The sequence below is a fragment of the Kosakonia sp. CCTCC M2018092 genome, from assembly GCF_003864115.1.
GTDB lineage: Bacteria > Pseudomonadota > Gammaproteobacteria > Enterobacterales > Enterobacteriaceae > Kosakonia > Kosakonia cowanii.
On sequence record NZ_CP034225.1, the window covers coordinates 4,357,006 to 4,414,676 of the forward strand.

Below are 57,671 nucleotides of genomic sequence, written 5' to 3' on the forward strand. Positions count from 1 at the left end.
AGGGCTACCGGGGCGCTCATAGAGGTGCGGCGCATCGATCATGTAGATCCCCACCCCGTTGAAGTGGCCGAAGAGCAGAGAGATCTTGCCGGCGAAGGTATCGCGGCGGGAGATCACTTTTGCATCGGTTACACCACGGCGAATATCCGGGAACGCAGGCAGCAGAACGCGCGTATCAACCCCATCGGCAATTTGTGCCGCGGGCAGCGCGCCAATCACGTCCGCCAGACCACCGGTCTTCAGCAACGGAAACATCTCAGAACATACATGTAAAACCTGCATTATCGCTCCTGTCAAAACCGTTCGGCTCGCGTTGCCGTTTACGGAAAAACAGCACGCGGACCCCTTCCGCGCAAGGATGTAAGTGGTGCTTTCAACCTTGTAATTTGCGCAGCATTTCGCGCGTAACCAGCACAATGCCCTCTTCCGATCGGTAGAAGCGTCGTGCGTCTTCTTCTGCGTTTTCGCCAATCACCGTGCCTTCCGGTATCTCACAGGCTCTGTCGATAATGCAGCGGCGCAGGCGGCAAGAGCGCCCGACCCAGACATCAGGCAGCAGAACCGCCGAGTCGATATTGCAAAATGAGTTGATGCGTACGCGGGAGAAAAGCACCGACTGCACAACAACCGATCCTGAAATAACGCAGCCGCCGGAAACCAGCGAGTTCAATGTCATGCCATGGCTGCCGGATCTGTCCTGCACGAATTTCGCCGGCGGCAATGATTGATTATAGGTACGGATAGGCCAGTTTTGATCGTACATGTCCAGTTCGGGCATGACCGAGGCCAGATCCAGGTTAGTTTTCCAGTAGGCTTCCAGCGTGCCGACATCGCGCCAGTAAGGCTCGGAATTCGGGTCGGATTGCACGCAGGACAAGGGGAAAGGATGGGCGAACGCCATACCGGATTTGACGATTTGCGGAATAATATCTTTACCGAAATCGTGGCTGGAATTTTCGTTTTTATCGTCCGCTTCCAGCAGATCGTAGAGGTACTCGGCGTCAAAAATATAGATGCCCATACTGGCGAGGGCGCGGGTCTCATCCCCCGGCATGCTCGGCGGATTGGACGGTTTCTCGACGAAGTCGATCACTTTATCGTTCTCATCGACCGCCATCACGCCGAAGGCGGTGGCTTCATGCACCGGCACCGGTAAACAGGCCACCGTACACTGCGCGCCCTTCTCAACGTGGTCGAGCAGCATGCGCGAGTAGTCCTGCTTATAGATATGGTCACCGGCGAGAATGACGATGTACTCCGCGCCGTAGCGGCGAATAATATCGAGGTTCTGCGTGACCGCATCGGCGGTGCCGCGATACCAGTTTTCACCATGAACGCGCTGCTGAGCGGGCAGCAGATCGACAAACTCGTTCATCTCATTATTGAAAAAAGACCAGCCGCGCTGAATGTGCTGAATCAGCGTGTGGGACTGATACTGGGTGATAACGCCGATGCGACGGATGCCTGAGTTGATGCAGTTGGAGAGCGCAAAGTCGATGATGCGGAATTTACCGCCGAAGTGCACGGCAGGCTTGGCGCGTTTTTTGGTTAAATCTTTCAGGCGTGTGCCGCGTCCACCCGCCAGAATCAGGGCGACGGATTTTAACGGCAGCTGGCGCGCCAACATTGTAGGGTCGTTCTTATCTAATCTCACCATGACTGACTCCGTTTATCTGACCGCTGAAAGAGGCACACGCCGTGCTGTGGTGCCTGCCAGACAGTTATCACCACCGGATTCTCTTCTCCGGCAAAGGGCGACAGGGCATGCCAGTCGCCGGTCGGTAACGCTATTTCCGCCAATTCAGAGGTGGCGTTCATCACAAGTAAGTAGTTATTCGATAACAGGATTTGCAGGCGAGGTGCCCCCTCCTGCCACTCCTGCGGCGTTAATGGCCGCCCATGCTGATTAAGCCAGGCGACGTTGCCGTCACCCTCTTCCCACCACGCATCGTCCGTCAGCGCGGCGATGTGCGACCGCGCTTTGATAAGCGCAGCAGTAAAGTCGATTAACCCTTGATCCGCCTGGCGCCAGTCGAGCCAGGTGAGCGCGTTATCCTGACAGTAGGCGTTATTGTTGCCGTGCTGGCTGTGGCCCATCTCGTCGCCCGCCAGCAGCATCGGCGTCCCCTGCGACAGCAGCAGCGTCGCCAGCAGCGCATGCTGGCTTGCGCGCCGACGCGCCATCACATCGGCGCTGGCGTCCAGCCCTTCAACACCGTGGTTGAAACTGTGGTTATCGTTAGTGCCGTCGCGGTTATCTTCCCCGTTGGCCTGGTTGTGCTTGTGGTTAAAGCTGACGCAGTCGCGCAGCGTAAAACCGTCATGGGCTGTCACCAGGTTGACCGTCGCCGACGGCAGACGTCCGTTGCGTTTAAAGAGATCGCTGGAGGCGGCAAAGCGCCCGGCGAAAGCCCCCATCGGCAGCGACTCCGTTAGCCAGAAGCGGCGCGCAGCGTCGCGGAAATGGTCATTCCACTCGGCAAAAGGCGCGGGGAAATTCCCCACCTGATAGCCGCCCTCACCGATGTCCCACGGCTCGGCAATCAGCTTCAAATCCCGCAGCAGCGGATCGTTTTGAATCGCCGTAAACAGCGGTGCCTGCGGGCTAAATTCCGGCGTGCGCCCCATGACCGGAGCAAGGTCAAAACGGAAGCCGTCGATGTGAAACGTCTCGACCCAGTAGCGCAGGCAGGCGTGGGCATACTCCACCACCCCAGGCTGGCTCAAATTGAGGGTGTTACCGCAGCCGGTCCAGTTGTGGTAATCGCCATCTTCTCTGATCCAATAGTAGCTACGGTTGTCGATTCCGCGCTGGCTGAAGGTCGGGCCTGCAAGATCCGTCTCAGCGCTATGGTTCAGTACGATATCGAGGATCACTTCGATGCCCGCCGCGTGCAGCGCTTTCACCGCCGCGCGGAACTCGTTAATCGCCTGTTCAGGATCGTGGGCGTAAGCCGGATGCAGCGCAAAAAGCGCCAGCGGGTTGTAGCCCCAGTAGTTGCTTAGGCCCAGGCGTTGCAGGCGCTGCTCGTGAGCAAAATGAGCAATAGGGAGAAGTTCGAGGGCGGTGATGCCCAGTTGCTTAAACCAGGCGATCATCACCGGATGCGCCAGCGCTTTATAGGTGCCGCGGATTTCATGCGGAATGTCCGGATGCAGCCAGGTCAGCCCTTTGACATGGGCTTCATAAATCACGCTGTTGCCCCACGGCGTGCGCGGCGCTTTATCCCCTTCCCAGTCAAAGGCGTCGTTGACCACCACGCTGCGTAAGCCGAGCGGCGCGCTGTCGTGGGGATCGGGTTGGTCGAAACCGGCGTGGAACAGCGGGCTATCTACCGCCTCGCCCTCCACGCGCCGCGCGCAGGGATCGAGCAGCAGTTTCGCCGGGTTAAAGCGGTGTCCCTGCGCCGGTTGCCACGGGCCATGCACCCGGTAACCGTAGCGCTGGCCTGCTTTCGCGCCGGGAAGAAAACCGTGCCAGATATCGCCGCTGCGCGCCGGGACATCGACGCGCTGCTCATTGCCTTCGGCGTCGAACAGGCACAGCTCCACGCGCTCAGCATGGGCTGAGAAGAGGCTAAAGTTGACGCCCCCGCTCTGCACTTCTGCGCCGAGCGGGCTCGCGGAGCCAGCCGTCAGGGAGATCATTCCCCCTCCCGCACCAGCCAGATGGTGCCGAGCGGCGGCAGGTTGAGCAGCAGCGAGTTGTCACGCCCGCGGTTGGCAATCTCATCGCTCTGCACCAGGCCACCGTTGCCGGTGTTGCTGCCGTGGTAGTGCATCGAGTCGCTGTTCAACACTTCGCGCCAGCGTCCCGGCTGGTTGATACCGAGGCGGTATCCCGGACGCGAGACCGGCGTAAAGTTGCTGACGACGATAATTTCGTTGCCCGCTTTATCGCGGCGGACAAAAGCAAACACCGATGCTTCTTCATCGTCGACCACCAGCCACTCGAAGCCGTAGGAGTCAAAGTCCATTTCATGCAGCGGCTTATGGTGACGGTAGAGGGTGTTCATATCGCGCACCAGGCGCTGTACGCCGTGATGCCAGTTGTCGTCACCTTCCAGCAGATGCCAGTCGAGGCTGCTGTCGTGGTTCCACTCGCGGCCCTGGGCAAACTCGCAGCCCATAAACATCAGTTTCTTGCCGGGGAAGGCCCACATCCAGGCGTAATAGGCGCGCAGGTTGGCAAACTTCTGCCACGCGTCGCCCGGCATACGATCGAGAATCGACTTCTTACCGTGCACCACTTCGTCATGGGAGAGCGGCAGAATAAAGTTTTCGGTGTGGTTGTAGACCATGCCGAAGGTGAGCTTGTGGTGGTGATACTTGCGGTAGATCGGGTCGAGCTTCATATAGTCGAGCGTGTCGTGCATCCAGCCGAGGTTCCACTTGTACCAGAAGCCAAGACCGCCGCCTGATGGCGGACGCGAAACGCCGGGGAAATCCGTCGACTCTTCCGCCATCGTCACCGCGCCCGGTGCCAGTTCGCCGATAATGCGGTTGGTGTCGCGCAGAAACTTAATCGCTTCGAGGTTTTCGCGGCCGCCATATTCGTTCGGCACCCACTCGCCCTCTTTGCGGCTGTAGTCGCGGTAGATCATCGACGCCACCGCATCGACGCGCAGCGCATCAATGCCGAAGCGTTCAATCCAGTAGAGTGCGTTACCGACCAGGTAGTTGCTCACTTCCCGGCGGCCATAGTTGTAAATCAGCGTGTTCCAGTCCTGGTGATACCCTTCGCGCGGATCGCTGTGCTCGTAGAGGTGCGTGCCGTCAAACTCCGCCAGACCAAAATCATCGGACGGGAAGTGGCCCGGCACCCAGTCGAGGATCACGCCAAGACCGGCGGCGTGCGCGGTATGGATAAAGTGCAGGAAGTCGTCACGCGTGCCGAAACGGCGCGTCGGCGCATACATCCCGGTGGGCTGATAACCCCAGCTGCCATCGAACGGATGCTCGTTGATCGGCAGCAGTTCAAGGTGGGTAAAGCCCATCCACTTGGCGTAAGGCACCAGTTGGTCGGCTAATTCACGGTAGCTGAGCCAGAAGTTGTTATCCGTATGGCGTCGCCAGGAGCCGAGATGCACCTCATAAATACTGATAGGCGCATCGAAATTGTTCGCCTGCTTGCGCTCTTCGCTCTGCGTTTTTTTACCCGGCAGACCGCAAATCAGCGAGGCGCTGTCGGGGCGCATCTGCGCTTCGAAGGCGTAAGGGTCAGATTTGATACGCAAGTGACCGTTCGCATCGAGTAATTCGAATTTATAGAGCTGGCCGTTGAGCGCGCCGGGAATAAATAATTCCCAGATACCGCTTTCGCGGCGCAGGCGCATTGGGTGGCGGCGGCCATCCCAGAAGTTGAACTGACCGACCACCGACACGCGCCGCGCGTTCGGTGCCCAGACGGAGAAACGCGTGCCGACGACGCCATCCATCGTATCGGCGTGGGCACCCAAAGTCTCATAGGGACGCAGATGGGTGCCTTCACTCAGCAGCCAGGCATCCAGCTCCTGAATTAATGGGCCGAAACGGTAAGGATCATCAATCAGATTCTGTTGGCCGTGCCAGAAGACGGCAAACTGATAATTAAAGGGATTTTTGCGGCGCGGCACGATGCCGCTGAAAAAGCCGCGGGAGTCGATACACTCCAGTTTTGCCACTTTACGCCCGGTTTTGGTTTCAATCACCCACACTTCCGTGGCGTCGGGTAAAAGCGCGCGAACTTCCAGACCCGCATCGGTACGGTGCATTCCGAGAACAGAAAATGGATCGGCAAAATGGCCGACAATAAGCGCATTAATCACGTCTTTATCAACATGAACAGACATGGTTCTCATCCTGTTGTTGTGTTATCGCCTCTTCCACCGCCGTTGCGTGCGGTTGCGATACTCTTTTGAACCTGAACGGTGCCGCACGTCATGTGCAATCTGATTGCTCCGTTCCACTTTCAGGCAAAATGTAAGACACCCAGCCTAAAGCATAGCCAACGCTTTCAGACTTCTGGGAAAATAAACGCCCATCTTTTAATTTCATTTAAAAAGATCAAAAAAAAGGGTGCCGAAGCACCCTTATAAGGAGGATTGTTCTACGCCAGCTGGCGCAGCATGCGTCGCAGCGGCTCTGCGGCCCCCCAGAGTAACTGGTCGCCGACGGTGAAGGCGGAGAGGTATTCAGGCCCCATGTTCAGCTTGCGCAGACGGCCAACCGGAGTGGTCAGCGTGCCGGTGACGGCGGCAGGCGTCAGCTCGCGCATCGAGATCTCACGATCGTTCGGCACCACTTTCGCCCACGGGTTGTGTGCCGCCAGCAGCTCTTCGATGGTCGGGATCGAGACATCTTTTTTCAGTTTGAGGGTGAAGGCCTGGCTGTGGCAGCGCAGCGCGCCGATACGCACGCAGAGGCCATCAACCGGAATGGCTGACGCGGTGTTAAGAATTTTGTTGGTTTCCGCCTGCCCTTTCCACTCTTCGCGGCTCTGGCCGTTATCGAGCTGTTTGTCGATCCACGGGATCAGGCTGCCGGCCAGCGGCACGCCGAAGTTCTCGGTGCTGAGATCGCCGCTGCGGGTCAGCGCCGTTACTTTGCGTTCAATATCAAGAATGGCAGAGGCCGGGTTTTCCAGTTCAGTAGCCACGTGGTGATGCAACTGGCCCATCTGCGTCAGCAGTTCGCGCATATGGCGCGCACCGCCGCCGGATGCGGCCTGGTAAGTGGCGACCGATACCCACTCGATAAGATCGTTGGCGAACAGGCCGCCGAGGGACATCAGCATCAGGCTGACGGTACAGTTACCGCCAACAAAAGTTTTAATGCCTTTATTCAGCCCGTCGGTGATGACGTCCTGGTTTACCGGGTCAAGAATAATGATCGCGTCATCTTTCATGCGCAGCGACGAGGCGGCATCAATCCAGTAACCCTGCCAACCGCTTTCACGAAGCTTTGGATAGATTTCGTTGGTATAATCGCCGCCCTGGCAGGTGACAATGATGTCGAGCGCCTTCAGCGCCTCCAGATCGAACGCATCCTGCAACGCGCCGGTCTCTTTGCCTGCAAACGCGGGCGCGGGCTGGCCAAGCTGGGAAGTAGAGAAGAAAACAGGGCGAATGGCGTCAAAATCATGCTCTTCAACCATGCGTTGCATGAGGACGGAGCCGACCATACCGCGCCAGCCGATAAAACCAACATTTTTCATAACGAGTTCCTGCGAAGATGTGTGCTGTGTATGCGAGCCAGCGATAACTGGACATCGCTCCACATTACAAAATGCAGCCAAAGTCGCAAGTGAAATTAATCAATGATCGCCACTGCGTTAGAAATGCCGCTAATTACGCCATTTTCGCCGCAAATGTCCGGAATAATAATCAATGAATGAAATCATCTCTGCCGCCGTATTGTTGATATTAATAATGGATCCGCTGGGCAACCTGCCGATATTTATGTCGGTGTTAAAACACACCGAGCCAAAACGCCGCCGCGCGATTATGATCCGCGAGCTGCTTATTGCGCTGCTGGTGATGTTTATTTTCCTCTTCGCCGGCGAGAAAATTCTTTCCGTGCTCAGCCTGCGCGCTGAAACGGTGTCGATCTCCGGCGGCATTATTCTCTTTTTGATTGCTATCAAAATGATTTTCCCGAGTCCCACCGGCAGTAGCTCAGGGCTGCCCGCCGGGGAGGAGCCGTTTATCGTACCGCTGGCGATCCCGCTGGTTGCTGGCCCGACGCTGCTGGCGACGCTGATGCTGCTGTCGCATCAATACCCGAATCAGATGGGGCATTTAGTGATTGCGCTGCTGATCGCCTGGGGCGGCACGGTGGCGATCCTGTTGCAGTCGTCGCTCTTTTTGCGGTTATTGGGCGAAAAAGGAGTGAATGCGCTGGAGCGGTTGATGGGGCTGATCCTGGTGATGCTCGCCACGCAGATGTTCCTCGACGGTATCCGCATGTGGATGAAAGGGTAACGGGTGACGATTGCCGGATGGGGTTCGCTGTTGCTGAAACGGCATATGCCGGATGGCGCTGCGCTTATCCGGCCTACAAATGAGATTCAGTGTTGCTGGAACAGCGTAGGCCGGATAAGGCGTAGCCGCCATCCGGCGGTGTGCTCAATGCGGCACCGCATGCCGGATGACGCTGCGCTTATCCGGCCTACAAATGAGATTCGGTGTTGCTGGAACAGCGTAGGCCGGATAAGGCGTAGCCGCCATCCGGCGGTGTGCTCAATGCGGCACCGCATGCCGGATGACGCTGCGCTTATCCGGCCTACACATGTCATAAGGCGCAGCCGCCATCCGGCACTACGCCGCTTTCTCGCCGTGCGCGACATCGGCGGCAAACACGTACCCCAGGCCGCGCAGCGTTTTGATAAGCGCTGGCTGATGCGGGTTGACCTCAATCTTGCGCCGCAGGCGCATAATCAACACATCAATGGTGCGGTCAAACACCTCCACACTTTCACTGTGCGTCAGGGTTAAAAGCTGCTCGCGGTTCAGCACGCGCCGCGCGTTTTGCACCAGCGCCAGCAGCAGGCTGTACTCCCCCTGCGTTAAATCGACCACCTGCTGCTGCGGGTTGATTAATTCACACCGTATCGGGTCAAGATGCCAACCGTTAAACGCAAAACCGCTGCTTTTCGCCACAGTTGCTTCAGCCGCCAGCACGCCGGTGCGGCGCAGCACGGCGTTGACGCGCGCCACCAGCACGCGGGCGTTAAAGGGTTTGCCGATATAGTCATCCGCGCCCATCTCCAGGCCGACTACCACATCCGCTTCGCTGCCCATTCCCGTCAGCATCACTACCGGCAACGCAGGGCGGATCTTCTGCAACTGCTGCAACACGCGCAGGCCGTTGATATCGGGCAGCACCATATCCAGCAGCACCAACGCAATCTCCGGATGCTGCGCGCAGAGCGTGATCGCATCCAGTCCGTTATGGCAAAGATGAACCGTAAAGACGTGCTCGCTCAGCACATCCTCCAGCAGCGCACATACCGCCGTATCGTCATCTACTACCAGGATCGCAGGTTTCATTATTCGCTTCCACAGGCTCGCTTTACTCACTCTTATCTATTCTGTTGGCTGCCTTTAATAAATGCAGTGAATAAATGCTGATTTTTTAAGCGCGGTCACATCCCCTTCGCCTTTCGACACGTCACATTTGACGATGGACTGCGCTTCGTCACTATTTTGCCTGGATTTGCGCCGTAATATCCCCTCACGCCCCTCTGCATTGCGATGGCATAAAAGATGCATAACCGGGAGCGACAGCGGAAACGCAAATTTTAACTGGAGCGAAAGTGATGGAAAAAGTCGTCACGGTTTGCCCGTATTGCGCCTCGGGATGCAAGATTCACCTCGTGGTCGATAACGGCAAAATCGTTCGGGCGGAAGCAGCGCAGGGGAAAACCAACCAGGGAACCCTCTGCCTGAAAGGCTATTACGGCTGGGATTTCATTAACGATACCCAGATCCTGACGCCGCGCCTGAAAACCCCGATGATTCGCCGCCAGCGCGGCGGCAAACTGGAGTCGGTCTCCTGGGAGGAGGCGCTTGATTATGTCGCCAGCCGTCTGAGCGAGATCAAAGCAAAATATGGCCCCGATGCGATCCAGACCACCGGCTCATCGCGCGGTACCGGCAACGAAACCAACTACATCATGCAAAAATTCGCGCGCGCCGTTATTGGTACCAATAACGTTGACTGCTGCGCGCGTGTCTGACACGGCCCCTCGGTTGCAGGTCTGCACCAGTCGGTCGGTAATGGCGCGATGAGTAATGCCATCAATGAAATCGATAACACCGATTTAGTCTTTATCTTTGGGTACAACCCGGCGGATTCCCACCCGATCGTCGCCAATCATGTGATTCGCGCGAAGCAAAACGGGGCGAAAATCATCGTCTGCGATCCGCGTAAAATTGAAACCGCGCGCATCGCCGATCTGCATGTCGCGTTGAAAAACGGTTCTAACATTGCCCTGTTGAACGCCATGGGCCATGTGATTATTGAGGAAAAACTCTACGACGAGGCGTTTGTCGCCAGCCGCACGGAAGGGTTCGAGGAGTACCGCAAGATCGTTGAAGGCTATACGCCGGAGTCGGTTAAAGAGGTGACCGGCGTCAGCGCCCGGCAGATTCGCCAGGCCGCGCGCATGTACGCCGGGGCGAAAACCGCCGCCATCCTCTGGGGCATGGGCGTTACCCAGTTCTACCAGGGCGTGGAAACCGTGCGCTCGCTGACCAGCCTGGCGATGCTCACCGGCAACCTCGGCAAAGCGCACGTTGGCGTCAACCCGGTGCGCGGGCAGAACAACGTACAGGGTGCCTGCGATATGGGCGCGCTGCCGGACACCTTCCCGGGCTACCAGTACGTGAAAGAGGAGGCCCACCGCGAGAAGTTCGCCAAAGCCTGGGGCGTGGAGAGCTTACCGGCACATACCGGCTATCGCATCAGCGAACTGCCGCACCGTGTGGAGCACGGCGAGGTGCGCGCCGCCTACATCATGGGCGAAGATCCGCTGCAAACGGACGCCGAGCTGTCGGCGGTGCGTAAAGCGTTTGAGGGTCTGGAGCTGGTGATTGTGCAGGATATCTTTATGACCAAAACCGCGTCCGCGGCGGATGTCATCCTGCCTTCGACCTCATGGGGCGAACATGAAGGGGTCTACACCGCAGCGGATCGCGGCTTCCAGCGCTTCTTTAAAGCCGTCGAGCCGAAGTGGGATCTGAAAACGGACTGGCAAATCATCAGCGAGATCGCCACCCGCATGGGCTACCCGATGCACTATCGCAACACGCAGGAAATCTGGGACGAGCTGCGTCATCTCTGCCCGGACTTCTACGGCGCCACCTACGAAAAAATGGGTGAGCTGGGCTACATCCAGTGGCCGTGCCGCGATGAGTCAGAGGCCGATCAGGGCACGTCGTACCTGTTTAAGGAGCAGTTCGATACGCCGAATGGCAAGGCGCAGTTCTTCACCTGCGACTGGGTCGCGCCGATGGATAAACTCACCGAGGAGTATCCGATGGTGCTCTCCACCGTGCGCGAAGTGGGCCACTACTCCTGCCGCTCGATGACCGGCAACTGCGCCGCGCTCGCCGCGCTGGCGGATGAACCGGGCTATGCGCAGATCAACACGGCCGACGCCGCAAGGCTGGGCATTGAAGATGAAGCACTGGTGTGGGTTAACTCGCGCAAAGGCAAAATCATCACCCGCGCGCAGGTCAGCGATCGCCCGAACAAAGGGGCGGTGTATATGACCTACCAGTGGTGGATCGGTGCCTGTAACGAGCTGGTGACGGAGAACTTAAGCCCGATAACCAAAACGCCGGAGTATAAATACTGCGCCGTGCGCATTGAGCCGATCGCCGATCAGCGCGCCGCCGAGCAGTATGTCATTGATGAGTACAGCAAGCTGAAAACCCGGCTGCGCGAAAGCGCGATGGGTTGAGAAAAGCGGGGGCGAATGCCCCCGTTTTTTTGCTTTTCACCCCTGCACGCAAAATTTTTGCGCCCTTCATACAAATCTAAAACATTATTTCATTAACCTGTTGTTTTATCTTCTATTCCTGTAAAGCCCCTCGTTTAAGAATGACCGCATGGCTCACAATTCAAAAACGCAAAATTTTTTCGTATTGCGCATTAAAAAATCAAAGTGATTTAATCAACGCATAAAATAATTTTCAGCGTGGGATTAAATATGCAAATGCGCACATTAAGTGATCAATTAAATTTATTATTGCAGGGCTTTACCTCATTAAAAGATGAGGGAAAATTTAATGAGCCAAATCTCGACGGCACGCCGGGGGATTATATTTCCTTTACCAGCTGGGAGTGGCCGCAGGGCGTCGGGTTATTTGGCATGGTCAGGCTGTGGGAATTTACGCGGCGGGATGACATTTATAACCAAATCGACCGCTGGTTTGAGGAGAATATCGCCAAAGGGTTACCGCCGCTTAATATCAATACCACCGCGCCGATGCTGCCGCTGTCGCTCTTCTGGTCTCATCACCGTAACCCGCGCTATCAGCAGGTGCTGGATGCCTGGGCCGATCGCGTGATGAGCGAATTGCCGCGCACGCCGGAGCGCGGCTTTCAACATGTGGTCTCCGACGGCATCAACGAGCAGGAGATCTGGGACGACACGCTGTTTATGGTGGTGCTGTTTCTCGGCCATTACGGCACCGTGTCCGGCCGCCAGGAGCTGGTAGATGAAGCGGTGCGCCAGTTCCTGCTCCACGCCCGCTATCTTAACGATCCGCACACCGGGTTGTGGTTTCACGGCTGGAGCTTCGCCGAAAAGAGCAACTTCGCCAATGCCCGCTGGGCGCGCGGTAATGCCTGGATCACCGTCGGCATTCTGGAGTTTATTGAACTCACCGATCTTGGCGGCGGCGTGCGCGATTACCTGCTTGAGTGCCTGAAAGCGCAGGTTAACACCCTGCTCGACCTGCAGGCAGAGAGCGGCGCATGGCACACCCTGCTCGATCACCCCGACTCCTATGAAGAGATCTCCGCCACCGCCGGGTTTGGTTATGGTCTGTTAAAAGGCGCACGGCTCGGCATTGGCGATGAGCGCTGGAAAGCGGCGGGATTAAAAGCGCTGGCCGCGGTGCAAAATAATATTGATAGCCGCGGCACCGTACACAATGTCTCTTACGGCACGCGCATGGGCAGAACCCTGCAATTTTATAAGGATATTCCCTTACAACCGACGGGCTATGGCCAGGCGCTGGCAATTTTATGCCTCAGCGAAGGTCTGCGTCTGACAGAAAATAAATAAAACAACAGCTCTGTACCTGGAGAAAATAATGACAACGCCGCAAGAGAATTATTGTTATTTTCCGCTCGCGATAAATAACGCCGTGCGCTACTGGCAATTATCGCCCATTTCTTCCCTGCCCTATGATGTGGCTGACCAGCCAATGCAGGGCGAAATGGATCCCTTTTTCTTTTTAAGTAAACATAAAAACTTTATTCCCCACACCTACCCGTGCCGCACGGAATTCCAGCGGGATTTCGCTGGCAAAAAGCCGACGCCATTTGGCGAGACCGCAATGACAACGTGGTGGTTTCCGTTTGGCTCGGATCGCGTCGATCTTTCCGGCTTCTGGTTTCGCCCGACGCGCGTCGGCGCGCTGGCAAAAAGTCAATTTGTGGCAGAAGAGCCAGGTGAACACACCTTTCGCCTGACCACCTGCGGGGCGGCGGTCGTTTCGGTGAATGGCAACGAGGTGGCGTGGAAGGCGGATTACCAGCGCAACCTCGAGAGCGTGTTTGAATTTACGGTCACGTTGCACGCCGGGTTAAACGAGATTGCCGTCTGGTTTGACGATCTGGCCGAGCGCGATATTCGCTTCTTCTTCCAGCTCGATTATGTGCAGGGCGCGCCGCTGCACATTGCGCTGCCGACGCCGATCGGTGGCGAAATGACCCGCCATATGGAGCAGCTGCTCGACGGCATCTCCTTTGATCAGGCGACCTACACCTCCGGCCCGGTGCGTCTGCGCTTCCCGCAACCGGCAGCGGAGACCCTGCATCTCGCCATTCGCGTGGTGGGGGATTTTATCTCCTTAGACAGGCCAGTCGAACTTTCGGCAACGCTGGAGAAAGGCGAAACGGAGGTGGAGATTGCGCAGAGCGAAGCGCTGCCCGCAGATTTCCGCAATTTTGTTATCAGCTTAGAGAAAGCAGGCTTTCGCATCACCCGCACGCTGGGGGTGGAGATCTGCCACGCCGAAGAGCAGGCGCAGGTGCCCACCACCCAGCAGGCGCGCATCGACGAAGCGCTGCACTATGTAGCGACCCGGGGCGAGTACAGCAGCGTTAAAGCGCTGGCGCGGCTGGCCTGTCATATGAACGACGCGCAGACTCACGCGATGCTTGAAGGGGTGCTGCCCTCGGTCGAAGCATGTCATGACTGCGCAGATTTCACCCTCGTACCGCTGCTGTGGTGCCGTATCGCCTGGGGCGAGCAGATCGCCGCCGACACGCGGGCGAAAATCGATCATGCGATCCTCAACTTCCGCTACTGGATGGATGAGCCGGGCAATGATGTGCAGTGGTACTTCTCGGAAAACCACGCCCTGCTGTTTCACACCGCCGCGTACCTGGCGGGCAGCTTTTTTACCGACAGCACCTTTGCGCGCAGCGGTAGAAGCGGGCGGGAGCAGGCCGACGCGGGGCGCACGCGCGTGCTGGCGTGGCTTGATCATTTCGAGCAGTGTGAAATGGCGGAGTGGAACTCGGCCCCCTATTTCCCGATTGATTTAAAAGGGTTAACCGCGCTCGCCGCGCTGGCGGACGATGCTGAAATCGTTGCCCGCAGCCAGCGCGCGATTGCCCGTTTATTAGAACAGATTGCGCGTTCTGCCCACCAGGGAACGCTTACCGCCTCGCAGGGGCGCTCCTACGAATACACCTTACGCGCCGGGCGCTCGCTGGAGCTCTCTGCCCTCTCCCGCCTGCTGTGGGGCAAAGGCAACTACGGCTGCCGCTTCCACGCCCTGCCGCAAATTGCGCTGCTGCTGCGCCAGCAAAAACTGTCGCTGGCGCCGGAACTGGCCGAGGTTGCCGTCTGGCAGGGTGATAGCGCGCTGGAGTGGTGTTTCGCCCAGGGCGCAAACCGCATCGCTCGCCTCTATCACTACAAAACTCGCCAGGCGGCGATGGGCTCAATTGCTGGCTATCGCTGGGGCGAATGGGGTTATCAGGAGACGCCGATCCATCTGCGCATCGGCGACCGGCCGGAAGCGCAGATGTGGATCAATCACCCCGGCGAAACCCTACACGGCGGTTTTGGTCGCCCCTCGTACTGGGGCGGATGCGGCACGCTGCCGCGCGTGCAGCAGTATCGCGGCCTGGCGGTGGTCCTCTTTAACACTCATGACGGGCAACCGGACTTTACCCACGCCTGGCTGCCGCAGAGCGCCTTTGATGAAAAACAGATCGATGCGGCGCGCATTCTGCTGCGCGGTGGTGAAGGCATGGTGCAACTGACCGGCAACCGGCCTTTTGAGGTGGTCGATGGCGGCCCAACCCGCGAGTGCGAAGTGCGCCTCTCCGGGCGCGAAACCTGCTGGCTGATCCGCCTCAATGACGATCCCGCACTCACCACGCTGGCGCAATTTGCCAGCCACTTTGCTGATTTGCAGGTTGAAACACGGGGCGACGGCACGCTGCACGTGCGCGATGCGAATTACGGTGAGGTGCTGTTTTATGCCGACGGACGCGTGCAGGCGCAGGGGCGCACACTCGACCCGGCGACGTGGACCGTTGATGGCGAAAGCCGCGAACTCACTCTCTAATCCCTCTGGCGCGTAACGACCCGGCGGGTGACCGTGCGGGTCGGGAGACAGTTTATGGAAACGCAAATTGATAAGGCGCGCAGCCCACAGGCGGCGGCGCAAAACGACGTTAACCCGAATGCGATCCACAACCCCGCCCGGGCGGTGGCGAAGCCGAAAAGCAACTACCGGTGGGTGATCTGCTCGATGCTGGTGTTCGCCACCACGGTCAACTATATGGACCGGCAGATCCTCGGCCTGCTGGCACCGATGCTGCAAAAGGATATCGGCTGGACGCAGATCGAATATAGCTGGCTGGTAAATGCCTTCACCATTGCTTACGGCATCGGCACGCTGGTGTGCGGGCGCATTATCGACAAGCTCGGCACCCGCATCAGCTACGCCATCGCCATGGTGGTGTGGAGCGCCGCCGCCATGCTGCACGCGGTGGTCGGCACCGTGGTCGGTTTTATGATTGTGCGCGTGATTTTGGGGCTGGGCGAAGCGGCTAACTTCCCGGCGGCGATGAAAGTGATCTCCGACTGGTTCCCGAAAAAAGAGCGTACGCTGGCGACAGGTATCCTTGGCGTAGCGGTCAACATTGGCGTGGTGATCTCACCGGCATTGATCCCCTTTATTGCCATTCATTACGGCTGGCACGGCGCGTTTCTGATCCTCGGCGGCGTTGGCTTTGTCTGGCTGATCCCGTGGTTTTTAGCCTTTGGTAAGGCGAGCGATAAAGCCACCCAGGAAGAGCTGACGTGGATCCGCCAGGATAAAGAGGAGGCGGTGAACGTCTCCGCCATCAAATGGACGCAGTTGCTGAAGTATCGCCAGCTGTGGGCGTTTGCTCTCGGCAAGATGCTGACCGACCCGATCTGGTGGTTCTTCCTCTTCTGGCTGCCGAAGTGGCTTAACGAGTCGCGCGGGCTGAATATGGAGGGCTTAGGTTTACCGCTGATCGTGATCTATCTGTTTGCGATTGTCGGCAGTCTTGGCGCGGGCTGGTTGCCGGGCAAACTGATGAATATGGGCTTTAGCGCGGCGAAAGCGCGTAAAACCACGATGCTGATTTGCGCCTGCCTGGTGACGCCGATTTTTGCCGCCACCCAGGTCGATAATCTGTGGGCAGCGGTGGCGCTGGTCGGTCTGGCGGCGGCTGCGCATCAGGGCTGGTCAGCGAATATTTTGACCTCCGTTTCCGACCTCTTCCCCAACGCGGCGGTCGGCTCCGTGGTCGGGATTGGCAGCACCTTCGGCATGATCGGCAGCGTGATTTTCTCAACGGTTATTGGTGCCGTGCTGGAATCTTCTGGCAATTACTGGGCGCTGTTTGCCATCAGCTCTGTCGCCTATCTGGTCGCCTGGGGCGTGATGTACCTGCTATTGGTGCCAAAAATGGAGCGGGCGAAATTCGATTAACCCGCTCGCGCTTAAAACGGGGACGCTTCGGCGCCCCGTTTTGCTACCGACTGACGCTCGACCATCGTGCAGGCCAACTCAATCCGCCGCGGGGTTTCAACGCTACCGGCAATCATATCCTGCAATAGCTCGAGCGCGAGGGTGCCCATCTCCTGCACCGGCAGATGCACCGTGGTCAGCGCCGGGGAAGCAAACTCCGCCTGCGGCAGATCGTTCATCCCGACCACCGACACCGCCTCCGGCACGCCGATGCCCAGTTTTGTCAGCCCCTGCATCGCCCCCAGCGCCAGCGAATCATTGGCACACAGAATTGCGGTATGCGGGTGTTTGCCCTTCGCAAACCAGGCCATCACCGCCTGCTCGGCCAGCTCCGGTAGCCAGTCGGTCACGGTGAGAATATCGCCCTCATCGCAGGAGAGGTGCGCATCACGCATCGCTTCCCGCCACCCCTCTTCCCGCTGCGCAATGGTGCGCCGCCCTGGATGGGTGAGAAACAGAATATGCTGGTGCCCGTGGGCAATCAGATAGTCGCAGGCCATGCGGGTAGCGGAGCGGTTGCAGGGCAGCACGCTGGAGAGGCGCATCAGCGGATCTTCGCTGTTGACCAGCACCGCCGGTTTGCGCAGCCCGGCCACGGCGGTGAGAAAACCGGGGTCGTCCACCGTTAACGCCAGCACGCCGCCGATATCGGGCTCGCTCAGCAAAGCCTGCAACGCAGGATCATCCTGGCCGCTCAGAGCATGGGTCGTTAGCTCGACGCCGAGCACTTTTGCCCGCTCTTTTAACCCCTGCAACACATACCAGCTGAACTGATAGCGGTTGTAATCAAGCATCGCCGCCTGCGACACCGCCAGCACAATACGCGTGCCGCCAATCTCCTGAGCCGGTGTGTAACGCATGGCGCGAGCGACCTCCTGAATGCGGGCGCGCAGCGTCTCGCTTACCCCCTTCTCGCCCGAGAGCGCACGCGAAACGGTGCTGAGCGAAGTGCCGCAACGGGTCGCGATATCGTCCAGCCGCACGCGGCGCAAGGCTGCACCGCTCTGATCATCATCCGCTTTACGCGAAACCATTATTGCGTCCATCCTTCTGCCGGTTCGAAGGCATCAGCATGGCATTTACATAAAGGGTGTCAATAAGTTGGAGAGAGGGAGGTGGAGAAATGAGAGGCGTGTCGTTTTCGCGATAGCAAAGAGGAGAAACACTCCCCGGCACGCTTGAGCCGGGGAGCCTGCGCCGGTTACTGTCCGGCGGTTTTATCAAATTTGCCCAGCATTTCGCGCTCGTAGGCCTGCGCTTTTTTGCGGTCAAACTGGTGTTCCCACTTGGCGATCACCAGCACCGCCAGCGCGTTGCCGACCACGTTCAGCGCGGTACGCGCCATATCGAGGATACGGTCAACACCGGCGATAAACGCCAGCCCTTCCAGCGGAATACCGACGCTGCCAAGGGTTGCCAGCAGCACCACAAACGATACGCCCGGCACACCGGCGATACCTTTCGAGGTCACCATCAGCGTCAGCACGAGGACGATCTCCTGCCACAGCGACAGGTCGATACCATAAAGCTGGGCGATAAAGATTGCCGCGATGCTCTGGTAAAGGGTCGAGCCGTCGAGGTTAAAGGAGTAACCGGTCGGCACCACGAAACTGGTGATCGACGGCGGCGCGCCGTAGGCTTCCATCTTTTCGATAATGCGCGGCAGCACGCTTTCCGAGCTGGCGGTGGAGTAAGCCAGAATCAGCTCATCCTTCAGGATACGGATTAGGGTCCAGACGCTCAGCCCGCAGACGCGCGCCACCAGACCTAACACCACCAGCGCAAAGAAGATAATCGCGACATAAACGAGGATCACCAGCTTCGCCAGCGGCCAGAGCGAGGCGAAACCAAAGTTAGCGACCGTCACCGAAATCAGCGCGAAGACGCCAACCGGCGCGTAACGCATCACCATATGGGTGACTTTAAACATGGTTTCGGAAATGGAGCGGAAGACGGTTACCAGCGGCTCGCGGTGCGTTGCCGGCAGCGAAGAGAGGCCCAGGCCAAACAGCACCGAGAAGAAGATGATCGGCAGCATGTCGCCTTTCGCCATCGACGCGATGATATTGGTCGGCACCAGCGACAGGATGGTTCCCATCAGACCGTGAGCGTGGCTCTGCACGTCCGCGGTGGTGCTTTGGTATTTCGAAATATCCACCGTTGCCAGCTGCGACATATCAATGCCCGAGCCCGGCTGGAAGACGTTGGCCAGCGTAATGCCAAGCACAATCGCAACCGTAGTGATCACTTCGAAATAGATAATGGTTTTCGCGCCGATTCGACCAAGCTGCTTCGCGTCGCCAACGCCTGCAATACCCACCACCAGCGTGGAGATCACAATCGGCACCACGATCATTTTGATCAGATGAATAAAGATATCGCCCGCCGGAGACAGGAAATTCGCAATCAGCCATTCACGGCTGTCGCTCTGATAATGCAAGTAACTACCCAGAAGAATACCCAGCACCAGAGCCAGCAATATCTGCCAGGCCAGGCTGATTTTCATATTTTTCATCACTACAGACATCCTCAATGAAGCGCCATTCCATGCACAGGAACGACACATACTGAAAGGGTATGATTTGCGTTGCACGGTATTGCGGGGGTTTTTAACGCGCATTATCAGTACCATTTGCAAGGTGTAACGCGCAACCCTATAGCGGGAGGGGGTTTGACTGATTTTTTAAGGAAAAACCGTCTTTTATTCCAGTTATGAAAAATAACTACTTGTTATAAAAAACTTTTCACTCTGCGTAATTCCAATATTTAACTTTGGAAATTAATACACTGAAATTGTTCGGTTGCGCACTTTTTAATCATCAGAAATGTCGTACAACCGATCCCACACCGAAATTTCCACTGCGCTTTTCTATTTAAAGAGTGAATAATCCATGACAAAAATTATTAAGAGCCTATTTGTTCAGTGGTTTATATTCAGGCGCTTACGCTTGTTCACCTTTCATACAGCGAATAGCGGGGTAATCAAATCGTCATATTTCATAACGTGCTGTTATGAAGGAAATTTCTCTCTTTGCGTGCCTTATCGCGCTTTTTCAGCGCGGCACAAACGGTTCAGCGAATTTGCAGTTACCTTGTCTAATGCGTGATCTATCGCGCAAATAATAAACAAAGCAGGCAAAGGCCCTACAATTAACGTTCTTGTGACATATTATTAACATCTTACAAGGAGAGCAACCGCCATGAGCCAAATACATAAACACGATATTCCCGCGAACATTGCGGAGCGTTGCCTGATCGATCCACAGCAGTATGAAGCCAAATATCAGCACTCCGTTAGCGACCCGGAGACCTTCTGGGGCGAAGAGGGCAAAATCCTTGACTGGATTAAACCTTATACCACCGTAAAGAACACCTCTTTCGCGCCCGGCAATATCTCCATCAACTGGTATCAGGATGGCACCCTGAACCTGGCCGCGAACTGTCTCGATCGCCATCTCGCCGAGCGCGGCGACCAGCCGGCGATTATCTGGGAAGGCGATGACGCCAGCCAGAGCAAAACCATTACTTACCGCGAACTGCACCGCGATGTCTGCCGCTTTGCCAACGTGCTGGTGGATCTGGGCATTAAAAAAGGCGATGTGGTGGCGATCTATATGCCGATGGTGCCGGAAGCGGCGGTAGCGATGCTCGCCTGCGCGCGTATTGGCGCAGTCCACTCGGTGATTTTCGGCGGCTTCTCGCCGGAAGCGGTTGCCGGGCGCATTATCGACTCCAGCTCGCGCTTAGTGATCACCGCCGATGAGGGCGTCCGCGCCGGGCGCGCGATCCCGCTGAAGAAAAACGTCGATGACGCGCTGAAAAACCCCAACGTGAAGAGCGTTGAGCATGTGGTGGTATTCAAGCGCACCGGCGGCAATATCGAGTGGCACGAAGGGCGCGATCTCTGGTGGAGCGATTTAACGGCGAATGCCCACGATGAGCATCAGCCTGTGGAAGTGGGCGCGGAAGATCCGCTCTTTATCCTCTACACCTCTGGCTCGACCGGCAAACCGAAAGGGGTGCTGCACACCACCGGCGGCTATCTGGTTTATGCCGCAACCACCTTTAAATATGTTTTTGATTACCATCCGGGCGACGTCTACTGGTGTACGGCGGATGTCGGCTGGGTAACGGGCCACAGCTACCTGCTCTACGGCCCGCTGGCCTGCGGTGCCATCACGCTGATGTTTGAAGGGGTGCCGAACTGGCCGACCCCGGCGCGCATGAGCCAGGTGGTCGATAAGCATAAGGTCAATATTCTCTACACCGCGCCGACGGCGATCCGCGCCCTGATGGCGGAAGGGGATAAAGCCATTACCGGCACTGACCGCTCTTCGCTGCGTATTTTGGGTTCCGTCGGCGAGCCAATCAACCCGGAAGCGTGGGAGTGGTACTGGTCGAAAATCGGTAACGGCAAATGCCCGGTGATGGACACCTGGTGGCAGACGGAAACCGGCGGTTTTATGATCACCCCGCTGCCCGGCGCAACTCAGTTGAAGGCCGGTTCCGCCACGCGCCCCTTCTTTGGCGTGCAGCCTGCGCTGGTTGATAACGAAGGTAATCCGCTTGAGGGCGCGACCGAAGGCAACCTGGTGATCACCGACTCGTGGCCGGGCCAGGCGCGGACGCTGTTTGGCGATCACGATCGCTTCGAGCAGACCTACTTCTCCACCTTTAAAAATATGTACTTCAGCGGCGACGGCGCGCGCCGGGATGAAGATGGCTACTACTGGATCACCGGACGCGTGGACGATGTGCTCAACGTCTCCGGCCACCGTCTCGGCACGGCGGAGATTGAGTCGGCGCTGGTGTCGCACCCGAAAATCGCCGAAGCGGCGGTGGTCGGTATTCCGCACAATATCAAAGGCCAGGCGATCTACGCTTACGTGACGCTCAACCACGGCGAAGAGCCGTCGCCGGAGCTTTATACCGATGTGCGTAACTGGGTGCGTAAAGAGATTGGCCCGCTGGCGACGCCGGATGTGCTGCACTGGACCGACTCGCTGCCGAAAACCCGCTCCGGCAAGATCATGCGCCGTATTTTGCGCAAGATTGCCGCTGGCGATACCAGCAACCTCGGCGATACCTCAACCCTCGCCGATCCGGGCGTAGTGGAGAAACTGCTCGAAGAGAAGCAGTCCATTACGATGCCGTCGTAACCCTGGGCCGGATGCGCTGGACGTCGTTATCCGGCTGGCTTTGAAGATAATAATTACGCCGGATGGCGGCTGACGCCTTATCCGGCCTACATAAGCCCCTGCGGGTGGTAGGCCGGATAAGAGGTGTTGCGTCGCCATCCGGCAAAGAAAGCCCCTATAAACCTCTGGAGACCTGCGATGAACGACCTTTATCAGCAGATAGAAAACAGTGCGCATTTCAGGGAGTTAGTTGAAAAACGGCAACGGTTTGCCTTTCTCTTATCCATCATCATGCTGATTATCTACGTCGGCTTTATCATGCTTATCGCTTTTGCCCCGCACTGGCTCGGCACGCCGCTGCATGCGGGCACCACCGTCACGCGCGGCATCCCGATTGGTATCGGCGTGATTTTGATTTCGTTCGTGCTGACGGCGGTCTATGTCTGGCGCGCCAACAGTGAGTTTGAACGGTTGACCCGGGCGGTACTGAGCGAGGTAAAAGCGCCATGAAGAGAGTCCTGACGGCGCTTGCCGCCACACTTCCGCTGGCGGCAAATGCCGCTGATGCCATTACCGGCGCGGTGCAGCGCCAGCCGACCAACTGGCAGGCGATAATCATGTTCCTGATTTTCGTCGTGCTGACCCTCTACATCACCTACTGGGCCTCCAAACGCGTTCGCTCGCGCAACGATTACTATACGGCGGGCGGCAATATCACCGGTTTCCAGAACGGGCTGGCGATTGCCGGTGACTTTATGTCTGCCGCCTCGTTTCTTGGCATTTCGGCGCTGGTCTACACCTCCGGCTACGACGGGCTGATCTACTCCCTCGGCTTCCTCGTCGGCTGGCCGATCATCCTCTTCCTGATTGCCGAACGGCTGCGTAACCTCGGGCGCTACACCTTTGCCGATGTCGCCTCCTATCGCCTGAAACAGGGGCCGATTCGTATCCTCTCCGCCTGCGGTTCGCTGGTAGTGGTGGCGCTCTATCTCATCGCGCAGATGGTCGGCGCGGGCAAGCTTATCCAGCTGCTGTTCGGCCTGAACTACCATATCGCGGTGGTGCTGGTTGGCGTGCTGATGGTGATGTATGTGTTGTTCGGCGGCATGCTCGCCACCACCTGGGTGCAGATCATCAAAGCCGTGCTGCTGCTGTTCGGTGCCAGCTTTATGGCCTTTATGGTGATGAAACATGTCGGCTTCAGCTTCAATAACCTGTTTAGCGAAGCGATGGCGGTGCACCCGAAAGGCGAGGCGATCATGAGCCCAGGCGGGCTGGTGAAAGATCCGATATCGGCGCTGTCGTTAGGCCTTGGACTGATGTTCGGTACCGCCGGTTTACCGCATATTTTGATGCGCTTCTTTACCGTCAGCGATGCGCGGGAAGCGCGTAAAAGCGTGCTCTACGCCACCGGCTTTATGGGCTACTTCTACATCCTGACCTTTATCATCGGTTTTGGTGCCATCATGCTGGTCGGCGCGAACCCGGCGTTTAAAGATGCGGCGGGCGCGCTGATTGGCGGCAACAATATGGCGGCGGTGCACCTCGCCGATGCTGTGGGCGGCAATCTATTCCTCGGCTTTATCTCCGCCGTTGCCTTTGCCACCATTCTGGCGGTGGTCGCAGGCCTGACGCTGGCGGGCGCTTCGGCGGTGTCGCACGACCTCTACGCCAACGTCTTCCGCAAAGGCGCGACGGAGCGCCAGGAGCTGCGGGTGTCGAAAATCACCGTGCTGATCCTGGGCGTGGTGGCTATCCTGCTGGGCATTCTGTTCGAGAAGCAGAACATCGCCTTTATGGTGGGGCTGGCCTTCTCTATCGCCGCAAGCTGTAACTTCCCGATTATCCTGCTGTCGATGTACTGGTCGAAACTGACCACCCGCGGGGCGATGATTGGCGGCTGGCTTGGCCTGCTGACGGCGGTGATCCTGATGGTGCTCGGCCCGACTATTTGGGTGCAGATCCTCGGCCATGCTGCACCGGTCTTCCCGTATGAATACCCGGCGCTCTTCTCCATTGCCGTGGCCTTTATCGGCATCTGGGTCTTCTCGGCAACCGACAACACCGAAGCGGGCAAACGCGAGCGCGAGCTGTTCCGCGCCCAGTTTATCCGCTCACAAACCGGCGTCGGTATCGAGCAGGGCCGCGCGCACTAACCTCCCCCTCCTCCCCGGCCACTTTTGGCCGGGGATCACACTTTCCCCTCTCTGCCATAGGCATATTTCGCCATCGCGCTACAGTAACCTCATCGAAATGAAACAACGTTCCATTAATTCAGCAAATCAATTCATAAGAGAGGATGCGATGAAGAGCTATGCGTTAGTGGGCACGGGCGGGCGTGCCGGTTTGTATATCTCCGCCATTGGCGGCCAGTGGAGAGAGAATGCCCGCATGGTGGCATTCTGCGATACCAACCAGACGCGGATGGATTACGCCAATCAGCTGTTAATGCAGGAGGGCGCGGCCTCCGTTCCCACCTGGCAGGCGGCGCAGTTTGAGGCGATGATCCGCGAAACGCAGCCCGATACGATTATCGTCACCACCATGGACAGAACCCACGATGACTATATCGTGCGCGCCCTGCGCGCGGGCTGCGATGTGATCACCGAAAAACCGATGACCATCGATGAGACGCGCGCGCTGCGTATTCTGGATGCCATTGAAGAGACCGGCAAAACCGTGCGCGTCGCCTTCAACTATCGCTACGCGCCGCACCACAGCAAAGTGCGCGAACTGCTGATGAATAACACCATCGGCGAGGTCTACTCGGTGCATTTTGAGTGGCTGCTCAACACCGAACATGGTGCGGACTACTTTCGCCGCTGGCACCGGGAGAAGCGCAATAGCGGCGGCCTGCTGGTGCATAAATCGACTCACCATTTCGATCTGATGAACTTCTGGCTCGACAGCTTCCCGCTGCGGGTGTACGCCGAGGGCGGCCTGCGCTTCTACGGCAAAGAGAACGCCGAAAAGCGCGGCGTGACGCACTTCTACCCGCGCGCGCACGGCTATGCCGCTGCCCAGGACGATCCGTTTGCCCTGCATATGGCGGATAACCCACAGTTAAAAGCGCTCTATCTTGATGCGGAACATGAGGATAACTACTGGCGCGATCAGAGCGTGTTTAGCGACGGCATCACCATTGAGGATACGATGTCGGTGCTGGTGAAGTACCAGAATCAGTGTCAACTGACCTACTCGCTGAATACCTATCTGCCGTGGGAGGGTCTGAACGTGGTGTTCAACGGCAGCCTCGGGCGGCTGGAGATGAAAATCGTCGAGAAATCCTATGTGAACGCGGGCGGCGAGCGCGCCAATGAGGGAAGCCTGACTTCGTGTGATATTACCGTTTTCCCGATGTTTGCCGCGCCGTGGAAAGCGGATTTTACCCTCGGCGAAGGCGGGCACGGCGGCGGGGATAACGCGATGCTGGCGGATCTGTTTGGCACACCGGAGCATGATCCATTGCAACGCGCAGCCGATCACCGCGCGGGGGCGATGTCGATATTGACCGGCATTGCGGGCAATATCTCCCTCCAGCAGCAGCGGCCGGTCAATTTTAACGAGTTTGAGTTGGTCGCGCGGTTGAAGAAGGCGGCGCACGGCGCATAAAGAGTGGCATCGGAGCCGTTTAATGCCTGATGGCGCTACGCTTATCAGGCCTACGGGTTGGCATCATGCCCACGGTTTTGTAGGCCGGATAAGGCGCAGCCGCCATCCGGCATTGCTGTCGTGCTTACTTGTTCTCGATCAGCAGCGCTTCCAGCAGATCGAGATCGTGCAGCATCTTTTGCAGCGTCTCGTTACTGATCTGGCGGGTGGCGCGCAGATGGTAAAGCTCGGCGCGCTCCGAGCGCAGCGCCGCCAGGCGGAAGCGACGTTCGAGGTTCTCTTCCTGCAGCGTGTTTTCCACATCATTGCGACCATCGGCGCGGCGGCGCAGGTTACCAATCACCCGCGAACTCACCTCCGTCAGCAGCTGAGTATCGATATTCTCTTCGGTATCCGCTGCCAGGCGCTCCTCCATTTTCTGGATCGCCACTATCGCCACATCGGCGGTCGCAGCGCGCGCCATGCGCTCCTCTTTCTGCTGCTGGGCGTGGTCACGCACTTCGATACGCTGCAACAGCATCGGCAGGGCAATCACGCCGACAAAGAGTGAAAAGAGGATCACCCCGGCGGCGAGGAACACCAGCTCATAACGCGCCGGGAAGACATCGCCGGTCGGCAGCAGGAGCGGAATCGAGAGCACACCGGCGAGGGTAATCGCCCCACGCACACCGGCAAAGGTGGCAATCAGCAGCTCGCGGGTGCTCCATGCGCCGAACTCCATCGGCTTGTTGGTCAGGAAGCGGCGGCTGAAGTTCTTCATCACCCACAGCCAGCCAAAACGCACCAGCATCAGCGCGGCGTAAATCAGCAGGATATCGGTAAACAGCATCCAGGTTTCAACGTTCGGATCGGCTTCTGCCGCCACCAGCGAGGACTCCAGAATCCCTGGCAGTTGCAGGCCCAACAGCAGGAACACCATGCCGTTAAAGACAAACTCCAGCATCGACCAGGTGCTGTTTGCGCGCAGGCGCATCGCCAGCGGCGCGGTGCGCATCACGCCGGAGCGGGTGATGGTCATCCCGGCGGCGACGGCGGCAAGAATGCCGGAGAAACCGATATGCTCGGCAATCAGGTAAGAGGCGAACGGCAGCAGGAACAGCAGCACGATTTGCGTGGCCGGTTCGTCCCCGCCCCAGCGGCTGAGGAAACGCAGCGAACGGCCATAGAGCCAGCTGACGGCGAAACCGGCCAGCAGGCCGCCAATCGCCACTTTGAAGAACTCGACCGTGGCGCCGCCGACGGTAAAGACCATCGTGCCCATCGCCACGGCGACCGCGAACTTCAGCGACACCAGGCCGGAGGCGTCATTCATCAGCGCCTCACCCTGCAGGATGCCCATGATCTTTTTCGGGATGCGCCCTTCGCCGACGATGCCGGAGAGCGCCACCGCATCGGTTGGCGACAGCACCGCGGCCAGCGCAAAGGCGGGCACCAGCGGGATGCCCGGCACCATCCAGTAAATTAAGAAGCCGATACCCACCACGGTGACCAGCACCAGTGCCAGCGCAAGACCAAATATCTCGCGCCCGTGCTCAAGGAATTCGCGCGTCGGCGTTTTCCAGCCGTCGGCAAAGAGCAGCGGCGGAATAAACAGCACGAGGAAGAGTTCCGGATCGAACTCAACGTGCAAACCGAAGGTCGGTAAGGCGAGTAACGCGCCGATGGCGATCTGCATCAGCGGTAAGGGGATTTGAAACGGCAGAACTCGAGTGATAACACCGGAGAGCGATACCACAAGGGTCATGATGAGAATGGTAAAGAAGATTTCCATGCGTTCCCTGTTTGCAGTGTGTTGTTATACCCGCATCAGACCTGAGACGGGGCCTTTCAGCTTAACGCAAAGCAACCGGGCTGTGGGCAAAAAAATGGGCAACCGAAGTTGCCCATTGTCCGAATGTTTAATGATTAGATAGCCCAGCCACCGGCATAGAACGCCACCAGCGCGACAGCGATCACCACGGTGCCGATGTTCAGCTTGCGCCATTCACCGGATACCACGCGGCCAATCACCAGCGAGGCGAAGCCGATCATAATCCCGGTCACAATGTTACAGGTGAGCACGATAAACACGGCGGTGATGAGGCCCGACATGGCGTCAACGAAGTCGGCGAAGTCGATTTTCGCCACGTTGCTCAGCATCAGCAGGCCAACATACATCAGCGCTGGCGCGGTGGCGTAAGCCGGCACCAGGTAGGAGAGCGGAGAGAGGAACAGGATCAGCATAAACAGCACGCCGACGGTGATCGCCGTCAGGCCGGTTTTGCCGCCCGCTGCGGTGCCCGCCGCCGATTCGATATAGACCGCAGCCGGTGCCGCGCCAACCAGGCCGGAGAAGACGCTACTCAGGGAGTCGGTGGTCAGCGCTTTGCCGCCATCGATAATCTGCCCATCTTTATCCAGCAGGTTCGCCTGGCCTGCGACCGCGCGAATGGTGCCGGTGGCGTCAAACACCGCCGTCATCACCAGCGCCAGCACGCTTGGCAGCACCACCGGGTTGAGCGCGCCCATAATATCGAGGCTGCCGATCAGCGAGTTGCCTTTGTCATCACTCAGGGATGGCATGGCGAAAATACCGGAGAAGTGCACGGTGGGGTCAAAAATCAGACCAACAACGGAGATGCCGATAATGGTCAGCAGAATGCCGCCCGGCACTTTCAACTTCTCCAGACCGATAATCACCGCCAGGCCGATCAGCGACATGATCACCGGGAAGCTGGCGAAGTGGCCAAGGGCAACCGGCAGACCGTCGATCGGGTTTTTAACCACAAGGCCGACGCCGTTGGCGGCGATCAGCAGCAGAAACAGGCCGATACCAATACCGGTGCCGTGCGCAACGCCCTGCGGCAGGTTACGCAAAATCCAGCTGCGAATGCCGGTGGCGGAGATAACGGTAAACAGCACACCCATCAGGAACACCGCGCCGAGTGCGACCGGGACGCTGATCTGCTGGCCCAGCACCAGGCTGAAGGCGGTAAAGGCGGTAAGCGAAATCGCACAGCCGATAGCCAGCGGCAGGTTGGCCCACAGCCCCATCACGATGGAGCCAACACCGGCGACCAGGCAGGTGGCGACAAAGACGGCGGCCGGCGGGAAACCGGCTTTGCCCAGCATACCGGGCACCACGATGACGGAGTAAACCATCGCCAGGAAGGTGGTTAAACCGGCCACAATCTCCTGACGAACGGTGCTGCCACGGGCAGAAATTTTGAACAGTGCGTCAAGCGAACCGCCGGTACGCGCAGATGGCGTAGACATAGATACATCCCCTGAGAATTTTATTGTGCGTTGGCATGCGTGGTGGACAGTCCACTGCCGGTCAAACGTCTTCTCCCTGTGCTGCGTTGTGGCAAAGGGCCACAAAAAAGCAAACGTTTAACTCCGCGCATCCAACGGGTGGTCAAAAAAAGGCAAACGATTATCCGGCGTTTAGACGCCGCTTTTCAACCAAACTTTGCCGCTTTCTGCCAAATATCGCCGAAAGCGGCTAAGAACTACCCGCCGGATGCGCAAACGTTATCGTCGATGCGCAACTTTGCAACATTCTACGAACATTCTCACTCGCCGGGCAGCGAGAAGGGGCCGCCCTGTTCAATGGCGCGTTTCCAGGTAGGGCGCATTTCAACGCGTTTTTTCCACGCCTGCAGATTGGGCAGATTCTCAATACCGCCGCGCGACAGCAGGGCGAACACCGGGAAGCTCATCTGCACATCCGCCATGCTCAATTCATCACCGGCAAACCACGGGCGGTGCGCCAGCTCCCCTTCAATAAAGCGCGCGTGGGTCTCCAGTTGCTTATTCAAAAAAGCATTCTCGATCCCTTTCCCGATAAGCTTACCGACGCTGCGCACGCCGAACGGCACCGGCGGTTTGCCGAGTTGCCCCACCACCAGCTTCATTAATAGCAGCGGCATCAGCGAGCCTTCCGCATAGTGCAGCCAGAAGCGGTAATCGATCTTCTGCTGTGCATCGTGCGGCTTAAAGCGCTGCTCCGTGTCGTAGGTTTCTTGCAGGTATTCGAGGATCGCCCCCGATTCGGCGAGGATAAAGCCGTTATCTTCCACTACCGGCGATTTTCCCAATGGATGAATTTTTTTCAGCGCATCCGGTGCCAGCATGTTTTTCTGCCGCTCATAACGCACGATATTGTAGGGAACGCCCAGCTCTTCCAGCGCCCAGAGGATGCGCTGCGAGCGCGATTTATTCAGATGGTGCACTGTAAGCATGACTCTCTCCCGCGTTTATATTCGTTTTAACTATAGAGAAGCGCGGGCAAAGCGCCGAAAAAATCATAATAAAGCTGGTCAAAAAAGAAGCACAATCGCTACACGCATCTATACTTACAGTGTCAGCACAAACCGGAACCTTACTCGCTACACAAGGGGTGTTGATGTCGGGGGAAACCCTCCCGTTTCGATGCGGGATAGAGCGAAAGACAATGACCGGAAAACGACTAAAGCGCCCCAGCGGGCGCTTTAGTTTTTTTAGGCTCACTCATCTTCCAGCAACCGCGCGCCAGGCCCCTGTTTGCCCAGCGTATCGCCAGGGTTGCGTAGCGGGCAGTCGCTGCGCGACAGGCAGCCGCAGCCGATACAGCCATCGAGTTCATCGCGCAGAGCGACCAGCGTATGAATACGTCTGTCCAGCTCTTCACGCCACTGGGACGAGAGCGCTTTCCACTCTTTTTTACTCAGCGTGTGCCCTTCCGGCAGCACGCCAAAGGCCTCGCCAATGGTCGCCAGCGGAATGCCGATACGCTGCGCGATTTTGATAATCGCCACATGGCGCAATACATCGCGCTGATAACGCCGCTGATTACCGGCATTGCGCGAACTTTTTATCAGCCCTTTGCTTTCATAAAAGTGCAGCGTCGAGACGGCGACCCCGCTGCGCTTCGCCACTTCACCGGGGCTGAGAAGGGCTTTGATTCGCGGCGTTTTCTTTTCCATAAAACCTCTTTACCTCAAGTTAACTTGAGGAATTATACTCGCCCGCAGACAAAACGACGAATCGGGAAAGAGGAAGCTTTATGTCCCATCAGCAGATTATTCAGACCTTGATTGAATGGATTGATGAACATATCGACCAACCAATGAACATTGATGTTGTCGCCAAAAAGTCAGGCTATTCAAAGTGGTACTTACAGAGGATGTTCCGCACGGTGATGCATCAGACGCTCGGGGAGTACATTCGTCAGCGCCGTCTGCTGCTGGCCGCCGAAGCGCTGCGCACCACTAAACGGCCGATTTTTGATATTGCGATGGATTTGGGTTACGTCTCGCAGCAGACTTTTTCGCGCGTCTTCCGCCGCGAGTTTGATCGTACGCCGAGCGACTATCGCCACCAGGCGTAACTCACTTTAGCGAAGGCGGCTGCTGCACCCAGCGTTTAAACTCCTGCGGCGGCAACGCCTTCGCAAAGTGCCACCCCTGGCAAAACTGCACGCCGCGCTTAAGCAGCCAGGCGACCTGCTCTGCCGTCTCCACCCCTTCCGCAATGATCTTCAGCCGCAGGCTCTGCGCCATATCAATAATATGTTCCGCAATTAAGTGGCTGGTGCTGTTAGTGGAGAGCGTGTCGATAAAGGATTTGTCGATCTTCAGGATGTCGACATTGAGCGAGTAGAGATTGTGCAGGTTGGAGTAGCCGGTGCCGAAATCATCGATCGCCACTTCATACCCCGCCTGGCGAAACGCCTGGATCACCGGCGTGGTTTTTGGCACATCAATAAAACCGCGCTCGGTCACTTCAATTTTGATCTGCTCGGCACGCACCGCATAGTCGCGCGCTTTGTTGGCAATCAGCGAAATTAAGCGCGACGAGTGGAAGTCAGAGGCCGAGAGGTTGATGGAGATATAGAGATTCGGCACCACCGCCAGAAAATCCCCTAAATCGTTGAACACCTCATCGACGACGTAATCCGTCACGCGCTCAATCATCCCCTCTTTTTCTGCCAGCGGAATAAACTCCGTCGGGCTCATCACCTGGCCGTTAAAACCGGGCCAGCGCAATAGCGCCTCGGCACCGACGCAGGTGCCGTTTTTAATATCAATAATAGGTTGGTAATGAAGGCGAAGCTGACGACGGGTTAGAGCGCGATGGAGCCTGCGGCGTGGAGAAGTAAATTCCCGCCGTGTTCGCGTCCAGATAAAAAAGATTAGCGCGCTACAGATCATCCCTAACGGCAGCGTAAAAACTGCCTGCCGGTAGAGAGAGTGGAAATAGTTTTCGCGCGACGTCGAAACAATAATAGCGATTGGCCGGGAAGGCGCATACGCAATGGTATAAAAGCGGTCGCCAAGTAAAAAAGAGCTATCCTGGCGGTGAATTAGCGAGGCAAAGGTCTTCAGACGGGCGTTCTTGCTGAGGGAGAAAAAGCCGCCGGATCGCGTATCGTAAACACCATATGCCAGACGCGGATCGTCTGATGTCACATCGCTATAGGTGAGCGGGTTAATCACCGCGACATAATTTCCCCGCTGCACATAGACCATTTTATAGCCAGCATAAAAGGGGGTATCGCGATAGTAATAGAGCGCCGTGCCATGCTGCCCCTGATAATCCGCTGGTGAAATAGCATACGATTGCGCGGGCGTAACGGCGCTGGAACATAAAAAATGGTTGCCCTCGGCATAAATAAGATCGGCGACATACTGGCTGCCGTGAACAATATTAAGCATCTGGGCGCGATGTTGCGGCGTACACGGCGTGCCGCGATAGGCCTCCGCCGCGCGGCGCACGCTATCAGCCTGCTGGATAACAAGATCGGTTTTATTCAGTGCCTGGCGGGCAAATGCGCGCAGGTGCGTACGCGTATCTTTTACAGCGTGGATATGCGCAACCCATAGCGAGATCATTACCGGGATAAGAACCACCAGTATCATTCCGCTAATTCTGAGCAATTTACGAGGCACACTGAGCTTCATGTCCGCCGAAATCCATGCATTTTATGTGCCTTTTATATTGTTGGGCAGGAGGCTTTTAGAAACAGGTGATTACGTTGCATCAAACCCTGATCATTAGCAACTGACTTTTCTCTTCCGGATCCTGATATTTAACGATGCTGAGAATATTCCACCGTAAGGCAAACTAAAAGTGTGCCCCTGGTTTTATATTTAACTAAATATTTCGCCCTGCCGTTCCCCTGGGCGAAACGGTCACGAATAAGAGAGCGTGGTCATATAGGTAATACAGCGCCCATATTGTCTATTTTTCACTCGATTATCCGGTTAAAAGTAGCCATAGCATAAACTGGTACTTAATAGTTAAGTTACAATGTACTCACGCTTAATAATATAAGTCGCCTTAATTATCTGGCGAAAAGTAGCGCAATTTATGCGCCGCGCTTTTCCACAATCAGAACATCCTCATGACCACGATTATCGCGATTTTGTCGTTTTATTGCTGCGCTTATGTAAAATTTATTTCTTATTTCCATGCGAGGGTTAGTTAAATAAAAATATTGAATAAGATCGATCTCGCCTGACCACGATAATGTTTCAAGCCACTTTTTGCCGACTTAAAAAACTAAAAAAGCTCTCTTTTTGTACTGGTGAATAAAACAGCAATTGTGATAGAGTTCACAAATTCCGTGCATGCGGAACCCACTTTTACATTGTTGTGTTAACCCGACGGACAACTGCTTTCGCGCGCTGCGCAGGCTTTTGCTCGCCAGGTGTTTGATTCTCCTGAGGATAGTAAGATGGCAACCCTTACCACCAGCGTGGTGCTGTTTCGCTGGCAGTTATTGAGCGCACTTTTAATGTTTATGGCCAGTACGCTGAACATTCGTTTTCGCCGTTCAGATTACTTCGGACTCGCGGTGATCAGCAGCGGCATGGGGCTGGCAGCCGCCTGCTGGTTTGCCACCGGTCTGCTTGGCCTGTCGGTGATGGATTTCGCCAAAATCTGGCAACACTTTGCGTCGGTGTGGGAAGAGATGACCCGCAACGCACCGCCAGAGTGGCCAATGGTGATGACCTGATAAGCAGCTGGCCCGGATGATCCCCCCAGCAAAGCGTTATTTCCCCAGCTTTGACAGCATCTCCGGGCGCATAAATTTCTGAATAACCAGCATAAAGAGTACCGACGGCAGTAACAGAATCAGCGCCGTAATCGACGAGATCTGATAATTTCCGGACATGCTGGCGGTATAGAGCAGGATCGGCAAGGTGGTGATATCCGGCGCGCCGACAAAAAAGGTGGCGGTGAACTCATCCAGCGACTCCAGAAAGACGAAGATACTCGCCGCAATCAACCCTGGCGCCGCCTGCGGCAGCGTAATGTGGAAAAAGGTATAGAGCGGCCCGGCACCGAGATTGCGCGAAGCCCTCGCCAGCAGCGGATCGAGTGACGAGAACGCCGCGACGCTGATCCAGATTGAGTAGATCAACCCATGCACGCTGTGCACCAGCACCACCCCGGCAATCGTGCCGTTTAAGCCCCACTGATAAAAAAGCCGCGCCACGTTCATATAGACCGTCAGATTCGGAAAGGCCTGCGGAATCAAAAAGAGCAGCATAAAGAAGGCGCGCCACGGCATTCCTCGCTGCGCAAGCGCATAACCCGCCGGCACCGAAATCAGCAGACAGACCAGCACCGACAGCAGCGCAATCAGCACGCTTATCCCCAGCGAGCCGGAGATGTCGCTATAGGGGCTAAATACCTGATTCCAGTATTTCAGCCCCCACTGGCTCGGCAGCGCATGGGGGAAAAACCAGCTCTCCGCCACCGTCCAGATCAGTAAATTAAGCAGCGGCCCGAACAGCGCCAGCACCAGAAAGGTGAGCAGCAGCGTTTGTAAAAGAAAGCTGTCGAGAATTTTTTGCCGTAACCGGTTCATGCTTGCTCCCCTTTTGCCTGCAACGTATGGCGTAAATAGAACCACGACAGCGCGGCGCAAATCAGATAAGAGATCACGCCCATCGCGTTGGCGACCGGGTAATCTCCGTATGAGTTGACGCGAAAAGCCATATCCACCGTCATCATGGTCGGCGTGCCGGTGCCAATCATCATCGGTACCGAAAGTACCGACATCATCGTTACAGTCGAGAGCACCATCGCCACGCCGATGGTCGGTAAAACCTGCGGCAAAATGATGTCGAACAGAATACGTACGCGCGACGCGCCGAGGTTTTGCGCCGCCAGAATATGGCTGCGATCTACCGCCGCCATCGCCCCGCAAATCAGCAGGGTTGAGAAGGCCATCTGTTTCCAGACGAAGGTAATAATGATCCCGCTCCAGCCGAGCAGCGAGGTGGTCTCTGTCGGCGTCAACAGACCGGCGGCCACCAGCGCATTGTTCATCAGACCGTTTTTCGCCAGAAAGGTACGCATCATCTGCGCCGTAACGATAAAGGGAATAAAGAGCGGCAGGCGGTAGAGAAACGCCAGTGCCCGGACAATGCCCTGCCAGGGCGAGAGCACAATGATGGCGGAAATTGTTATCGACAGCAGCGCGAGGATCGCCAGCGACACCAGCACAATGATCACCGTAAACAGGATGTCGCTGGAGTAGAGCGAGAACATCTTCGCAAAGTGCGCCAGCGTTAACGCGTGGCTCTCGTCGGTAAACGCCGAGATCAGCGAATAGCCGAGCGGCCAGAGAAACAGAACCGCGATGGTCAGCGTTGCCGGGCCAACCAGCAAAAGGGATTTCATCGTATGTCGCATGGTAAACCTGAATAGTCACTTAAACGCCCGGATCGGCGATCCGGGCATGGGGTTAATCAGTTCGATACCTGGCGCTCATAGCCCTCTTTGATATCGGTAAAGTACTGATTAATTGGGAAGCTTTTACCGTAGCGGCTCAGCGTTTCCGGTGAGATCTCGGCGAACAGTTTCTGCCAGGTCGCCGCATCCAGCTTCTCTTTGACATATTTCGCGTCGATGCCCGGATACCAGTTGAACTGCTTCACAATCCCCTGCGCCTGCACCTCCGGGCTGGTCGCCAGCGCGATAAACTCCTGCGCCAGTTTGGCCTGTGCCGCGTGCGCTGGCACCACGTAGTACATCGGCTGGCCCGGCATACCTGGCGCGATTAATGTCAGCTTGATGGAGGGCGGCAGTTTGCCCTGATCGCGCCAGCTGTAGAACATATCAACCCATACTGGCCCCATGGCGATCTCGCCCCGGCTCAGCATATCGAGTGTGCCGGCGTTGCCCGGTGTGAAAGTGACGTTCTGGTTGAACGCTTTCAGTTTGGCGAAGGCCTGATCCCAGCTCTTTTCAACGCTTTTATCGTAGGGTTGCGCCGACAAGCGCGCGGCGTCGGTGCCGTAGGCGTAGATCCAGCCGACCACGAAACTGACGCCGGACATGCCGTTTTTAATGCCGTTATAGCCAAATGCCTTCGGGTTTTTCGCCGACCACTGCACCAGCTCGTCATAGGATTTCGGCGGTGTGCTCACCAGGTCGCTGTTATAGGCAATCGCCGTCTGGCTAAGGAACATCGGCATCACATAGCCATCAACATTGACGCCCAGCGCATTTTTCGCGTTATCGGCGCTGACCAGCGAACCGGTATTGATGGCTGGGCGATACTTCTCCAGCAGCCCCTTCTCCACCAGCTGACCGCCGACCGCCTGATGCACAACGGCAACGTCGATATCCCAGCTTTTCGCCCCGCTCGCCTGCTGTGCGCTCAGCTTTTCGAGGATTTTGTTCGACCCGGCATCGCCCGGGCCGGTGCCAATAACCTGCACTTTTACCCCGGGATGCGCGGCTTCAAACTTCGGCCCAAGCCACGTTTTTACGTAATCCACCATATTCTGATCGCCTGCCGTTGCCACATTGAGCACCGTTTCAGCTTGTGCGCCCTGCGCGACAGCGCCCAGACCGAGCGCGGCGATAACCGCCAGTTTCGTTGTTACGGACATGTTTTTCCCCTAAAAGAAGCCCTGTTGGTTGGCATTAAAAAGTGGTCTCAAAGCGATGCAACGCCGGTGCCGGGATATGTAATTTGACCGACGTTTGCACAGGCCAATTCTGCTCGGCGTCGGCAAGCAGAATCTGCCCGTTGCAGCGCACGCTGTGGCGATAGTGATGACCCAGAAACGCGCTCTCCTCCACGACGCCCTCCAGCACCAGGCCCTGCGGCAAGTCGTATTGCGCGTTTGCGGGCAGCAACTGCACATCTGCACTGCGGAAATAGAGGCGTTTATCGCTGCTCTGTTGTTCAATCAGGCAGTTATCGGCCCCCATAAAATCCGCGACGAAGGGCGTAGCCGGGTGGTGGTAGATCGCCTCCGGCGTGCCAATCTGCTCAATGCGCCCCTGATTGAGCACCGCAATGCGATCGGCCATCACCAGCGCCTCTTGCTGGTCATGCGTCACAATCAGCGAGGTAAAACCGAGGCGCTTTTGCAGCGCTTTAATCTCATGGCGCACATTGAGGCGCACTTTGGCATCAAGGTTCGATAACGGTTCGTCGAGCACCAGCACATCCGGTTCAATCGCCAGCGCACGCGCAAGGGCAACACGCTGGCGCTGGCCGCCGGAAAGCGCCGTCACTTTACTCTCGGCATAGGGTTCAAGATTGACGATGCGTAATAATTCCCGCACCCGCTGCTGGATATTCTCTTTTTTCCAGCGCCGCACTTTGAGGCCATAACCAATATTTTGTGCCACGGTGAAGTGGGGCCAAAGCGCATAACTCTGGAACACCATGGTGATATTTCGCTGCTCGGGCGTGAGGTGCGTAATATCCCGATGGTTAATTGCCACCGTGCCCGATTGCGCCGGGATAAAACCACATAATGCATTGAGCAGCGTCGTTTTTCCGCAGCCGGAGGGGCCAAGCAGCGCAATCATTTCACCCTTTTCGACGGATAAATGAATATTGTGCAGCACCACTTTCTCGCCATAGGAAATTTTTAGTTTATCGATATGCAAATAACTCACGGGCGATCCCTTGTTGCGCATCTTATTTAGCAATGAACACGTGTTCATTTATTTGTAAAAAAAATGCAACTTTGTAGCGACATGATGTGAGCCTACTTTGTCCGCTATTTGTGACAATTTGATTAAGTGATAACGCTTTTTAGCGAGGCGACATGAAAATAGATGTGCTGGGCTGCGGGAGCGCCTTTTCGCGGCAGCAAAACACTTCCGCTATTCGGGTTATTGACCGGGAAAAACGCCAATGGTTGATTGACTGCGGCCCCACTATCCCGCGCGCGCTCTGGCAGCGAGATCTGGAGATTAACGAGATTGACGCCCTCTACTTTACCCATGTGCACCCGGATCACTGCACCGGCCTGACGGCGCTGCTGAATCACTGGAAAAGCTTTCAGCGGCGTAAACCACTGATTATCTGGTCGCAGCGCGAACAGCGCCCGGTGCTGATGCAGCTGGCAAGCCTGGCAAACTGGCCGCAGGCGGAACTGAGTTTTCCTATTGAGTGGCGCGACAGCGAAGCCGCTTTTCACTGGCAGGGTTGGCAGATCCATACCGCCTTTACCCACCATGAAATTCCTAATCTCGCGCTGCGTATTGAGGCTGATGGGTGCGCGCTTTTTTACAGCGGCGATGGTCGTCCGACGGCAGAGAGTATCGCCCTGATGCACAATGCTGACCTCGCCTTCCAGGAGTGCGCCTCGTTGACGGCGTTAGGCAGCGACGCCTCCCACGGCGACTTTCCCGATTGCCTTTCGCTCTATCAGCAATTACGCCTTTCAGCGCTCGGCTTATACCACTGCAACGATGCCGTCCTTGCGGCACTGGCACAGGCGTGCGCGCCCTATCCGGGGCTCTTTCTCAGCGAGGATGGCAAACAGTTTGATCTCCTCGCGCAGCAGGCGGCTCGTTATGGCTAAACAGACGGTCACCGCCGAGGATGTGGCGAAACGGGCTGGCGTTTCCCGCGCGGTGGTCTCGCGGGCGCTCAGCAGCAATGGCAGTATCTCGCCCGCCACGAAAGAGCGGGTATTGCGTGCCGCACAGGAGCTGGGCTATCAGATCAACTTCCTTGCCCAGGGCTTAAACCGCCAGCGCAGCCATTTGATTGGGGTGATTGTGGCGCGCATCGCCGATCCGTTTCGCAGCCGCCTGCTGGAGGAGCTGCTGCATGAAATCCAGCGGCGCGGCTACCAGGCACTGGTCACCGAGATTTCCGGGGAGCAGGATCTGGTTGCCACGCTGCGCCGTTTTACCCAGTTTCGCGTCTCGGGGGTGATTGTCACCTCCGGCCAGCCGCCGCAGGCGATTGTGAATGAGTGCGTAAACCTGCAAATCCCGGTGGTGGGTATCAACCGCGATCCCGATATTCCGCTGGTCGATTTCGTCTGCTCCGATAACCGCGCCGGAGCACAGCTGGCAGCAGAACAGCTGCTTAGTGCGGGGTGTCGTCGCTTCGGCTGGCTGAATACTCACGGCTCAACCTGGGCGGGACGTCGCCGGGGCGAAGCCTTCTCGCAGGCTTTAGAGGATGGCGGCGTTGATACGGCGCAGCAGCTGCAGATCATCATGGCGCATGAAGAGGGTTATGCGGGCGGTTGGCAGGCGGCGCTGGCGCACGACGCTGAACTCCCCGACGGCATTTTTTGCGCCAACGCTCAGCTGGCCTGCGGCTTTCTCGACGGCATGCGCCAGCGCGGCAAACAGGCACCGCACGATTTTCACCTGATCGGTTTTGATAACACGCCGCAAAGCGGGCAGTTCAGCTACCAGTTAACCACACTGCATCAGAACACCACGGAGATCGCCCATCGCGCGCTGACGCGCCTGCTGGAGCGGGCGAAAAATCCGTTGCAGCCTTCCCACGTCGAGTGGGTTAAGGTGGAGCTTATCCATCGACATACATCGCCACGCATTGGCTAAGAGCTATCTATGACAGAAGAGTTTACCCGCGCGCTCTGCGCGCTGATTCGCCGCCTCGGCCTTGAGGCCAAACAGCTTCGTGATAAGGGGCTGACCGTTGAGCAGAAAGGCCGCCAGGATTTTGTCTCGCAGGCGGATGTTTATGTCGAGACGCAGTTGCGCGAGTGGCTGAAGGCGCAGCGCCCGCAGGATGGGCTGCTTGGCGAAGAGCGCGGGCTGGAGCCGGGCAGCGAAGGCACCTGGGTTATTGACCCGATTGATGGCACCACCAACTTTATTCTTGGTATGGATTACTGGTGCATCTCCGTCGCCTGGGTACGCAATGACCGCATCGAACTTGGCATTATCTACGCGCCGGATCGCGAAGAGTTTTTCTTTGGCCGCGCGGGCCACGGCGCGTTCCTTAACGATCGCCGCTTAACCCTGACGGAACCCTCGCCGGACGCCGTGGTGCTCGGCGTCGGACGCTCAAGCCGCCGCGCGCCGCGTGAATATACCGATGCGCTGGAAAAACTGCTCGATCAGGGCGTGGAACATCGCCGGTTTGGCGCAGGTGCGCTGATGCTGGCCCACGTCGCCGCGGGGTTGGTGCACGGTTATTACGAAGCACACCTGCACAGCTGGGACGCGCTGGCCGGGCTGGTGCTGATCAGCGAAGCGGGCGGTCGGCACAATGATTTTCTTGCTAATGATGGCTTAACCAACGGCAATACGGCCTGGGCCGCCACGCCTGCGGTGTGGCAGCAGCTACAACCGCTGCTGCTGCCGGCAGGCAAGTAACCCGCTTAGCGGGCGGGCCACTGGTTGAGATCGATTCCGCGCTGCGGCGCGGTTTTGGCAAACTCCCGCAGCACCGCTTTCACATCCGGATCGAAGTAGTCGACGTTCTCATGCTCAACCACCACCACGCTGCGCTCCGGGATCTTCGCCAGTAACGCCTGTAAACGGGGGTTATGCAAAAAGGTCAGGTTCTGCTGGATGCGCAGCACATAGTGATCGCCGCGACGGGCAAGCTGCAACGCATTGCGATGGCAGTGGTAGAGACTCAGCGCCATCTGCACCGCCAGCCCCAGCGCAATCCCCATCAACATACCGAAAACGATAATCCCGGCGACGGTGGTAAGAAACGGCACATACTGCTGATACCCGGCGCGAAACTGCTCGATAAAGAGGCGCGGCGTTGCCAGCTTATAGCCGGTGTAGAGCAGCACGGCGGCAAGACTCGCCAGCGGGATCACCGATAACAGCTCTCCGAACCAGAGACCACACACCAGCAGTAGTACGCCGTGCAGCAGCACCGAGAATTTGCTTTGCGCGCCGTTGCTGACGTTGACCGAGCTGCGCACAATCACGGCGGTGATTGGCATGGCGCCCACCAGGCCTGAGAGCAGATTGCCCGCGCCCTGCGCGACCAACTCTTTATCCGGCGATGGCGGCGGGTTCTGCGGACGTAGCTTCTTCAGCGCCTCCTGGCTAAGCAGGGTTTCGAGGCTGGCAACCAGCGCCAGCGTGATCGCCACGGTGTAGACCGCCGGGTTTTGCCAGGCGCTCCAGTCCGGCCCTTCCAGCTCGGCCATCAGATCGCTAAGGGAGCCAAACTCCGGCAGGGTGATGCGCGGTAACGCGGGAAGCAGATGCGGCGCAAGGTAGCTCAAGGCAATGACCATCACGCTGCCGAGCAGCACCGCCACCAGCGGGCCGGGGATCCAGCTCAGGCTTTTTACCCGCTTCATTGCCGCTGAGTCCCATCCCCACAGCAGGAGCAGACCGCCTGCCGCGACAACAAACGAGGTCAGCGAAAAGGTAAAGTCGCCGCTGAAGAGCTGGCCTAAACCGCTCTCTTCCACTTCGCCAAGCGCGACCGGGATCTGCTGCATGATCAGCAGCAAACCGATTGCCGCCAGCATCCCTTTAATCACGCTACCGGGGACCAGGCCGATAAATCGCCCGGCGCGCAGCAGGCCCATCGCCAGTTGCAGCACGCCTGCCAGCACCAGCGCGAAGAGAAATGCAGAGAAGGAGCCGAGCGACTCCACCGAGGCGACGACAATGGTTACCAGCCCGGCGGCCGGGCCGCTGACGGCAAAACGCGACGGACTTAGCGCGGTGACCAGTAGCCCACCGATGATCCCGGTCAGCAGGCCAACAAAGGGCGGCAGCCCGCTGGCGTGGGCAATGCCCAGACAGAGCGGCAGCGCCACCAGAAAAACGACGACGCCTGCCAGGGTATCCTGGCGTAATGTGGCGACGGGAAGAGAACGGGCCAGCAACGGTTTTAACCTTTTCACAGTGCGACTCCCTTATGGACGGTGAACAAAATCTGGCTGGTTTGATGCGGGAACTTTTACTAGTAGCACTGTCCGGGGAAATATAATCCTAAGGAAAATCTTATTGTGGATTTAAATTAGTAAAAAAAGTCTGAATGTAAAATTATGAAAAATAAATTCTCCCGAAATATACAGATATCAAGAAAATATTGAGCTTATTGATAACTTGATAAACAGTAGGGTTTAATTTCTACATTAAGCCAAAGGATAATAAAGTTATATCACTGCATTGTTTGGATATAAGCAATAATTACTTTATTAGAAACACTCCCATTAGCAGAAAGTTACGTCAGTTCACGTTTTGCATGGCGGCCAAAATCATTATCTTTCAGCAACTCTTTTAGTGCTTCAATAGCCGCAGTCTGCTGTTTATGCTGGCAAATCAATGAGAAGGCGGCATGTTTAAACAGAGTGTAGGTATCGCTCTGAACAAGACTTAGCGCAAAGGCAATCTCTTTCTCTTTCACACTTAATAAAGCCAGCGAATTAATAGAGCTGACAATCAGGCTATCATCCTCAACGGCATCATTACGAATGATATGAATCAGCGCCTCTTTAATAAATGCATCGTCATAATCGCCATGATATAAGCCGAGGATCTTTACCGCTTCGATACGGATATCGTCGTCATTATCGATATTCGTGGCAATCTCAAGCATCGCTTTGGCTGAATTAAGATCCAATGACTGAGTAAACCCACGCAGGAAATCAAGTTTTTCGTGGTCAGCCATTACAGTGAACGCTGAAAGATTACATTGCCCGTGGTCCATGATTTATCCCGACTTACCCGCGAAGCATTGAGCTTATCAACATCTGCCGATATTGCTAATCTTGCGCCGGGTTGTGCCTCCGTCCATGGAAGCACGCTTCCAGGCAACTCTATTTCACGACCTTGTCCCAGGCCATCTGCCAGGCGCTGCCGGCACCCGGCGCATAGGCGCTGGCAAGCCCGGCACACCAGCCGGTGTAGGGATAGGGTTTGCATTTATACAGATGATTGTCGCTGCCGAGCACAATATCTCCGGCTTTATAAGCATGGCCGGCGACATATTTCGGGTAGCTCTGCTGATCCGGGGTATCGTCGTTGTGATCGGTTGTCATGACATTTAATACCGCCGACAGAAGTGATTTATTCCCCGCATTATCAATGGCATTCACGCTGTAAGCGTAGTTACTGTTCGCCGTCAGATCGTCATCGGTATAGGTATTACCGCTGGCATCAGCCACTTTCTGCTGATTGCGGAACACTTCATAATGGTCCACGCCCGAGCCGCTATCGGTGGAGGCTTTCCAGGTCAGATGGACACTGGTGGCGGTCGCCTCGGCGTTCAGCGCGGTGGGTATGCTCGGCGCGGTGGTATCTTTTTCCGGCGTCTCAATCACGCTGCCGTCGTGGATCAGTTGAGTGTAGGCTTTGCGGAACTGCCCGTTGTAAGGCACATGGTTAACGTTTTCGCCCTCATCCCAGTTGATGGACCAGGTCATTAACCCTCTGAGCGGCAGCCCCTCTTTTTCCATATCAGCGAAGACGCGGTAAACATCCTGCGGCGTTTTAACAAACCCGGTCGCGGCGGCAGCGCCATTGCTCGGCAGGCCGATGACTAATTTGCTGGAGGGAATTTTCACCGCAGAGAGGCCGTGCTTATCGGTAATGATCTCTTTGCTGAAGTGGTAGAGAAACTCATATTTTTTGCTGTCGTCATTCTGCGCGTAATTTACCCACCAGCCATCTTTCTTGGTATCGTCCGGCTGGAAGCCAATACCAAACGCGCCCTGATTATAGAACTGCGGTGCAATAAAGTCGTAATACCCTTCGAGGCTATTAATATATTTCTGGTACTGCGGATTCGCTTTGGTCAGATAAGGAATTTCTGGCGCCATACTGATAATAAAGTGTTTACCCTGCTGCTGATAATGATCGCGCACTTTTTTCAGCGCTGCCGGAATAACGGTTTCGTTATCGGCTTTTTTAATCGCACTCTGTTCAAGATCGATATCCAGACCGTCAAAACCATAGAGATCAACCAGTCGGATAATTTCGTCAGCAAAATGCTGCGTATCGCCGTTGGCTTCGTGCAGCTCAATATGCGCATCCGCGCCGCCAAGGGATAACAACACCGCCTGGCCGCGTTCGTTCAGCGCCGCCACTTCAGCGCGGAAGCTCTGATCGGTGCCATAGTAGGGCACAAAAGTCGGCATACTTTTGCCATCTGACGACTTCATAAAGGAAGCCATCACCACGTTATAGGCTTTCGGCGTATCTTTTAATGCCAGTTTCAGCGGGTAGCCCTGCTCATAATCGCCGGAAAAACCCTGATCCCAGTTGTGCCAGTAGCCAACTAATAACTTTTTACCTTCAATGGAGGGCATAGTATCGGCGTAATCGGTGTTGGCGAAAGCATGGCCGCTAAAACCGACCATTCCCGCCAGCGCCAGCGAGGCGAAGACATTATTCATCTTAAATATACATTTCATGATAATCCCTTAAATATGACCCACACAGCTCGGATGAAAAATATCGAGTGCAAAGTACAAACAATGAAAATCATATTAAAGCCTACCAGGATAATTTCATTATTTAAGTGACAGGAAGATTCTGCTCTTTATATGGCGAATTTTATTGGCTTAAAGAAGCTTCTGAATAAGTGAGGTAGTTATAGCGGCGAATAAACTTATACCCTGTTTAATATCACATTTTATTTATCAGAAGATTGCACGCAGCAGCGCGCGCAGAAAAGTACGGGTTTCCATTGCCAGATCGCTGTGTGAAAGGCTGAGGAAAAGCATCAGCAACAGAGTGATGATAACGATAAGCGTGACCCGGGTTTTCATCGCGATTTGCCTCCTGCTTGTCGAAAAATGTGGCCGCTTAAGCATGCGCTATTTCAGTCGCTTGCACTAGCTGGACATTGTTAACGGTGTAATAAAACGAAACGGTAATTTCATTTCGTGATTACAAGTTTTTAATATAATCACGCCGCCACACGATGAGGGAGGCTTCTCTGCCTGACACGGTGGTTAACAGGAAAGCGCGTCACTGCAATATGAGATACACGCCCATCTATCGACTTCGGAGAGTGATTATGGACTACAAGCTTTACTCCGCCGTGGTGATGCTCGCCACGCTCAGCTTTTCCACCGCCGCTGCTGTCACGGCCGATGCTTCCCTCGGCAAACTGATTAACGAGCGGTTGTCATGGATGAAAGATGTCGCAGGTGCTAAAGCACAACAGCACCAGGCAATCGAAGATTTGGCCCAGGAGCAGAAAGTGCTGGCGCGCGCCGTTATCGACGCCGAGTCGCTGGGGCTGGACGGTGAGAGCGTGAAGCCCTTTATTCAGGCGCAAATGGATGCCGCGAAGGCGATTCAGTACCGCTACCGCGCTGACTGGCTGTCAACACCGGAGACAAGCTGGCAGCCGCGTCCGCTGAATGAGGTACGAAAACAGATAAGCGAGCTGAGCGATCGTATCCTGCGCAAAGTGGCGGAACGCCTGAAAGCCAGCGGCAAGCTGACCGAGGCTGATAGAGAAGAGTTTATGCGCACGGTGCAGCAGCACAACTTAACCGAGCAGGATAAAGCGCATATGTGGCAGGCGATAAAATTGGTTTCGCTGAAAGCGTAAAATATAAAGCAAAAGACCCCGCCGAAGCGGGGTCTTATCGTTTCTGTTACGCGGCCCACTACGGGCGCTGAATCAGAACGGGATATCGTCGTCGAAATCCATCGGCGGTTCGTTGTTAGACTGTGCCGGGGCAGACTGCTGCTGCGGACGAGACTGCGCGCCGCCGCTGAACTGGTTGTTGTTGCCCTGCGGCTGCTGAGGCTGACCCCAACCGCCCTGCTGCTGGCCACCGCCTGCCGGTGCACCGCCGCCCTGGCGACCGCCCAGCATCTGCATGGTGCCGCCAACGTTCACTACAACTTCGGTAGTGTACTTTTCCTGGCCGGACTGATCGGTCCATTTGCGGGTGCGCAGCTGGCCTTCGATGTAGACCTGAGAACCTTTACGCAGATACTCACCGGCAACTTCCGCCAGTTTGCCGAACAGCACAACGCGGTGCCACTCGGTCTGCTCTTTCATCTCTCCGGTCGCTTTGTCACGCCACGATTCGGACGTAGCCAGCGTAATGTTGGCAACTGCGCCACCACTCGGCATATAGCGTACTTCCGGGTCCTGGCCCAGATTACCGACGAGAATAACCTTGTTTACGCCTCTGCTGGCCATGATCGTGTCTCCTGAAATCGTTTCGTAGTAGTGTAAACGCGCGAGTGTACCATTTCCACGTAGCATTTTGATAGCTGCGAAGCAGGTTCCAGACATCGTCCGCGAAGTGCGTATTTTACACACTTACGCGGAAGTTGCATTCCTATACTGTATATTCATTCAGGTTAATTTGTGTCATAATTAGCCGTTTGTGATCGCCGGTTGTCCTTCAAACACACCGGGCATTACGTGTTCCACCGGGTAAAAGGTGAATGGATTGGATAAGATAGAAGTTCGGGGCGCGCGCACCCATAATCTCAAAAACATCAACCTCGTCATCCCTCGCGACAAACTGATTGTTGTCACCGGGCTGTCGGGTTCGGGCAAATCCTCGCTGGCTTTCGATACGCTCTATGCAGAAGGGCAGCGTCGCTACGTCGAATCGCTCTCTGCATATGCCCGCCAGTTCCTGTCGTTGATGGAAAAACCGGACGTTGACCACATTGAAGGTCTCTCGCCTGCCATCTCTATTGAACAGAAGTCGACATCGCATAACCCGCGTTCCACCGTCGGCACCATAACCGAAATTCACGATTACCTCCGCCTGCTCTACGCACGCGTTGGTGAACCGCGCTGCCCGGATCACGGCGTGCCGCTGGCGGCGCAAACCGTCAGCCAGATGGTAGATAACGTGCTGTCGCAGCCGGAAGGTAAGCGCCTGATGCTGCTGGCACCGGTGATCAAAGAGCGTAAAGGCGAGCACACCAAAACTCTCGAAAACCTGGCAGGCCAGGGCTATATCCGCGCCCGTATCGACGGCGAAGTGTGCGATCTCTCCGATCCGCCGAGCCTCGAACTGCAAAAGAAACACACCATTGAAGTGGTGATTGACCGCTTCAAAGTGCGCGACGATCTGACGCAGCGCCTGGCGGAATCCTTTGAAACCGCGCTGGAGCTCTCTGGCGGTACGGCCATCGTTGCCGATATGGACGATCCTAAAGCCGAAGAGCTGCTCTTCTCGGCGAACTTCGCCTGCCCGATTTGCGGCTACAGCATGCGCGAACTGGAGCCGCGTCTCTTTTCGTTCAACAACCCGGCGGGCGCCTGCCCGACCTGCGACGGTCTGGGCGTTCAGCAATATTTCGACCCTGACCGCGTGATCCAGAACCCGGAGCTGTCGCTGGCTGGCGGCGCTATCCGCGGCTGGGATCGCCGTAACTTCTACTATTTCCAGATGCTGAAGTCGCTCTCTGAGCACTACAAATTCGACGTCGAAGCGCCGTGGGAGAGCCTCAGCGCCAACGTGCAGAAAGTGATTCTGGCAGGTTCCGGCAAAGAGTCGATCGAGTTCAAATACATGAACGATCGCGGCGATACCTCCGTGCGCCGTCATCCGTTCGAAGGCGTGCTGCACAATATGGAGCGCCGCTACAAAGAGACCGAATCGAGCGCGGTGCGCGAAGAGCTGGCGAAGTTCATCAGCAACCGCCCTTGCGCCACCTGCGAAGGGACGCGTCTGCGTCGCGAAGCGCGCCATGTTTACGTTGAAGATACGCCGCTGCCGACCATCTCTGATATGAGCATAGGTCATGCGATGGACTTCTTCACCAATCTCAAACTTTCCGGTCAGCGTGCAAAAATCGCTGAAAAAGTGCTCAAAGAGATTGGCGATCGTCTGAAATTTCTCGTTAACGTCGGCCTGAACTACCTGACGCTTTCCCGCTCGGCGGAGACTCTCTCCGGCGGTGAAGCGCAGCGCATTCGTCTGGCCAGCCAGATTGGCGCAGGCCTGGTCGGCGTCATGTACGTGCTGGATGAGCCTTCTATCGGCCTGCACCAGCGCGATAACGAACGTCTGCTCGGCACCCTTGTGCACCTGCGTAACCTCGGTAACACGGTGATTGTGGTTGAGCATGACGAAGATGCCATCCGCGCAGCGGATCACGTGATCGATATCGGCCCTGGTGCCGGTGTGCACGGCGGCCAGGTGGTCGCGGAAGGCCCGCTGGAAGCCATCATGGCGGTGCCGGAATCGCTGACCGGCCAGTTCATGAGTGGTAAACGCAAAATCGAAGTGCCGAAAGAGCGTGTGAAAGCCGATCCGCAGCGCGTGCTGAAGCTGAGTGGCGCACGCGGCAACAACCTGAAGGATGTGACGCTGACGCTGCCGGTCGGCCTGTTCACCTGTATCACCGGCGTTTCCGGCTCCGGCAAATCGACGCTGATTAACGATACGCTCTTCCCGCTCGCTCAGCGCCAGCTTAACGGCGCGACGATTGCCGAGCCTGCGCCTTATCGCGATATTCAGGGGCTGGAGCACTTCGACAAAGTGATCGATATCGACCAGAGCCCGATTGGCCGTACGCCGCGCTCCAACCCGGCGACCTACACCGGCGTCTTTACGCCCGTGCGCGAACTTTTCGCCGGCGTGCCGGAGTCCCGTTCACGCGGCTATACGCCGGGGCGCTTCAGCTTTAACGTGCGCGGCGGGCGCTGTGAAGCGTGCCAGGGCGATGGCGTAATCAAAGTCGAAATGCACTTCCTGCCGGATATCTATGTGCCGTGCGATCAGTGCAAAGGCAAGCGCTATAACCGCGAAACGCTGGAGATTAAATACAAGGGCAAGACCATCCACGAAGTGCTGGATATGACCATCGAAGAAGCGCGTGAGTTCTTCGATGCGGTTCCGGCGCTGGCGCGTAAGCTGCAAACGCTGATGGATGTCGGCCTGACCTATATTCGTCTCGGCCAGTCAGCCACCACCCTTTCCGGTGGTGAAGCCCAGCGCGTGAAGCTGGCGCGCGAGCTGTCGAAACGCGGCACCGGGCAGACGCTCTATATTCTTGATGAGCCGACTACCGGTCTGCACTTCGCCGATATTCAGCAGTTGCTTGAGGTGCTGCATCAGCTGCGCGATCAGGGCAACACCATCGTGGTGATTGAGCACAACCTCGACGTGGTGAAAACCGCAGACTGGATTGTCGACCTGGGGCCGGAAGGCGGCAGCGGCGGCGGCGAGATCCTCGTCTCCGGCACGCCGGAAACCGTCGCCGAATGCGAAGCATCGCATACGGCACGGTTCCTGAAACCGCTGCTCAGCTAGTCAGACGGAGAGCTGTTGCCGGATCCCCTCCGGCACCAGCTCCATCGCCTGCTGATACGAGGCGTCCACCAGGTAGTAGATTTGCGAGTCTGGCAAAGTGCCGTCCAGATAGACCGTGCTCCAGTGCGCCTTATTCAGATGGCGGCTGGGGCGCACATCGCTGTGCTGATCGCGCAGCAGTTCCGCCAGCGCCGGGCTGGTTTTCAGTGAGACCGCCGGGCGGTCCTCAATCTCTTTCACCATCGCAAACAGTACGTCGGCGACCTTAATCTGCGTCGCTTTCCAGTCGCTGTGCACGCTCTGCTCCGCGCCAGGCTTGGCCATGCAATATTGCAGTAACTCCGAAATTGTCATCGTTTATTCCCCTTGTAGTGTCGCGATAATCCGCCGCGAACCGCCGTGGATGCGATGCTCTCCCAGCCAGATCCCCTGCCATGTCCCCAGTAATACGCGCCCATTCTGCACGGGCAGCATCAGCGACACGCCAAGCGTCGATGATTTGATATGCGCAGGCATATCATCCGGCCCTTCATAATCATGCTCATAGGGCGTATTGTCCGGCACAGCACGTAAAAAGTGGCGCTCCATATCCTGGCGCACCGTGGGATCGCAATTTTCATTAAGGGTGAGAGAAGCGGACGTGTGCTGAAGCAGCAGGTGCAACAAACCGGTTTTCACGCTCTTAAGCGCAGTAATCTGCCCGATCACCTCATCGGTGACCAGGTGAAAGCCGCGCGATTTCTGGCTAAGCGTAAGCGTCTGTTGATGCCACATAAACTGCTCCTTATCAAAAATGAACCTCTGTAAGTGTGCAGCATGTCGCCAAAAGGGGAAACCCGACGCCCTTTTTTTCTCTAAAAAAGGGCGATCGATTAGTAATCAGAGTCGACAATCACCTCTTCACCAAACGCACCGGCCTGCGGCAACGGTTGGTAGGTTGAGTTCGCGGCGCGCAGGACGCGGATCGGGCGTGCTTCGCTTTCGCGCGCGGCGGTGATGTCACCGTCAGAGTCGCCGTAATAGATGCGGATCTTTTTATCCTTCAGCCACTGCACTTTGTTGTTCTGCCCCGGCTGATCGCCGGCAAAAATCACCGGATTCATATTGGCAGCAGGGATATGAAAATCATCCTGCAAAGTTTTGCTCACCGTCTCGGTTTTGGTCTGGCTGCGGCCGGTGATAAAGAAAATCGTGTCGCCGCGTTTAACGTGCATGGCGATCAGCTGACGCGCGACCTCTTTGGGAATGCTGAACTCATCCCAGCCGTTATTCATCTTTTCCCAGAATTCCGGGTTGTGCAGATAGGCATCGCTATCCGGAGACCAGGTTTTCTTACCGCGCCAGAAGCCGGGGCTGGAGAAGAGCACGGTATCGTCGATATCAAACCCTACCGCCATCGGCGGGCGTTCAACCAGCGAACTTTCGATTTGCGCCACGGAAACCCAGTGTACCGCCGCCTGCTCAGAGAGTTTTGCAACGTTAGTGCCCGTTGTAACCGGCGTCGGCGCAGAGGCGTAAACCGCCGCGCTGCTGAAGGCCGCCCACAGGCAGAGCGCGCCGAGCGCGTGTCTGAACTTTTGCATAATTTTCCCTGCTTATCAGTGCTTTGTTTTTTATAAAAGAGGTGAATAGTCTTAAACCTGAGTGACCATAACCGCAGGGCGAGGTGAAACAAAGTTTTTTCTGGGAAATCCGCCAGCTTTGGTGGGTCACCCTCTGCCGGTTTGCAGAGGGTGAAGAGAGAAGTAAGTGAATACTTACATCACTGCTGCGAAGGCTTGTGCCACGCGGTGAACGTTGCGGTTATTAAGCCCGGCGACGCAGATGCGGCCACTGGAAACGAGATAAATGCCAAACTCTTCGCGCAGACGATCCACCTGCGCAGCACTCAGCCCGGTATAACTAAACATACCGCGCTGCTTGAGCAGGTAGGAGAAATCCCCTGTCGGCATCGCCTCATTCAGTGCATCAACCAGCGTCTGACGCATTGCCTTAATGCGAGTGCGCATCGCTTCCACTTCCGCCAGCCACGACGCTTTTAGCCCGGCATCGTTCAGCACCGTCGCCACCAGCTGCGCACCGAAATTCGGCGGGCTGGAGTAGTTGCGGCGCACCGTCGCTTTTAGCTGACCGAGCACGCGCCCGGCGGCATCGGCATCTTCACACACCACCGAAAGCCCGCCAACGCGTTCACCGTAGAGGGAGAAGATTTTTGAAAAGGAGTTGCTGACCAGTGCAGGCAGCCCGGCGTGGGCAATCGCACGGATCGCATAGGCATCCTCTTCCATCCCCGCGCCGAAGCCCTGATAAGCGATATCAAGGAACGGGATCAGCGTGCGCGCTTTCAGCACCTCTACCACCTCATCCCACTGCGCAGGCGTTAAGTCGGCACCGGTCGGGTTATGGCAGCACGGATGCAGCAGAACAATGCTCTGCGCAGGCAAGCTGTTTAATTTTTCGAGGAATGCCGCGAAACGCACGCCGTTGGTTTCGTTGTCATACCACGGGTAAGTAGCAACCTCGAAGCCTGCGCCTTCAAAAATCGCGATGTGGTTTTCCCAGGTCGGATCGCTGACCCAGACGCCGGAGTTGGGGAAGTAACGTTTCAGAAAATCTGCGCCGACTTTCAGCGCGCCGGAGCCGCCGAGCGTCTGGATGGTGGCGACACGCTGCTGCTCAAGAACCACATGCCCGGCACCAAACAGCAGCGGCGCAATGGCGTGACGGTAGCTGTTAAGGCCTTCCATCGGCAGATAGAGCGACGCGCCATGCGGCTGCGCGTTGAGGCGCGCTTCGGCTTCCGCCACCGCCTGCAAACGCGGGATAGTGCTCTCTTCGTCGTAATAGAGCCCGATGCTGAGGTTAACTTTGTCGCTGCGGGGATCCTCTTTGAACCGCTCCATCAATGAGAGGATCGGGTCGCCGGCATAGGCGTCAACTTTCTGAAACACGCGTGTATTCTCCAGGTTTACAGTGGGCGAAACACCACAATAAACCGGAAGTCAGGCAAGGTCGAGGGGGCAGTAAAGCGGAAACGAAATAAGGATTAACAGCTCAGCACTGCGCGCACTTGTGCGATGCGCTCAGCCACCGACCCGCTGACGCGAATAAACGGCACGCCGCGTTCGGTCAACTGTTCGAGATACCAGGCTTGCTGGCGCTGGCGGAAGGTTTCATCCTGGCGGGTGCCATCCTGCACAAACGGAAAATCATCCTCGCACAACACCACCAGATGATAGTGCCGCTGCGCCAGCGCGTAGAGCGCGGCAGGCGCTTCGCCAAACATCGTCAGCGTATAAAAGAGCGTGGTCAGCGGCGAGGTATCGCACACCAGCCAGCGCACCGCGGGCGTGCTCTCTTCCCGTTGCACCTGAGTTTGTGCAATCGCCAGCATATCGTCATACACCAGCTCGCCACCCTGTTCTTCCCAGCGCTCGCGGCCATACTCCGCCACATACGCCGTTCCCAGCGCCTCTGCCAGCGCGGCGCTGAGGGTGCTTTTGCCCGTCGATTCACCGCCGAGCAGGCAGATACGCTGAACAAAATCGTGATAGACGGGCGCGGCCAGCATCTGCCGCCAGCGGTGGACATCGCTGCGGATCAGCGTCCCGGATGGCGCATCCTCACCTTGCCCGCGCGTCAGCCGCACATGAGTCACCGGGCGGGAAAAACGTTCGCTCAGCACGCGGGCGAAGCCGTCGCCATACTCCTCCGCCGTGAAGACCGCGTCAGGATGGCAGCCCAAAACCTGCAAACAGATATCCGCAACATAGTGACGATGCAGATCGCCATCGGCGTCGTTATGCGGTAACGGGCCTAAACCCAACTCCGCCACGCGCGCCAGTGTCAGAACAAGGATCTCACACTGGGGAAACCGCGCCCGCAGCCAGCGTTCGCGCTTCTCCGGCTCGCAGCCGGGCAGTTCTGGCACGGAGTAGCTGATGAGCCACAGGCGTTCGCACTGCGCCAGCGCGGTGTTGATTAACCGTTCATGACCGCAGTGCAGCGGCGCGAATTTACCAACAATCAGCCCACTGGCGAAGGGTTTCATGGCTTAACCAGCGCCTTGCGCCACTGGTAAAGCCCGTGCCAGGCATTACACCAGAAGATCAGGTAAAGCCCGGCGGTCAGCCACAGATCGCGCGCGGCATAGAGCGGCACGGCGATAGTGTTGACCAGCAGCCAGAAGTACCAACTCTCCAGCCGCCGCCCCATCAGCATAAACTGCGCGAGAATGCTGAAGACCATAATCGCCGAGTCCAGCCACGGCGACCAGGCGTTGGTAAAACGGTGCAGCAGCCAGGCATAACCGCCCGCGACAATCAGCGCCCCCACCAGCAGGAAAGCAATATGTTGCAGCGGCGTTTTGCGCACCGCCAGTTGCTGTCCGTGATTGCCCCTCAGCCAGTTGATCCAGCCGGCAATGCTGCTGACGATAAAGAAGAGTTGCAGGGTGACATCCGCGTAAAGCTGCACAGAGTAGAAGACCCAGCCGTAGAGCACGCAGCCGATAATGCCCGTCCACCACGTATGCACATTGTTGCGCGCGGCAAGCCACACGGAGAGGGCGTAAGCCAGGCAGGCGGCGATTTCCATCGGCGACACGGGGCGTTCCTTTTAGTCGATGTAGATAAGGGTCGCCCTTGAGGTCAGGCGCGTAATAAGTTCGTAAGCACTCACATTTGTTGCCTGCGCGATGCGCTCGACGGGTAAACCTTCCCCCCATAGCACCACGCGATCGCCGGGTTTGTCCTGCGCTTCTGGCCCCAGATCGACGCAAATCATATCCATCGCCACACGCCCAACAATCGGCACTTCGCGGCCGTTAACCAGCACCGGCGTGCCGGAGGGCGCTGCGCGCGGATAACCGTCGCCATAGCCCATCGCCACCACGCCTAAACGGGTGTCGCGCGCGCTCTGCCAGGTGCCGCCATAGCCGACCGGTTCACCTGCCGCATGCTGGCGCACGGCAATCAGCTGCGAAGTGAGCGTCATTACTGGCTGGAAGCCAAAATCGCTGCCCCACGGTTTATGGTCGAGCGGCGAAACGCCGTAGAGAATGATGCCGGGGCGTACCCAGTCGAAGTGGGATTGCGGCCACAGCAGCGTACCGCCCGAGGCGGCAATCGAGCGCATGCCCGGCTTGCCTTCGGTAAAGGTGGTAAAGAGATCGAGCTGGCGCTCGGTCGCGCCGCAGTCGGGCTCATCGGCACGGGCAAAGTGGCTGACGATGTTCACCGGCTGGCGCACATTTTTGCACTGGCTGAGGCGGGCGTAGAAGGCTTCCGCTTCGTGCGGGTGTACGCCAAGGCGATGCATGCCGGTGTCGAGCTTCATCCAGACATCCACCGGCGCGCTCAGGGTGGCGGCTTCCAGGGCTTCAAGCTGTTCAACGCTGTGGATCACCGTATGCAGCTGATGTTCAGCCACCAACGTTAAATCGCTGGCGGCAAAGAAGCCTTCGAGTAACAGAATCGGTTGAGTAATGCCCCCTGCGCGCAGTTGCAGGGCCTCTTCAAGACGGGAGACGCCGAAAGCATCGGCATCGGGGAGCGTTCGCGCGGTCTCGAGAAGACCGTGTCCATAAGCGTTCGCTTTCACGACCGCAACCAGTCGGCTGGCGGGAGCCAGTTCGCGCAGGCGTTGCAGATTGTGTCGCAGAGCGCGGCGGTTAACTACTACGGTTGCCGCTTGCATGTTTTTCCTCAAAAACAATTTTGTCGATCGTTCGTGGGCAGGTGCGTTGAAGGCACCTGCGGCGCGAAGAGTAACGAAACGTTATTCGTCGTCGTATTGTGGCCCGGCATAGTTATCGAAGCGTGACCACTGCCCATTGAATGTCAGACGTACCGTGCCGATAGGGCCGTTACGCTGCTTACCAATAATGATTTCAGCGATGCCTTTTAAGTCGCTGTTTTCGTGATAAACCTCATCACGGTAGATAAACATGATTAAGTCGGCATCCTGTTCGATAGAGCCCGATTCACGCAGGTCGGAGTTGACCGGGCGCTTATCGGCGCGCTGCTCCAGCGAGCGGTTAAGCTGCGACAGCGCCACCACCGGCACCTGCAACTCTTTCGCCAGCGCTTTCAGCGAGCGGGAGATCTCGGCAATTTCCAGCGTACGGTTATCCGACAGCGACGGCACGCGCATCAGCTGGAGGTAGTCGATCATAATCAGGCCAATGCCGCCATGCTCGCGGGCGATTCGCCGCGCACGAGAGCGCACTTCCGTCGGCGTCAGGCCGGAGGAGTCATCGATATAGATATTACGTTTTTCCAGCAGAATGCCCATCGTGCCGGAGATGCGCGCCCAGTCCTCATCATCGAGCTGCCCGGTACGAATGCGGGTCTGATCGACGCGCGACAGCGACGCGAGTGAACGCATCATAATCTGCTCGGAGGGCATCTCAAGGCTGAAGATAAGCACCGGCTTATCCTGCAACATAGCCGCATTTTCGACGAGGTTCATCGCAAACGTCGTTTTACCCATCGAGGGACGCGCCGCGACAATAATCAGATCCGACGGCTGTAAACCGGCGGTCTTTTTGTTCAGATCGTCATAGCCGGTGTTTACGCCGGTCACGCCATCATGGGGCTGCTGGAACAGCAGCTCAATACGCGCCACCGTCGCCTCAAGCACATCGGCGATGTTCTTCGGCCCTTCATCTTTGTTGGCGCGGCTTTCGGCGATTTTAAATACGCGGGACTCGGCCAGATCGAGCAGATCTTCACTGCTGCGGCCCTGCGGATCGAAACCGGCATTGGCAATCTCATTCGCCACCGCGATCATTTCGCGCACTACCGCACGTTCACGCACGATATCGGCGTACGCGCTGATGTTCGCCGCACTTGGCGTATTTTTTGACAGTTCAGCGAGATAAGCGAAGCCGCCGACAATATCGAGCTGGCCCTGTTGCTCCAGCGATTCAGCAAGGGTAATCAGGTCGATGGGTTTGCCCATCTCCTGCAGGCGGTGCATTTCCGTAAAGATATGGCGATGCTGGCGAGTGTAAAAATCCTCGGAAACGACGCGCTCAGCGACGTCGTCCCAGCGCTCATTATCCAGCATTAAACCGCCCAACACCGACTGCTCCGCTTCGATCGAATGCGGAGGCACTTTCATCCCCTCAAGCTTGTGGTCGCGGGGCTCAGTCTGTTTGTTGAAGGGTTTATTTCCTGCCATAGTGAATGGAGTTATCCGGGTAATGAATGGGTTGAGAGATTATCACAGATCAGGAGGAAGCATGGCGACAAGAATCGAGTTTCAACAGCACGGTGGCCCTGAAGTCTTAAAGGCTGTGGAGTTTACGCCCGTCGATCCGGCAGAAAATGAGGTGCAGGTCGAAAACAAAGCCATCGGCATTAACTATATCGACACCTACATTCGCAGCGGTCTCTATCCGCCGCCGGGCCTGCCAAGCGGGCTGGGAACCGAAGCCGCCGGGGTGGTCAGTAAAGTGGGGTCTGGCGTCACGGAGGTGAAAGTTGGCGACCGCGTGGTTTACGCTCAATCGGGGCTGGGCGCATACAGCTCCGTGCACAATGTGCCTGCCGATAAAGTCGCCGTCCTGCCCAACGCCATCTCCTTTGAACAAGCCGCCGCCTCCTTCCTGAAAGGGCTGACCGTCTTCTATCTGCTGCGCAAAACCTATGAAGTGAAGCCCAATGAGATGTTCCTGTTTCACGCTGCGGCGGGCGGCGTTGGCCTGATCGCCTGTCAGTGGGCAAAAGCGCTCGGCGCGAAACTGATTGGCACCGTTGGCTCGGCGCAAAAAGCACAGCGCGCCCAGCAGGCAGGTGCCTGGCAGGTGATCAACTACAGCGAAGAGAGCGTGGTTGAGCGGGTGAAAGAGCTGACCGGCGGTAAAAAAGTGAGTGTGGTGTACGACTCCGTTGGTAAAGATACCTGGGAAACCTCCCTCGACTGTCTGCGCCGCCGCGGCCTGATGGTCAGCTTTGGCAACTCCTCCGGGCCGGTGACCGGCGTCAATCTGGGCATTCTCAACCAGAAGGGATCGCTCTATGCCACCCGCCCTTCGCTGAACGGTTACATCACCACGCGCGAAGAGTTGCAGGAAGCGAGCAATGAACTCTTCTCGCTGATCGCCAGCGGCGTAATCAAAGTGGAGGTGGCTGAGAGCCAGAAGTTTGCGCTCGCCGATGCGCAGCGCGCCCATGAAGCGCTGGAGAGCCGGGCGACCCAGGGATCGAGCCTGCTGATTCCGTAAGTGATTGTGCAGAAAGAATTAGGGCTTCCCGCAGGAAGCCCTTTCTTTTTTTGTTCGGCTGTATTGTAGGGTACAGCGCGATGAATTCGTTACGCCGGAATAGTGACAGATTTACGCGCTAAATCCTATTTGCTTCACCGGACTGCACGGGGAAATGTTTCAAGGATGTGACGAAGCGCTCACTCCTTTCGTAACCGATCCCACGATTGCGCAATAAATCTGCACGCCTTAGCGTTTCGACGCCACCAGATTGAGGGCGTGTTCCACCACATTGATATCCGCTCCCGCTTTGTGCGCATTTTCACTCAGGTAGCGACGCCACTGACGCGCGCCCGGCACGCCCTGGAACAGGCCCAGCATATGGCGAGTGATATGGCCGAGATAGGCCCCCTGGCTCAGTTCGCGCTCAATATAGGGGTACATTGCGCGCACTACTGCCACCGGGTCGGCATCCGGCGTGTCGACGCCGAAAATCTCTCTGTCCACCGCCGCGAGG

Annotated in this window: 48 protein-coding genes (2 of these 48 only partly in view); 17 read left to right on the forward strand and 31 right to left on the reverse strand. The window is 57.0% G+C overall.

All coding sequences use genetic code 11. The features are described 5' to 3' along the window. The 5 genes from glgA to asd form a co-directional block, all read right to left on the reverse strand. Nucleotides 1–282: the 5' portion of a glycogen synthase GlgA gene (gene glgA, locus EH164_RS20525; RefSeq protein ID WP_023478535.1), read on the reverse strand. It extends 1,152 nt beyond the left edge of the window; only the first 282 of its 1,434 coding nucleotides appear in the window; it begins with the start codon at nt 280–282; its stop codon lies beyond the left edge, outside the window. A gap of 91 nt (nt 283–373) precedes the next feature. After that, nucleotides 374–1,657: a glucose-1-phosphate adenylyltransferase gene (glgC, locus tag EH164_RS20530; RefSeq protein WP_094419145.1), complete on the reverse strand. Its 1,284-nt coding sequence runs from the start codon at nt 1,655–1,657 to the stop codon at nt 374–376. Beyond that, nucleotides 1,651–3,648 (reverse strand): glycogen debranching protein GlgX, encoded by a 1,998-nt coding sequence (gene glgX / locus EH164_RS20535; RefSeq protein ID WP_124970558.1) that lies wholly within the window; start codon nt 3,646–3,648, stop codon nt 1,651–1,653. The genes glgC and glgX overlap by 7 nt, the downstream gene beginning before the upstream one ends. Further along, a complete protein-coding gene (gene glgB, locus EH164_RS20540) occupies nt 3,645–5,831 on the reverse strand; it encodes a 1,4-alpha-glucan branching enzyme (RefSeq protein WP_124970561.1) in 2,187 nt (728 codons plus the stop codon). The genes glgX and glgB overlap by 4 nt, the downstream gene beginning before the upstream one ends. Nucleotides 5,832–6,088: 257 nt before the next feature. Next, nucleotides 6,089–7,195 (reverse strand): aspartate-semialdehyde dehydrogenase, encoded by a 1,107-nt coding sequence (gene asd, locus EH164_RS20545; protein ID WP_124970565.1) that lies wholly within the window; start codon nt 7,193–7,195, stop codon nt 6,089–6,091. A 172-nt stretch (nt 7,196–7,367) separates the two neighbouring features. Between asd and EH164_RS20550 the strand changes: the two genes are divergently transcribed. Continuing rightward, on the forward strand, nt 7,368–7,961 hold the full coding sequence (locus EH164_RS20550; RefSeq protein ID WP_023478474.1) for a YhgN family NAAT transporter: 594 nt from the start codon (nt 7,368–7,370) through the stop codon (nt 7,959–7,961). Nucleotides 7,962–8,297: 336 nt separating this feature from the next. On the opposite strand, the gene EH164_RS20555 is transcribed toward EH164_RS20550, so the two are convergent. Further along, on the reverse strand, nt 8,298–9,029 hold the full coding sequence (locus EH164_RS20555; RefSeq protein ID WP_023478363.1) for a response regulator: 732 nt from the start codon (nt 9,027–9,029) through the stop codon (nt 8,298–8,300). Nucleotides 9,030–9,298: 269 nt separating this feature from the next. Here EH164_RS20555 and fdhF point away from each other — a divergent pair, with 269 nt between their 5' ends. The 4 genes from fdhF to EH164_RS20575 all read left to right on the forward strand — a co-directional run bounded on the left by fdhF (nt 9,299) and on the right by EH164_RS20575 (nt 16,703). After that, nucleotides 9,299–11,446 carry a formate dehydrogenase subunit alpha gene (gene fdhF, locus EH164_RS20560; protein WP_124970568.1) on the forward strand — a complete coding sequence of 716 codons (2,148 nt, stop codon included), beginning with the start codon at nt 9,299–9,301 and terminating at the stop codon, nt 11,444–11,446. Between the two features lie 249 nt (nt 11,447–11,695). After that, a complete protein-coding gene (locus tag EH164_RS20565) occupies nt 11,696–12,778 on the forward strand; it encodes a glycoside hydrolase family 105 protein (protein WP_124970571.1) in 1,083 nt (360 codons plus the stop codon). 28 nt (nt 12,779–12,806) lie between these two features. Next, a complete protein-coding gene (locus EH164_RS20570) occupies nt 12,807–15,302 on the forward strand; it encodes a hypothetical protein (protein ID WP_124970574.1) in 2,496 nt (831 codons plus the stop codon). A gap of 54 nt (nt 15,303–15,356) precedes the next feature. Continuing rightward, nucleotides 15,357–16,703, forward strand: coding sequence for an MFS transporter (locus EH164_RS20575; RefSeq protein WP_094192994.1), 1,347 nt, complete (start codon nt 15,357–15,359; stop codon nt 16,701–16,703). An 11-nt stretch (nt 16,704–16,714) separates the two neighbouring features. Here EH164_RS20575 and EH164_RS20580 read toward each other — a convergent pair whose 3' ends face one another. Beyond that, nucleotides 16,715–17,776: a LacI family DNA-binding transcriptional regulator gene (locus EH164_RS20580; protein WP_124970577.1), complete on the reverse strand. Its 1,062-nt coding sequence runs from the start codon at nt 17,774–17,776 to the stop codon at nt 16,715–16,717. A gap of 167 nt (nt 17,777–17,943) precedes the next feature. Then, the gene (gene gltP, locus EH164_RS20585) at nt 17,944–19,257 is read right to left on the reverse strand and encodes a glutamate/aspartate:proton symporter GltP (RefSeq protein WP_023478428.1); all 1,314 of its coding nucleotides are present in this window, start codon (nt 19,255–19,257) and stop codon (nt 17,944–17,946) included. 685 nt (nt 19,258–19,942) lie between these two features. On the opposite strand from gltP, the gene acs reads away from it, so the two are divergent. From acs to EH164_RS20605, 4 genes are all read left to right on the forward strand, one after another. After that, entirely contained in the window at nt 19,943–21,901 is a 1,959-nt protein-coding gene (gene acs, locus EH164_RS20590) for an acetate--CoA ligase (protein ID WP_124970580.1), read from the forward strand. A gap of 177 nt (nt 21,902–22,078) precedes the next feature. Continuing rightward, complete coding sequence (locus tag EH164_RS20595) at nt 22,079–22,390, forward strand: DUF485 domain-containing protein (RefSeq protein WP_054803074.1); 312 nt, start codon at nt 22,079–22,081, stop codon at nt 22,388–22,390. Then, nucleotides 22,387–24,036 carry a cation/acetate symporter ActP gene (gene actP / locus EH164_RS20600; protein ID WP_124970583.1) on the forward strand — a complete coding sequence of 550 codons (1,650 nt, stop codon included), beginning with the start codon at nt 22,387–22,389 and terminating at the stop codon, nt 24,034–24,036. The genes EH164_RS20595 and actP overlap by 4 nt, the downstream gene beginning before the upstream one ends. A gap of 148 nt (nt 24,037–24,184) precedes the next feature. Then, a complete protein-coding gene (locus EH164_RS20605; protein ID WP_124970586.1) occupies nt 24,185–25,492 on the forward strand; it encodes a Gfo/Idh/MocA family protein in 1,308 nt (435 codons plus the stop codon). Nucleotides 25,493–25,616: 124 nt separating this feature from the next. On the opposite strand, the gene EH164_RS20610 is transcribed toward EH164_RS20605, so the two are convergent. From EH164_RS20610 to soxR, 4 genes are all read right to left on the reverse strand, one after another. Continuing rightward, on the reverse strand, nt 25,617–27,263 hold the full coding sequence (locus EH164_RS20610) for a Na+/H+ antiporter (protein WP_124970589.1): 1,647 nt from the start codon (nt 27,261–27,263) through the stop codon (nt 25,617–25,619). 134 nt (nt 27,264–27,397) lie between these two features. Then, nucleotides 27,398–28,747: a guanine/hypoxanthine transporter GhxP gene (gene ghxP / locus EH164_RS20615; protein WP_124970592.1), complete on the reverse strand. Its 1,350-nt coding sequence runs from the start codon at nt 28,745–28,747 to the stop codon at nt 27,398–27,400. A 299-nt stretch (nt 28,748–29,046) separates the two neighbouring features. After that, entirely contained in the window at nt 29,047–29,715 is a 669-nt protein-coding gene (locus EH164_RS20620; RefSeq protein WP_076769037.1) for a glutathione S-transferase family protein, read from the reverse strand. Nucleotides 29,716–29,979: 264 nt separating this feature from the next. Then, nucleotides 29,980–30,438 carry a redox-sensitive transcriptional activator SoxR gene (soxR, locus tag EH164_RS20625; RefSeq protein ID WP_076769038.1) on the reverse strand — a complete coding sequence of 153 codons (459 nt, stop codon included), beginning with the start codon at nt 30,436–30,438 and terminating at the stop codon, nt 29,980–29,982. An 80-nt stretch (nt 30,439–30,518) separates the two neighbouring features. Between soxR and soxS the strand changes: the two genes are divergently transcribed. Beyond that, complete coding sequence (gene soxS, locus EH164_RS20630; RefSeq protein ID WP_023478478.1) at nt 30,519–30,842, forward strand: superoxide response transcriptional regulator SoxS; 324 nt, start codon at nt 30,519–30,521, stop codon at nt 30,840–30,842. Nucleotide 30,843: 1 nt separating this feature from the next. On the opposite strand, the gene EH164_RS20635 is transcribed toward soxS, so the two are convergent. Further along, entirely contained in the window at nt 30,844–32,415 is a 1,572-nt protein-coding gene (locus tag EH164_RS20635; protein WP_124970595.1) for an EAL domain-containing protein, read from the reverse strand. Nucleotides 32,416–33,191: 776 nt separating this feature from the next. Between EH164_RS20635 and EH164_RS20640 the strand changes: the two genes are divergently transcribed. Further along, nucleotides 33,192–33,473: a YjcB family protein gene (locus EH164_RS20640; RefSeq protein WP_023478396.1), complete on the forward strand. Its 282-nt coding sequence runs from the start codon at nt 33,192–33,194 to the stop codon at nt 33,471–33,473. Nucleotides 33,474–33,509: 36 nt separating this feature from the next. On the opposite strand, the gene EH164_RS20645 is transcribed toward EH164_RS20640, so the two are convergent. Genes EH164_RS20645 through EH164_RS20660 form a run of 4 tightly spaced genes read right to left on the reverse strand, consistent with a single transcriptional unit; the run spans nt 33,510 to nt 37,390 of the window. After that, nucleotides 33,510–34,331: an ABC transporter permease gene (locus EH164_RS20645; RefSeq protein ID WP_124970598.1), complete on the reverse strand. Its 822-nt coding sequence runs from the start codon at nt 34,329–34,331 to the stop codon at nt 33,510–33,512. Continuing rightward, complete coding sequence (locus EH164_RS20650) at nt 34,328–35,161, reverse strand: ABC transporter permease (RefSeq protein ID WP_124970601.1); 834 nt, start codon at nt 35,159–35,161, stop codon at nt 34,328–34,330. Before EH164_RS20650 ends, EH164_RS20645 begins: the two co-directional genes overlap by 4 nt. Nucleotides 35,162–35,217: 56 nt before the next feature. Further along, nucleotides 35,218–36,366 carry an extracellular solute-binding protein gene (locus tag EH164_RS20655; RefSeq protein WP_124970603.1) on the reverse strand — a complete coding sequence of 383 codons (1,149 nt, stop codon included), beginning with the start codon at nt 36,364–36,366 and terminating at the stop codon, nt 35,218–35,220. Between the two features lie 34 nt (nt 36,367–36,400). Further along, nucleotides 36,401–37,390 carry an ABC transporter ATP-binding protein gene (locus tag EH164_RS20660; RefSeq protein ID WP_124970606.1) on the reverse strand — a complete coding sequence of 330 codons (990 nt, stop codon included), beginning with the start codon at nt 37,388–37,390 and terminating at the stop codon, nt 36,401–36,403. A gap of 152 nt (nt 37,391–37,542) precedes the next feature. Here EH164_RS20660 and EH164_RS20665 point away from each other — a divergent pair, with 152 nt between their 5' ends. Genes EH164_RS20665 through EH164_RS20675 form a run of 3 tightly spaced genes read left to right on the forward strand, consistent with a single transcriptional unit; the run spans nt 37,543 to nt 40,087 of the window. Next, nucleotides 37,543–38,304, forward strand: coding sequence for an MBL fold metallo-hydrolase (locus tag EH164_RS20665; RefSeq protein ID WP_124970609.1), 762 nt, complete (start codon nt 37,543–37,545; stop codon nt 38,302–38,304). Further along, nucleotides 38,297–39,307: a LacI family DNA-binding transcriptional regulator gene (locus EH164_RS20670; RefSeq protein WP_124970612.1), complete on the forward strand. Its 1,011-nt coding sequence runs from the start codon at nt 38,297–38,299 to the stop codon at nt 39,305–39,307. The genes EH164_RS20665 and EH164_RS20670 overlap by 8 nt, the downstream gene beginning before the upstream one ends. Nucleotides 39,308–39,316: 9 nt before the next feature. Then, nucleotides 39,317–40,087 (forward strand): inositol monophosphatase, encoded by a 771-nt coding sequence (locus EH164_RS20675; protein ID WP_124970615.1) that lies wholly within the window; start codon nt 39,317–39,319, stop codon nt 40,085–40,087. Nucleotides 40,088–40,092: 5 nt separating this feature from the next. Here the strand turns inward: EH164_RS20675 and EH164_RS20680 are convergent, their stop codons facing one another. The 4 genes from EH164_RS20680 to EH164_RS22850 all read right to left on the reverse strand — a co-directional run bounded on the left by EH164_RS20680 (nt 40,093) and on the right by EH164_RS22850 (nt 44,466). Continuing rightward, nucleotides 40,093–41,574: a SulP family inorganic anion transporter gene (locus EH164_RS20680; RefSeq protein ID WP_124971634.1), complete on the reverse strand. Its 1,482-nt coding sequence runs from the start codon at nt 41,572–41,574 to the stop codon at nt 40,093–40,095. Nucleotides 41,575–41,918: 344 nt separating this feature from the next. Beyond that, entirely contained in the window at nt 41,919–42,365 is a 447-nt protein-coding gene (locus EH164_RS20685) for a hypothetical protein (protein WP_124970618.1), read from the reverse strand. Between the two features lie 148 nt (nt 42,366–42,513). After that, a complete protein-coding gene (locus tag EH164_RS20690) occupies nt 42,514–44,109 on the reverse strand; it encodes a glycosyl hydrolase family 18 protein (RefSeq protein ID WP_124970621.1) in 1,596 nt (531 codons plus the stop codon). 228 nt (nt 44,110–44,337) lie between these two features. Continuing rightward, nucleotides 44,338–44,466, reverse strand: a complete 129-nt coding sequence (locus tag EH164_RS22850; RefSeq protein ID WP_255411413.1) for a hypothetical protein — start codon at nt 44,464–44,466, stop codon at nt 44,338–44,340. 251 nt (nt 44,467–44,717) lie between these two features. Between EH164_RS22850 and EH164_RS20695 the strand changes: the two genes are divergently transcribed. Beyond that, nucleotides 44,718–45,260, forward strand: coding sequence for a chorismate mutase (locus EH164_RS20695; RefSeq protein ID WP_124970624.1), 543 nt, complete (start codon nt 44,718–44,720; stop codon nt 45,258–45,260). A gap of 72 nt (nt 45,261–45,332) precedes the next feature. Here EH164_RS20695 and ssb1 read toward each other — a convergent pair whose 3' ends face one another. Next, a complete protein-coding gene (gene ssb1 / locus EH164_RS20700; protein ID WP_124970627.1) occupies nt 45,333–45,863 on the reverse strand; it encodes a single-stranded DNA-binding protein SSB1 in 531 nt (176 codons plus the stop codon). Nucleotides 45,864–46,119: 256 nt separating this feature from the next. Between ssb1 and uvrA the strand changes: the two genes are divergently transcribed. Continuing rightward, a complete protein-coding gene (gene uvrA, locus EH164_RS20705; RefSeq protein WP_042712659.1) occupies nt 46,120–48,945 on the forward strand; it encodes an excinuclease ABC subunit UvrA in 2,826 nt (941 codons plus the stop codon). Here uvrA and EH164_RS20710 read toward each other — a convergent pair whose 3' ends face one another. The 8 genes from EH164_RS20710 to dnaB all read right to left on the reverse strand — a co-directional run bounded on the left by EH164_RS20710 (nt 48,946) and on the right by dnaB (nt 56,130). After that, nucleotides 48,946–49,299: an MmcQ/YjbR family DNA-binding protein gene (locus tag EH164_RS20710; protein ID WP_124970630.1), complete on the reverse strand. Its 354-nt coding sequence runs from the start codon at nt 49,297–49,299 to the stop codon at nt 48,946–48,948. Nucleotides 49,300–49,302: 3 nt separating this feature from the next. Next, nucleotides 49,303–49,719, reverse strand: coding sequence for a secondary thiamine-phosphate synthase enzyme YjbQ (locus EH164_RS20715; RefSeq protein WP_124970633.1), 417 nt, complete (start codon nt 49,717–49,719; stop codon nt 49,303–49,305). 98 nt (nt 49,720–49,817) lie between these two features. Continuing rightward, nucleotides 49,818–50,528, reverse strand: a complete 711-nt coding sequence (aphA, locus tag EH164_RS20720; RefSeq protein WP_124970636.1) for an acid phosphatase AphA — start codon at nt 50,526–50,528, stop codon at nt 49,818–49,820. Nucleotides 50,529–50,702: 174 nt separating this feature from the next. Continuing rightward, nucleotides 50,703–51,896, reverse strand: coding sequence for an aromatic amino acid transaminase (tyrB, locus tag EH164_RS20725; protein WP_124970640.1), 1,194 nt, complete (start codon nt 51,894–51,896; stop codon nt 50,703–50,705). Between the two features lie 95 nt (nt 51,897–51,991). Further along, complete coding sequence (locus EH164_RS20730) at nt 51,992–52,996, reverse strand: AAA family ATPase (RefSeq protein ID WP_124970644.1); 1,005 nt, start codon at nt 52,994–52,996, stop codon at nt 51,992–51,994. Continuing rightward, nucleotides 52,993–53,550, reverse strand: coding sequence for a nicotinamide riboside transporter PnuC (pnuC, locus tag EH164_RS20735; protein WP_206430685.1), 558 nt, complete (start codon nt 53,548–53,550; stop codon nt 52,993–52,995). Before pnuC ends, EH164_RS20730 begins: the two co-directional genes overlap by 4 nt. Nucleotides 53,551–53,562: 12 nt before the next feature. Continuing rightward, a complete protein-coding gene (gene alr, locus EH164_RS20740; protein WP_124970647.1) occupies nt 53,563–54,642 on the reverse strand; it encodes an alanine racemase in 1,080 nt (359 codons plus the stop codon). Between the two features lie 81 nt (nt 54,643–54,723). Next, a complete protein-coding gene (gene dnaB, locus EH164_RS20745; protein WP_023478500.1) occupies nt 54,724–56,130 on the reverse strand; it encodes a replicative DNA helicase in 1,407 nt (468 codons plus the stop codon). 61 nt (nt 56,131–56,191) lie between these two features. Between dnaB and EH164_RS20750 the strand changes: the two genes are divergently transcribed. After that, nucleotides 56,192–57,175, forward strand: a complete 984-nt coding sequence (locus EH164_RS20750; protein ID WP_023478370.1) for a quinone oxidoreductase — start codon at nt 56,192–56,194, stop codon at nt 57,173–57,175. 228 nt (nt 57,176–57,403) lie between these two features. Here the strand turns inward: EH164_RS20750 and dusA are convergent, their stop codons facing one another. Beyond that, nucleotides 57,404–57,671, reverse strand: the 3' portion of a protein-coding gene (gene dusA, locus EH164_RS20755; RefSeq protein WP_124970650.1) for a tRNA dihydrouridine(20/20a) synthase DusA. It continues 731 nt past the right edge of the window; only the last 268 of its 999 coding nucleotides appear in the window; the start codon falls outside the window, past its right edge; its stop codon occupies nt 57,404–57,406.

Bases quoted from the DNA above. Each gene is read 5' to 3' on its own strand.
- EH164_RS20695 (WP_124970624.1), top strand. From the start codon at position 44,718: ATGGACTACAAGCTTTACTCCGCCGTGGTGATGCTCGCCACGCTCAGC.
- glgB (WP_124970561.1), bottom strand. From the start codon at position 5,831: ATGTCTGTTCATGTTGATAAAGACGTGATTAATGCGCTTATTGTCGGC.
- EH164_RS20580 (WP_124970577.1), bottom strand. From the start codon at position 17,776: ATGGTTTCGCGTAAAGCGGATGATGATCAGAGCGGTGCAGCCTTGCGC.
- glgC (WP_094419145.1), bottom strand. From the start codon at position 1,657: ATGGTGAGATTAGATAAGAACGACCCTACAATGTTGGCGCGCCAGCTG.
- aphA (WP_124970636.1), bottom strand. From the start codon at position 50,528: ATGCAAAAGTTCAGACACGCGCTCGGCGCGCTCTGCCTGTGGGCGGCC.
- acs (WP_124970580.1), top strand. From the start codon at position 19,943: ATGAGCCAAATACATAAACACGATATTCCCGCGAACATTGCGGAGCGT.
- EH164_RS20650 (WP_124970601.1), bottom strand. From the start codon at position 35,161: ATGCGACATACGATGAAATCCCTTTTGCTGGTTGGCCCGGCAACGCTG.
- EH164_RS20675 (WP_124970615.1), top strand. From the start codon at position 39,317: ATGACAGAAGAGTTTACCCGCGCGCTCTGCGCGCTGATTCGCCGCCTC.
- EH164_RS20750 (WP_023478370.1), top strand. From the start codon at position 56,192: ATGGCGACAAGAATCGAGTTTCAACAGCACGGTGGCCCTGAAGTCTTA.
- EH164_RS20565 (WP_124970571.1), top strand. From the start codon at position 11,696: ATGCAAATGCGCACATTAAGTGATCAATTAAATTTATTATTGCAGGGC.
- EH164_RS20685 (WP_124970618.1), bottom strand. From the start codon at position 42,365: ATGGCTGACCACGAAAAACTTGATTTCCTGCGTGGGTTTACTCAGTCA.
- EH164_RS20665 (WP_124970609.1), top strand. From the start codon at position 37,543: ATGAAAATAGATGTGCTGGGCTGCGGGAGCGCCTTTTCGCGGCAGCAA.
- EH164_RS20730 (WP_124970644.1), bottom strand. From the start codon at position 52,996: ATGAAACCCTTCGCCAGTGGGCTGATTGTTGGTAAATTCGCGCCGCTG.
- soxS (WP_023478478.1), top strand. From the start codon at position 30,519: ATGTCCCATCAGCAGATTATTCAGACCTTGATTGAATGGATTGATGAA.
- EH164_RS20640 (WP_023478396.1), top strand. From the start codon at position 33,192: ATGGCAACCCTTACCACCAGCGTGGTGCTGTTTCGCTGGCAGTTATTG.
- EH164_RS20670 (WP_124970612.1), top strand. From the start codon at position 38,297: ATGGCTAAACAGACGGTCACCGCCGAGGATGTGGCGAAACGGGCTGGC.
- EH164_RS20550 (WP_023478474.1), top strand. From the start codon at position 7,368: ATGAATGAAATCATCTCTGCCGCCGTATTGTTGATATTAATAATGGAT.
- ssb1 (WP_124970627.1), bottom strand. From the start codon at position 45,863: ATGGCCAGCAGAGGCGTAAACAAGGTTATTCTCGTCGGTAATCTGGGC.
- EH164_RS20555 (WP_023478363.1), bottom strand. From the start codon at position 9,029: ATGAAACCTGCGATCCTGGTAGTAGATGACGATACGGCGGTATGTGCG.
- soxR (WP_076769038.1), bottom strand. From the start codon at position 30,438: ATGGAAAAGAAAACGCCGCGAATCAAAGCCCTTCTCAGCCCCGGTGAA.
- actP (WP_124970583.1), top strand. From the start codon at position 22,387: ATGAAGAGAGTCCTGACGGCGCTTGCCGCCACACTTCCGCTGGCGGCA.
- glgX (WP_124970558.1), bottom strand. From the start codon at position 3,648: ATGATCTCCCTGACGGCTGGCTCCGCGAGCCCGCTCGGCGCAGAAGTG.
- dnaB (WP_023478500.1), bottom strand. From the start codon at position 56,130: ATGGCAGGAAATAAACCCTTCAACAAACAGACTGAGCCCCGCGACCAC.
- EH164_RS20715 (WP_124970633.1), bottom strand. From the start codon at position 49,719: ATGTGGCATCAACAGACGCTTACGCTTAGCCAGAAATCGCGCGGCTTT.
- EH164_RS20610 (WP_124970589.1), bottom strand. From the start codon at position 27,263: ATGGAAATCTTCTTTACCATTCTCATCATGACCCTTGTGGTATCGCTC.
- EH164_RS20635 (WP_124970595.1), bottom strand. From the start codon at position 32,415: ATGAAGCTCAGTGTGCCTCGTAAATTGCTCAGAATTAGCGGAATGATA.
- asd (WP_124970565.1), bottom strand. From the start codon at position 7,195: ATGAAAAATGTTGGTTTTATCGGCTGGCGCGGTATGGTCGGCTCCGTC.
- ghxP (WP_124970592.1), bottom strand. From the start codon at position 28,747: ATGTCTACGCCATCTGCGCGTACCGGCGGTTCGCTTGACGCACTGTTC.
- alr (WP_124970647.1), bottom strand. From the start codon at position 54,642: ATGCAAGCGGCAACCGTAGTAGTTAACCGCCGCGCTCTGCGACACAAT.
- EH164_RS20575 (WP_094192994.1), top strand. From the start codon at position 15,357: ATGGAAACGCAAATTGATAAGGCGCGCAGCCCACAGGCGGCGGCGCAA.
- gltP (WP_023478428.1), bottom strand. From the start codon at position 19,257: ATGAAAAATATGAAAATCAGCCTGGCCTGGCAGATATTGCTGGCTCTG.
- EH164_RS20710 (WP_124970630.1), bottom strand. From the start codon at position 49,299: ATGACAATTTCGGAGTTACTGCAATATTGCATGGCCAAGCCTGGCGCG.
- EH164_RS22850 (WP_255411413.1), bottom strand. From the start codon at position 44,466: ATGAAAACCCGGGTCACGCTTATCGTTATCATCACTCTGTTGCTGATG.
- EH164_RS20655 (WP_124970603.1), bottom strand. From the start codon at position 36,366: ATGTCCGTAACAACGAAACTGGCGGTTATCGCCGCGCTCGGTCTGGGC.
- EH164_RS20605 (WP_124970586.1), top strand. From the start codon at position 24,185: ATGAAGAGCTATGCGTTAGTGGGCACGGGCGGGCGTGCCGGTTTGTAT.
- EH164_RS20690 (WP_124970621.1), bottom strand. From the start codon at position 44,109: ATGAAATGTATATTTAAGATGAATAATGTCTTCGCCTCGCTGGCGCTG.
- EH164_RS20595 (WP_054803074.1), top strand. From the start codon at position 22,079: ATGAACGACCTTTATCAGCAGATAGAAAACAGTGCGCATTTCAGGGAG.
- EH164_RS20570 (WP_124970574.1), top strand. From the start codon at position 12,807: ATGACAACGCCGCAAGAGAATTATTGTTATTTTCCGCTCGCGATAAAT.
- EH164_RS20645 (WP_124970598.1), bottom strand. From the start codon at position 34,331: ATGAACCGGTTACGGCAAAAAATTCTCGACAGCTTTCTTTTACAAACG.
- EH164_RS20620 (WP_076769037.1), bottom strand. From the start codon at position 29,715: ATGCTTACAGTGCACCATCTGAATAAATCGCGCTCGCAGCGCATCCTC.